Genomic DNA, 56,365 nt, shown 5'->3' on the forward strand with positions numbered 1-56,365 from the left:
GGCCGCCGCCGGGCCGCCCCGCTGCGCCCCGCTTCGTCGGCAGCGACGGGCGCGCGCCGACCCTCCCCCCCACCCCCCGCGCCCCCGCCCACGCTCGGCGGCGGCCCCGGCTGGAGCGGTCGCCTCAGGCGGCGGGCGACCAGTAGTCACCCGCCATGACGATGTAGACGAGCATCTTTATCGTCTCGCCGTAGTACGTGTCGCCGTACGGGTTGGTGGCCAGGAAGTTCCACAGCTTGTCGGTCCAGCCCTGGTCCCCGGCGGCCATGGCGGCGACACCGACCGGGTCGTTGGCCGCCTCGGACTGGTCGTCGGTCTGGGTGGGGGTGCCGTCGAGCTTCGTGTGCGGGTAGATCTTGGCCGGGTCGCCGCCCGCGTGGCTCTTGTAGCTCGCGGACTCCTTCGTCGCGACGCCGACGCTCACGGACGAGCCGTAGAGCAGGGCGTCGGTGCCGATGTGCCACGGCACGCGCACGGAGTTGTATCCGACGATGTTGTCCGGCTGGCTCTCCTGGTAGTCGGCGGGGGCCGGCTTCGGGCCGGTGGTGTTCGCGTTCACCACGAAGTCCGACAGCAGGTTCGCGGTGGGGGAGTACTTGGCGGTGAACTCCTGGATCACGGCCTCAGTGCGGGTGACGACCTTGTTCCAGTCGTGCGCCGGGTCGTACGCGGCGAAGGCGCGGAGGTGGTCGAGCATGTGGTCGGACGGGCGCGTGTCGGTGTCCGGCCCGTCGTCCTCGCACTTGAGATGCCCGTCGGGGGCCACGTCCGCGGCGTAGAGCTTGGCGAGCCAGTCCTTGGCGGCGGTGGCGTACCCGCCCCACTGCCGGTCGGCGAGGATGAGGCCGTAGCCGACGTCCAGGTCGCCGTCGGTCGCGGCGTCCGGTGTGCCCGAGTCGGCGTACTTGCAGGAGCTGCCGTCGATCTTCCACTGCATCATGCCCTGGGAGTCGCGGTGCGTCGACGCGACGTGCCAGAGACCGTCGAACTCCGTCTGGGCGTTCGCGTCGTACCCGGCCATCAACGGCACGATGTTCATTCCATAGCCCTGCGCTTCCGAGACGGTGCCCTTGTTCGGCGCGTCCCCGGTCGCGTAGACGAGGTACCCGCCGCAGGCGGCGCGCAGGTACTTGCTCTTCCAGGAGTCGTACTGCTTCTTGACTGCGGCGTCCCGTGCGGACTGGCTCGCGGACGGCAGGACGCCGGTCCGATAGGTCACATGCGCGGGGAAGGGGTGGGCGGGCGCGGCGGCCGCCCGGTCCGGCCGGGGATCGGCGGTCGACGCGCCGGCGACCGGGCCGGTCATGGTGATGGGGAGGAGGGAGAGAGCGGCGACCACGGTCGCCATGGCAGTGGTCCGGGCCTTTCGGTGGAACATGGCGGGCTCCTCGGAGGGGACACTGCGCCGCCGGTCCGGCATGCCGGAACTTCCCGACGGCTTGTTAGGAAGGTTTCCTAACAAGCTCCGAGGATGAGTCGATTCCGCCCGTACGTCAATAGGGAACGGCGAACGAACCGGGGCGGGCCCGGGGAGACCCCGACCCGCCCCGTGGTCGTTCGTCAGTGGTGGTGGCGCACCACGTGGTGGACGACCACGTGGTGATGCACCACGTGGTGGTGAGAGTGCCCGCAGGCCGACAGTGCCAGCAACGCCGGCACGAACCCCACGACCGCCGCCGTCGCCAGCCGGATCCGCCGAACCTTCACGTCTTCCTCCGAGAGAGTCGCACCTTCAGGCTTCATCCGGCTTCCCCGGAGAAAACCTCCATGAACGAGATTACAGACGCGCCGCGGCGTTGATCGGTTCCAGCCGATTGTCCCTTAGGCGACGGCCCTGCCGGTGTCTCCCGGTCACAGCCCCATGCAGGCGAGGGCGCGCTGGAAGGCCGCCTTCTGGCCGTCGGCCTGGCCCGCCGCACCCAGCAACTCCGCCAGGTCGAACCAAGCGCGGGCCGCGGGCCGGTGCGCCTCCATCTTCTCCAGGTAGTCGACTGCCTGGAACAGGGCGGCCACCGCCTCATCCCGCTGGCCGAGGCGCGCCTGTGCGTCGGAGAGCACCGTGTAGGCCTCGGCGATGACCTGCCCCGCGGTGTCGCCGAGAAGGTCGGCCGCCTGCCGGGCCAGGCTCGCGGCCTCCACCGGGTTGCCGAGCACGATCTCGGCGCGAGCCTGGTGCAGCAGGCAGGAGGCGAGGTCGACGGTGCTGGTCGCGGTGGACTCCATCTCGCGCTGCGCGTGCCGGAGCACTTCGAGTGCCTCCGCCGCCCGGTCCGGCCGCGCGCAGAGCAGGAAGTGACCGTAGGCCCCCCGGAGCCGGCTCAGGTTGCGGGCGTCGTCCTCCTCGCCCAGGAGCGCGATGGCGCGCTCGGCCAACCTGAGCGCGCCCGGCGCGTCGCCGCTGAGCTCCGCCGCCCACGCGGCGTTCCAGTAGGCGGCCATCCGCGCCTTGGGCGTGCCGATGGCCTCCGCCCGCGTGGTCAGCATGTCGGCGAACTGGCGCGCGTAGGCGAGGTCACCGCGATGGATGTACGCCGCGAGGATCGTGGACCCGAGCATCACCATCGCATCGCTCCACTGGCCGCCCATCACGGTGAGCTGGTCGAGGGCCTCCTCTCCCACCTGGATGCTGGTCGTCAGGTCGCCGAGCTGCCGGTGACAGCGGATCAGCGCGGTGTGGACCTTCGCCCACTGGTCGGGCTCGGTGGTGGGCGAGATCATCCCCGCCGCGCGCTCCAGCTCGCCGAGCGCCTCCTTCAGCGCGCCGGTCGCTTCCAACGCGAGGGCGTGCCCCCAGCACGCTTCGTGTGCGAGCCCGGGAATATCGGTCACGGCGGGATGGGCCGAAACCTCGGCGAAACGAATCCGCGCCTCGTCGGCCGCGCCGTTCTCCAGAGCGATGTGCGCGTAGCGCAAAGTCTCCCGGAGACCGGCGATCGCCTCCTCGCTCACGCCGGTCAGCAGGTAGGACTCGGAACAGTCGAGCTTGCGGGCCAGCAACGCGATCATGCTCGGCGCCGGCGTGCGCTTGCCGCTTTCGATGAGCGAGACGTAGCTGTCGGAGAGCTCAGGCCAGGCGAGCTGTGCCTGAGACAGGTTCTTGCGCAGCCGCAAAGTCCGAATCCGTTCACCGAGTGATTCTTGCCCTGGCATCTCGCCCGCCTCTAGAAGAAAATGACACTGCCACAGGAAAGGATAAGAAAGAATGTCACGTCTGCGCAGGGTCGTAGCCCTGGTCTTCGTTTCGACTATCGGGTCACTGATCGTGAGCGGAACCGTCGGTTCCGTCACGTCGGCGTCCGCCGGGACGGCGGGGTCGAGCACCTCGGTAACCGTTGCCCTGTCCGTGCCCGCACCGGGCGACCTCACCTGCTGCTGATCGAGGTCCGAACCGTGGCTCCGTAGTACGAGCGCGGATGTTCGGATTTGTGGTGGGGTGGCCCGCCGGGAGGCGACTCCACCACAAACCCCGAGTTCACGGTGATGCCGGTCGACCGGCAGGGTCATACGGGCGTGCTGGAATCAGCATCCCCATCGCGGTGTTGTCGAGTGACATGGCGGCCCGACGGGTGGCCGGCATTCGATGACGAGGAGCTCCAATGGCCACGACGACCCTGACCGCCGAGAACTTCGACAAGACGGCGAGCGGCGACGGCATCGTGCTGGTCGACTTCTGGGCGAGCTGGTGCGGGCCGTGCCGGATGTTCGCGCCGATTTACGAGGAGGCCTCGGCCACGCACGAGGACATCGTCTTCGGCAAGGTCGACACCGAGGCCGAGCAGGACCTGGCCGTGCGATTCGACATCACGTCGATCCCGACCATCATGGCGATCCGCGACGGCGTCATCGTGTTCGCCCAGCCCGGCGCGCTTCCCGCCGAGTCGCTGGAGAGCCTGATCGAGCAGGTGCGCGCCCTGGACATGGACGACGTGCGCAGCCGCCTGGCCAAGAAGGCCTGACCTGAACGACGGAGTCCGGTCGGCGACGCCGACCGGACTCTCACCGTGGTCCGCCGGTCAGGACCGGGATCAGGACAGGACCGGGATCAGGACAGGACCGGGATCAGGCAGAGACCGAAGATCGCGTAGAAGACGGCCGCCACGGTCAGGGTCCGCCCGGAGAGGCGGCCCTTCCACAGCATCGCCAGCAGGTAGACCATGGCCGCCATCGTCACCACTCCCGCCAGGAGCAGGGCGTGGTCGAACCGCCAGGGCGTGAACAGGATGCCCAGTCCGGACGGCACGGTGGCCTGGATCATCATCGCGCCGCTGATGTTGGCGAGGGCGAGAGGCGTCTTGCCCTGGCGCACCCAGATGATCGCGTTCATGATCTCGGGCAGCTCGGTGGCGATGGGGGACAGCAGCAGCGCGGTGACCGACGCGGAGAGGCCGATCATCGGGCCGATCGCGTCGAGTTGGTGCACGAACAGCTGTGACGCGAAGAAGATGATCACAAGGGTGACGAGGGTCTGGGTGACGACGGCCCACGTCGCGGGCACCTCGCGACGGCGCTGCAGGAGCAGCGGCTCGAGGTCGGCGCCGTCGCCGTGCTCACCGCCGTCGCGCAGCTCCCGCCAGAAGTAGACGGCGTACGCGGCGAAGAACAGCAGGCCGAGCCACGGCTTGAACGCGAAGGCCACCAGCCCCACCGCCACCTTGACGACGAAGATCGCCAGGAACCAGCGCTGGTCACGGGCGAGCTTGCGGACGTCACCGAGGTCCTCCCGCGGCGGAGCCTCGTCCGGGAGGTCGGGAGACGCGGTCGCGGCGGCTCCGGCGCCGACGGGGGTGGCCGTACGGGCGGCGGCCTGAACCTTCCGCCGTCGCGTCAGCAGCACGAAGCCCGTCACACCGTAGGCCACGGTGGCCAGCGCCAGCGGACCGCCCATCGCCGCGCCGACCCCGATGTCCTTCTGCTGGGCGCCCGAGCCGAACACCACGGCGACGAAGGTCACGACGCTCTCGGGGAGCGCCGTGCCGAACGCGGCCAGCAGGGTCCCCACGGCGAGCGGCCCGACCTTCAGCCGGACGCCGAGCCACTCGACGGCGTTGACGAACCACTCACAGGACAAATAGATCGCGATGGCGCAGGCCAGCAGGATCACGACGTGCAGCATGTGTTCCTCGAAGATCGGCCACCGTGAGACAGAGAGCGGACCTCGGCTCACGGTGATCAGCGGTCACCGACAGCCGAAGGTCTCGTCCACCCCTGTCATGGGGCCCGGGCACCGGGAGCGCTCAGGCGCTCCAGTATGTCGACGACCGGCCGGCGGGACTACTCCCCTTCGCGGCGCCCAGCTTACTCGACGTGACGACCTCCCGTTCAACGCCCAGAAGTGCTCGCATTCCGCGATACTCGTTCGGTCGCCACCACTTATCCTGATCTTGGAGGCAGTGCCGCATGTCCACCGAACCGTCCGCTTCGGAGCCTCTCTCGTCCGGGGCCGATCGGCGGCGGTTCCTCCTGGTGGGCGCGGCCGCCGCGGCCGGGCTCGGGACGGGGCTCGGCCTGCTGTCGAAGGGCGGGGCCGGCCGCCCGGCGAACCGGCACGGCGCGGCGGCGCGGGGAACACCCGCGGCCCGCTCGCGGTACCTGCAGATCGTCGCGCACGAGGACGACGACCTGCTCTTCATGACCCCTGACCTGTCCGAGTCGCTGCGGGCCGGATCGCCGCACCTGACCGTCTACCTCAGCGCGGGGGAGAGCAAGGCCGGCGTCCCGCCGGACACCCACGACGTCAACGCCTACGTCGCCGAGCGGGAGAACGGCCTACGGGCGGCGTACGCGCTCATGCTCGGCGTCCGCAACCGCTGGCGGCGGGAGACCCTCAGCGTCGGGACGCTGCGGCTGCTCTCGTACATCCTCGTCGACCGGCCGGACATCCGGCTGGTGTTCCTCCTGGTGCCGGACGGGCGTGACCCGCGGGCCAGTCTGGGGTGGCACACACTGGGCAAGCTGTGGAGCGCCACCGACCACGCGGACGTGTGCGGATGGACGCAGGCGCCGGACGGGTCGCCGTACCGGCGGTGCCTGAGCCGGGAGGACGTGCTGAGCGCGCTCACGGGCCTGATGCAGAGTTTCCGGCCGACGGTCGTGCGCTCCCAGGACACGGCGCCGGACGAGAGGTACAGCGCGGACCACCCCGATCACATCGCGGCGGCCCACTTCGCCGCCGAGGCGGTACGGCGCCACGCCGCGAGCCATCCCGAGCAACTGCTCCTGCAGGTCAACTACCGGGACTACAACGTCCGCAATCTCGCGGTGAACCTCAGCGCGGCCGACAACCGGTACAAGCAGCGCGTGTTCGCGGCCTACTCCGCGCACGACTACCGCATCAACGCCGAGAACCCCCACTGGGACGCCTACGAGGCGCGCATGGTCTACCGGTGGCCGCGCGGCACCGGCTTCACCGCCGCGGACGCCGTGTACGCGGTGGGGGCGGGCCGCCTGCTCGTCTGGCGGCGAACGAACGGCGGCTGGTCGGCGCCGCGGTCACTCGGCGACCCGGGCGGCCCCCTCGCCCCGGCCGTGGCCGCGGCCGGGCCGGTGGTCCTCGGCCTGCGCTCCGACACCGGTGAGGTCGTCGCGTACGGCCAGGGGCGCTGGCGGTCGCTCGGCCGTCCCGATCCGAAGAAGGTCCACAACCAGGCCGGCGTTCCGGTGGCCGTGGTCGACGGCTCCGGCATGATCGCCGCGTTCGTGCGCAACGGGCGCGGCGGCGTGAGCGCCCGGTTCCTCGGCACGGGCGGCTGGAGCCGCGCGTGGACCGACCTGCCGGGAGTCGACCTGAAGCAGGTCATCTCGCCGCAGCCGACGAAGAAACACCATCGGTACGGCGACGTCCAGGACGGCCTGGCCGCGGTCGTCACCGACGCCGGGACGATCGAACTGTTCGCCGCGACCCGCTCGCAGATCCTGTGGTGGCGTCAGCGCGAGCCGGGCAAGCCGCTCGTGTTCGCCGGGGCCCTGCCGGTGGCGGGCGCGATCGCACCGCTGGCCGCCGAGGCGGTCGGCGACCGGATCCAGGTGATGTTCCGTGAGCCGTGGACCGGCCGGACCCTGGCGATCTCCCGCGCCATGTCGTCCGCCGTCTGGGACGGCACCCTGGCCGTCCGGGCCGTGGCCCACCTCGACGGCGAGCCGCCCGTCATCGGCGCTTCGCCGCCCTATCAGGTGATCGGGGTGCCCGCGCCGCTGCCGGACGGCTCGCAGGTGTGCGCCCTCGGCGCCGACGGGCGGCTGCACGTGGCGCCGCGCTCGGCCGCCAGAAAGGCCGCGTGGCGGGCGGTCGGCCGCTGATACCATGGGCCCGTGGCGACCATCTTCGAGACGACGACGCCGGGCGAGCCCCGGCGCGACGGTCGCCTGCACTGACCTGCACGGCCGAGGCCCCGGGAGCGATCCCGGGGCCTCGATGCTGTCCCGGTTCGCTCCCGCCACGCGAGAGGAGCGACCATGGAGTCGATGGCGTCCCCCGGACCCGCACAATCGATAGCATTCGATCCCGACATCCCTGACCATCGAGGAGTTCCCGTGTCTGAGCTGCGCATCACCCTCGACGGAAGCGAGCGTGTGGTGGCGGCCGGCACCACCGCCGGAGAAGCGCTCGACGCCGACGGCCGCACCGTCATCGCCGCCCGCGTCGGCGGCCAGGCGCGCGACCTGGCGCACGTCCTGCGTGACGGCGACGTCGTCGAGCCCATCCAGATCGACTCACCCGAGGGCCGCGCCATCATGCGCCACTCCGCCGCGCACGTCATGGCGCAGGCGGTGCAGGAGCTGTTCCCCGAGGCCAAGCTCGGCATCGGCCCGCCCGTCGAGAACGGCTTCTACTACGACTTCGACGTCGAGCACCCGTTCCAGCCCGATGACCTCAAGCGCATCGAGAAGCGGATGCGGGAGATCGTCAAGCAGGGGCAGCGCTTCTCCCGCCGGGTCGTCGCCGACGACGATGCCCGCGAGGAGCTCGCCGCCGAGCCGTACAAGCTGGAGCTGATCGGTCTCAAGGGCGCAGCGGCGGACGAGGAGAGCGTGGAGGTCGGCGGCGGTGAGCTGACCATCTACGACAACCTCGACGCCAAGTCCGGCGAGCTGCGCTGGAAGGACCTGTGCCGCGGCCCGCACCTGCCGACCACCCGGGTGATCCCCGCGTTCAAGCTGATGCGCTCCGGCGGGGCGTACTGGCGCGGCAGCGAGAAGAACCCGCAGCTCCAGCGCATCTACGGCACCGCGTGGGAGTCCCGCGAGCGCCAGGACGAATACCTCAAGATGCTCGAGGAGGCCGAGCGGCGCGATCACCGCAAGCTCGGCGCCGAGCTCGACCTGTTCTCCTTCCCCAGCGAGATCGGCAGCGGCCTCGCGGTCTTCCACCCCAAGGGCGGCGTCGTCCGCAGGGTCCTGGAGGACTACTCCCGTCGGCGGCACGAGGAGGAGGGGTACGAGTTCGTCAACACCCCGCACATCACCAAGGGCGACCTGTTCCAGACCTCCGGCCACCTCGGCTGGTACAAGGACGACATGTTCCCGCCCATGGAGCTGGATGGGGCGGAGTACTACCTCAAGCCGATGAACTGCCCGATGCACAACCTGATCTTCGACGCGCGCGGGCGGTCCTACCGGGAGCTGCCGCTGCGGCTGTTCGAATTCGGCAGCGTCTACCGGTTCGAGAAGTCCGGCGTCGTGCACGGCCTCACCCGCGTGCGCGGCATGACCCAGGACGACGCGCACATCTACTGCACCCGCGAGCAGATGGGCGACGAGATCAAGAGCCTGCTCGCCTTCGTGCTCGGCCTCCTGCGCGACTACGGACTGAGCGAGTTCTACCTCGAGCTGTCCACCCGCGACGAGTCGGAAAAGTTCATCGGCTCCGACGAGGATTGGGAGGAGGCCACCGCCGCGCTGCGGCAGGCCGCCGACGAGTCCGGCCTCGACCTCGTCGCCGACCCCGGCGGCGCGGCCTTCTACGGCCCGAAGATCTCCGTCCAGGCCAAGGACGCCATCGGCCGCACCTGGCAGCTGTCGACCATCCAGGTCGACTTCAACCAGCCGAAGCGGTTCGGCCTGGAGTACCAGGCCGCCGACGGCTCCCGGCAGCAGCCCGTCATGATCCACCGGGCGCTGTTCGGGTCGATCGAACGGTTCTTCGGCGTGCTGCTGGAGCACTACGCGGGCGCGCTGCCGCCGTGGCTCGCCCCGGTGCAGGCGGTCGGCATCCCCATCGCCGACGACCACGTCCCGCACCTGCGCAAGATCGCGGCCAAGCTCCGCGAGCGGGGCATCCGGGTCGAGGTCGACACCTCCTCCGACCGAATGCAGAAGAAGATCCGCAACGCGCAGAAGCAGAAGGTGCCGTACATGCTGCTGGCCGGCGACGACGACGTCGCCAAGGACGCCGTGTCGTTCCGCTACCGGAACGGCGAGCAGAAGAACGGCGTCTCCATCGACGAGGCCGTCGACGAGATCGTCAAGGCCGTCGAGAGCCGCATCCAGATCTGAGACGCCTTTTGACCCCTGGCGTGTGCTGCGCCAAGAACGCAGCACACGCCAGCGAGCTCTCTCAAACGCCGCGTCCAACTCGGGTACTCGCCTCGACCTTTTCATTCCCATGCGCGTTGCGGATGTCGCGGCAGCGCATCCTGGACGGTAGCGTTCAGTTGGACGTTGTACTCGATGAGGCGGCGCTTCGCCGGTCCGTCGGTGGCTCGGAAGTGATGAACGCCCAGATCAGGCACATCCTCACTGCGGCCGACCGCCCGAACGTCGATATTCGCGTCTTGCCTTTCACCGTAGGCGCGCACGCCAGCCCGGACGGTGGGTTTCGACTTATCAAGATGGCGGATCCATTTCCCAAGGTCGCGCACGTGGAGGGACCGGGAGGCTCCCTGTACGTCGAATCGGCCGAAGCGGAACGACTCGCCGCCAGATACGATCGCCTGCGAGAGTCTGCGCTAGACCCCGATGACTCCATCGGCTTCATTACGGCCTTGGGGAAGGAGCTGGCATGACCGGATCCCCGGATCCCTTTTGGCGAGTCAGTACCCATAGTTCCGAGGGCAGCGGTAACTGCGTCGAGGTGGCTGTCGTAACGGCCTGACATGAATGACCGAGCGCTCGTTCGGGACCCGTGGGCGGGGTGCTCGGGAGGCGGCCCTATGCTGCTGGCATGACCGAGTCCGACCATGAGGAACAGTACGGAGTCGGGGAGCCCGACCAGTTCCAGCGCCTGTGGACCCCGCACCGGATGGCCTACATCAAGGGTGAGAGCAAGCCCACCGGGGCGGGAGCGGACGACGGCTGCCCGTTTTGCGAGATCCCGAAGATGAGCGACGAGGACGGTCTGATCGTCCGGCGCGGGGACAGCGCGTTCGTCGTCCTCAACCTCTACCCGTACAACTCCGGTCACCTCATGGTGTGCCCGTACCGGCACGTCGCGGACTACACCGAGCTCGACGACGCGGAGACCGCCGAGGTCGCCCGGCTCACCCAGGACGCGATCACCACGCTGCGCAAGGCGAGCGGCGCCCACGGCTTCAACGTCGGCATGAACCTCGGTACGGTCGCCGGCGCGGGCATCGCCGCCCACCTCCACCAGCACATCGTGCCCCGGTGGGGTGGGGACACCAACTTCATGCCGGTCATCGGCCAGACGAAGGTGCTGCCCCAACTGCTGCGGGAGACCCGCCAGCTCATCGCGGATGCCTGGCCGCACGACTGAGGCTCGGTCGAGGCCTCAGCGGAAGTTCCGCGCGGCGAGCAACCATTCCGGCGTGCCCCGCATGTAAGTGATATGAGATTGAAGATCGCTGCGGAGCGGGGCGCGGCCTGGCACGGACCGCGCGACGGCGCCGGCGGCGCATCGCCGGAGTATGCCCTGGCGGCGGAGCCCGATGTCGCCACAGGGCAGGACCACGGCTCGGCCGTGGTCCTGACAGCCGTCTTCCGCCGACACCACCTGGAACTCGTCCGGATGGCGTTGTTCATCGTCGGGGACCAGGCCACCGCCGAGGACGTCGTCCAGGACGCCTTCGCGGCCGTGCACCGCCGGATCGACAGGTTGCGCGATCCCGAGAAGCCGTTGCCGTACATCCGCACGTCGGTGATCAACGGCTGTCGCGGGGTGCTGCGCAGGCGCGCGATCGCGCGGCGCTTCGGCGGCGACTACGAACCGCCCATCTGGTCGGCGGAGTCGGCCGCGCTGCTGGGGGAGGACCGCCGTGAGGTCTTCGTCGCGCTCCGATCGCTGCCGCGCCGCCAGCGTGAGGCGCTGGTGCTGCGCTACTACCTCGATCTCTCCGAAGCCGAGATCGCCGAGGTGATGGGCGTCAGCCGTGGCACCGTCAAGTCGACCACCTCCCGGGCGCTCGCCGCGCTCGCCACCAAGCTCGGGGAGGAAGCATGACCAGGACCGAAGATCGTCTTCGCCAAGCCTTCACCGAGGGGGCCCGTACGGTGCGGCCGGAAACGGTACGGCCGCTGTCCCTCCCGAGATCTCGCCGGCGGTTTCCGTGGGCGGTGCCGGCGATGAGCGCGGTCGCGGTGGCCTTCTCGGTCGCCCTCGTCGTGATGGTCAGTGGGCGCTCGCAGCCGGACGCGGCGGCGGGAGGCGGCGGACCGGCCTTCATCGTGGCGGCGACCGGGTTCGGCGAGCTCCCGAAGGGCGCGTCGCGGGTCGAGGTCCGCGGCTCCAGGACGGAGCAGCTGTACGACACCAGGGCGGCGTCGCACGGCCTGACCTTCCAGTACGTCGGCGCCGCTCAGGACAACCGGACCTTCTTCGTGATGGAGGTGCCGATCCGGCAGACCGCGTGCAACACCATCCACATCTACCGCATGCGGGTCGCCGACAGCGGCAAGATCTCCTCCTTCACCCCGTTGGGAACGCGGATCCAGGGCGGGACCATGCGCCGGGAGGCGCTGCCAGGAGGGCTCGCCGTCTCCCCGGACGGCAAAAAGCTCGCCTACGCGGTGCTGCCCTGTGGCATCCCGGCGGACCGTCTCTTCTACAAGATCGGCGTGGTCGATCTGCGGACCGGCGCGCAACGGGAGTGGACGGACCCGCGGGAGAGCGTCGTCTCCAGTCTGTCCTGGACAGCCGACGACCGTAAGGTCGCCTTCCTCCGCCGGGAACCCACCCATCAGCCGGACGACGGGAACCACCCGTTGACCAAGAACGGTGTGGTCAGGCTCCTGGACACGGACGCGAACGGCTCCAGCCTGCTGTCGAGCAGGATCCTGGTCCGCCAGTCCGCGCGGCTGACGAACCTCTGGGCGGCCGCGATCAGCGGGGACGGGGACACGATCAGCGTGGTGGGGGAGTACACGCCGCTCGACGGGGCGTACACGATCTGCGAGATCGCCGTCGCCGACGGTCGGGTGCTCCGCACGCTCTACCACGAGACCATGGACGGACAGCCTGTGCCTCCGCTTCCCAACTGGTCCGGGCGCGTCGCGCTTCGAACCGATCCGAGCGGTCGTCACCTGCTGTTCCACGACGGTGGGAACCTGAACGACGTCGGGTTCGGTCGTATCGACGACGGCCGGTTCCGTACGCTGCAGCACACCGACGCCCATGACGAGGCGTTCGACCCGGACGACCTCGCCTGGTGACGGGAGCCGCTGAGGCACCGCCGTGGGTCCGATACCGGCAGGGCCCGCGGCGAGCCGTCGGCTCCGCCCCGCACCGGTGGCGGTTGACCGGCTCGGCGAGAATGAGGCTCATGGGGCGACCGGTTCTGGTGTACGACGGGGACTGCGGCATCTGTACGAAGGCCGTCCGGCTCATCGGGGACACCGGGCCGTCCGAGGGGCGTCGGCTGCGGGTGCCGGCGGACGCCGAGGTCGTCGCCTTCCAGGACGCGGACCTGGCGGCGCTCGGCACGACCGCCGAGCGTGCCGCGTACGAGGTGCTCTGGATCGAGGCCGGTCGCGTCCACGGCGGAGCGCAGGCGGTGGCCCGGGTGCTGATCAGTGCCGGCGGGTGCTGGCGGCCGCTCGGTCTCCTCGTCCGGGTCGCGCCGTTCCGCTGGGCCGCGCACGGGCTGTACCGCCTGATCGCGAACAACCGGCACCGGCTGCCGGGCGGCACCCCGGCCTGCGTCCTGCCCGCTGCCGAGCGCCCCGGAGCCCGCTGAGCGGCGGGCGAGGTCGTCGCGGCCCTGGCGTTTGGAGATGCGGGCGTGGAAGGTCAGCCGACCGAGGGGTCGCCGTCCGCCGTCACTGCGCCGGGCGCGTGCCCGGGGCGGCGGCGCCCGCCTGGATCAGTTCGGAGACGGTGACGAACTCGAAACCCTTGGCGCGCAGCCCGCGGATCATCGGGGAGAGGTTCCGCAGCGCCACGAGGCGGTCCTGGTGGCCGGTGTCGTGCGCGAGCAGGATCGTGCCCGGCGCGGTGTTGTTCACGATGTAGTCGACCAGCTTGGGCGGATGCTTCTCGTACGTCTTCTCCAGCATCTTGATCGACCACAGGACGAGGTTGTAGCCGAGAACGCCCGCCGCGCTGAGCGTCGTGCCGCCGATGTTGCCGTACGGCGGGCGCAGGTGCCGCGGCTCCCGTCCGGTGATCTCCGAGATGGCGGCGTGCGCCCGCCGCATCTGGGACAGCGCCGCCGGGTGGTCGAGTTGCGCGAGGTTCCGGTGCGCCCAGGTGTGGTTGCCGGCCTCATGCCGGTCCATCCGGCCGTGCACGAGGCGGGCGTTGCGCACGAGGCGCTGCCCGACGAGGAAGAACGTCGCCTTGACCTTCTCCTCGTCCAGGATGTCGTGGACCATCGGCGTCCAGTTCGGCATCGGGCCGTCGTCGAAGGTGAGGGCCACCAGTTTCTGGGAGGTGTTCACCGCCCAGGTCACGTCGACGTGCCCCTCGCCCGGCCGCCACGGCCCCGCCGACGGCACGGCCATCGCCGAGTGGGGCGTGGCGGGTGCCGCCTCCGCCGAGTCGATCGCCGCTCCGGCGGCCAGTCCGACCGCCGCCCCCGCGCCACCGAGCGCCACGGCGCGCAGAACCGAGCGTCTGCCGTGCTCCTCAGCCCCCGTATCAGCCATGCCGAGATCATCTCAAACGGTTGGTTAACAAATCGTCATCCCGGAGGATGAGCGATTTGTCCTCCCAGGCGCTCTGGCGTGCCGTGTCACCCGTACGCCGGGCGTACGGGTGACACGGCGCACGGGCTACTCCTTCGCCTCGGCGACGACCTTCTCGGCGAGGTGCGACGGCAGCGGCTCGTACCGCAGGAACGAGCGGCTGAACGTCCCGGTGCCGTGCGACATCGACCGCAGGTCGATGGCGTACCGCGTGATCTCCAGCTGCGGGACCTCCGCCTTGATCAGCGAACGCCCGCCGGCGACGGTCTCGGTGCCGAGCACCCGCCCGCGCCGGGACGACAGGTCCGACATCACCGCGCCGACGTAGTCGTCCGCGACCAGCACCGACACCTCGTCGACCGGCTCCAGCAGCAGGATCTGTGTCTTGCCCGCCGCGTCCTTGAGCGCCAGTTGCCCGGCGGTCTGGAAGGCCATGTCCGAGGAGTCCACCGAGTGCGCCTTGCCGTCGTGCAGGGTGACCCGGACGTCGACGATCGGGTAGCCCGCCATGACCCCGCGCTCCATCTGCATCCGCAGGCCCTTCTCGACCGACGGGATGAACTGCCGCGGGACGACGCCGCCGACGATCTTGTCGACGAATTCGAACCCGCCGCCGGACGGCAGCGGCTCGACGTCGATGTGACAGATGCCGTACTGCCCGTGCCCGCCGCTCTGCTTGACGTGCCGGCCCAGGCCCTGGGCCTTACCGCCGAAGGTCTCTCGCAGCGGAACCCGTAGCGGCACGGTCTCCACCTCGACGCCGTACCGGCTGTGCAGCCGGTCCAGGAGCACGTCGGCGTGCGCCTCGCCCATGTTCCACAGCACGAGCTGGCGGGTCTCGGAGTTGTTCTCCAGCCGCAGCGTCGGATCCTCGGCCACCAGCCGGGCCAGTGCCTGGGACAGCTTGTCCTCGTCGGCCTTCGACTTGGCCTGGATCGCCGTCGGCAGCAGCGGATCCGGCATCGACCAGGGCGCCATCAGCAGCGGGGCGTCCTTGGAAGAGATCGTGTCGCCCGTCTCGGCGTGGGTGAGCTTGGCGACCGCGCAGATGTCCCCCGCGATGCAGGAGGACATCGTGCGCTGGGCCTTGCCCAGCGGAGAGGTGATCGCGCCGACCCGTTCGTCGATGTCGTGGTCCTCGTGGCCGCGGTCCTCCAGCCCGTGCCCGGAGACGTGCACGGTCTCGTCCGGCCGGAGCGTGCCGCAGAACACCCGGACCAGCGAGATCCGGCCGACGTACGGGTCGGAGGTGGTCTTGACGACCTCGGCCACCAGCGGCCCGCTCAGATCGCAGTTCAGGTCGCCCGCCGGTGAGCCGTCGACCTTGGTGACCGCCGGGATGCCGTGCTCGAGCGGAGACGGGAACGCCTGCGTCATCACCTCCAGCAGCTCGCGCATGCCGATCACCGGCCCGGGGTGGTCCCCGTGCGGGACCGACGTGGCCAGTACGGGATAGAAGCTGCCGCGCGCCACGGCCTTCTCCAGATCCTCGACCAAGACCTTGACGTCGATCTGCTCCCCGGAGATGTAGCGATCCATGAGCGTCTCGTCCTCGCTCTCCTGGATGATCCCCTCGATGAGGGCGCCGCGCTGCTCCGTGAGGCGGTCCAGGAACTCCGGGTCCGGGTCGCGCTCGACGCGTTCGCCGGAGGAGTAGTCGAAGCATTTGCCCGTGAGCAGGCCGATCAGGCCGGCCTCGCACGGGAAGTAGCAGGGCAGCACGCCCTCGCCGAAGGCGTCCTGGCAGGCGGTCAGCACCTCGTCGAAGTCGCCCCGCTGCTGGTCGATCTTGGTGATGACGACCGCGCGCGGCATGCCGACCAGCGCGCACTCCTCCCACAGCATCCGGGTGAGGCCGTCGACGCCGTCGACCGCGGAGACCACGAACAGTGCCGCGTCGGCCGCCCGCAGCCCGGCCCGCAGGTCGCCGACGAAGTCGGCGTAGCCCGGAGTGTCGAGGAGGTTGATCTTGATCCCCGCGTGCGTGAACGAGGCGAGCGAGAGGTTCACCGAGCGCTGCTGGCGAATCTCGACCTCGTCGTGGTCACTGACCGTCGAGCCGTCCTCGACGCGACCGGGCCGCTGGATGGTACCGGTCGCAGCGAGCAGCGCCTCGACGAGCGTCGTCTTACCCGCTCCGGAGTGGCCGACCAGCGCGATGTTGCGAATCTTGTCCGGCTGGTCGACCGTCGGTGCCCTACCGGCGGCTTGGGGAGCTGTCTTGTCCGCCACGTGCCCACCTCCAAAGGACGGATGGGTGTGACGGGCGCCACACCCGTGGTCACCACCATTACCGCCCCGGCCACATATCACAAGGGGTGACCAGGATCGGGTTGAGGCCTACCTGATATGAGCCGTTCCCACCTGCACCGACGCCACGCACTACGATTGGCCCGCCCGGGGGATGGCGCGGCTACGGCCACGGGGCGATGAAATCGCGGCCAGAACACGATCAGAGGATGGCAATGCTCAACCAGTTGCGGCCGGCCCTTTCGCGTGTGATCACGCCGGTGGGCAGGGCGCTGGCCCGCACAGGTCTCACTCCGAACGCGATCACCCTCATCGGCACGCTCGGCGTCGTCGGCGGCGCGCTCGGCTTCTACCCGCGCGGCGAGTTCTTCTGGGGAACCGTCGTCATCACGGTGTTCGTGTTCTTCGACATGTTCGACGGCGCCGTGGCGCGGGTGACGGGGAAGACGAGCCGGTTCGGCGCCTTCCTCGACTCCAACATGGACCGGGTGTCCGACGCGGCGATCTTCTCTGGGCTGATCTTCTACTTCGCCCGGCAGGACCACCAGGACCTGCTGATGATCGGCCTCGCGCTGTTCTGCCTCGTGGCCGGCGCGCTGGTCTCGTACGCGCGGGCGCGCGCCGAGGGCATCGGCGTCGGCGCCACCGTGGGCATCGCCGAGCGCGGCGAGCGGCTGATCGTCAGCCTCGTCGCGATCGGCCTCGACGGGCTCGGCGTCCCGTACGTCCTGGCCATCGGGCTCTGGCTGCTCGCCGTGGCCAGCGCCATCACCGTCGTGCAGCGGTTCGTGGCGGTGCGCCGCCAGCTCGAGGTGCTCGAGGTGAGCGAACCGTCATGAGGGACGAGGCGGCGGACGCGGCGTACGCGCTGGGCTGGGCGGCGGTCCGCCGGCTGCCCGAGCCGATCGCCCGGGACATCTTCCTGCTGATCGCCGACCGGACCTGGCGGCAGCGCGGCCGCGGCGTGCTGCAGTTGGAGAAGAACCTCCGCCGGGTCGTCGGCCCGGACGTCTCCGAAGAGGACCTGCGCGAGCTGAGCCGCCGGGGCATGCGCTCGTACATGCGCTACTGGATGGAGGCGTTCCGGCTGCCCGCGACCCGGCGGGAGCGGATCCTGTCCGGCATGCGCATCACCGGCATCGAGGACCTGCGCAAGGACGTCGACGACGGGCGCGGCGCCGTCGCGGCCCTCCCGCACATGGGCAACTACGATCACGCGGGCGCCTGGATCACGCTGTCCGGGGTGCCGTTCACCACGGTGATGGAGCGGCTGCGGCCCGAGTCGCTGTACGACCGGTTCATCGCCTACCGGGCGAGCCTCGGCATGGAGGTGCTCCCGGCCAGCGGCGGCGACGGCGACGTCTTCCGCACCCTGGCCGCCCGGCTGCGCGAGGGCCGCCTGGTCTGCCTGGTCGCCGACCGGGACCTCACCGCGTCGGGCGTGGAGGTGGAGTTCTTCGGCGAAACCGCGAAGATGCCCGCGGGGCCCGCCGCGCTGGCCATCGAGACGGGCGCCGCGCTGCGCCCGGTCACCCTGTGGTACGAAGGAGCCGACTGGGCGGTCCGCGTCCACGAGGAGATCCCCGTGCCCGACGAGGGAGAGCGGCAGGACAAGGTCCGCGCGATGACGCAGTCCCTCGCGGACGTCTTCGCCGGCGGCATCGCCGCCCACCCGGAGGACTGGCACATGCTGCAGCGGGTCTGGCTCGAGGACCTCCGGTGAGATGAGATGAGTGAGATGGCACGGGCGGCGGGAAGGGCGGACGATCGATGAAGATCGGGATCGTCTGTCCCTACACCTGGGACGTTCCCGGCGGCGTCCAGCAGCACGTCCGTGACCTCGCCGAGGCGCTGGTCGCGCTCGGCCACGAGGTGTCGGTGATCGCGCCCGCCGACGACGACACGCCGCTGCCCTGGTACGTCGTCTCCGCGGGCCGCGCCGTGCCGGTGCCCTACAACGGCTCGGTGGCGCGGCTGGCGTTCGGGTTCCTGTCCGCGAGCCGGGTGCGCCGCTGGATCCGGGAGGGCGGGTTCGACGTCCTCCACGTGCACGAGCCGGCCGCCCCATCGCTCGGCCTCCTGGCCTGCTGGGCCGCCGACGGGCCCATCGTCGGCACCTTCCACGCCTCATTCGAGCGGTCCCGGGCGCTGTCGGCGGCCGGCCCGATCCTGCAGAGCGCCCTGGAGAAGATCACCGCGCGGATCGCGGTGTCGGAGAAGGCGCGCAAGACCCTCGTCGAGCACCTCGGCGGCGACGCCGTGCTCATCCCGAACGGCGTGACCACCGAGCGCTACGCCATGGCCGAGCCGCTGCCCGGCTGGCCCGGCGACGATGGCGCGCTCGGCTTCCTCGGCCGCATGGACGAGCAGCGCAAGGGCCTGCCGATCCTGCTGGCCGCGTTCGAGATCCTGGGCCGGCGACGGCCTCGGCTGCGCCTGCTGCTGGCCGGGCCCGGCGACGAGGAGGAGATCCTCGCCCGGGTCTCACCGGATCTTCGCGACCGGGTCGTCATGCTCGGCCTGGTCAGTGAGGCCGACAAGGTCCGCGCGCTGCACTCCGTCGACGTGTTCGTCGCGCCCAACACCGGCGGGGAGAGCTTCGGCATCGTGCTGGCCGAGGCCATGTCGGCCGGAGCGCCGATCCTCGCCAGTGACATCGAGGCGTTCCGGCGCGTGCTGCTCGACGGCCGGGCCGGGGCGCTGTTCCCGGTCGGCGACGCGGAGGCGCTGGCCGCCGCGGCGGCCGACCTGCTGGACGACCCGCCCCGCCGCAAGCAGCTGTCGGCTGAGGCCAAGACGGCCGTGCGCGCCTACGACTGGTCGACCGTCGCCCGCGACGTCGTACGCGTGTACGAGACCGTCGCCGGGGACGCCACCGTCGTCGAGACGTCGGCGATCTGAGCATGTACCACGTCCTGCTCAACATCGCGCTCGCCGCCGCGGTCGTCATCCTGCTCGGCGTCTACGTCTCCTGGCGCGCCACCCGCATCGACCGGCTGCACGTGCGCCTGGAGACCGCGCGCGCCGGGCTCGACGTCGCGCTCGTCCGGCGCGCGGCGGTCGCCCTGGAGCTCGCCGCCTCCCGCCTCCTCGACCCGGCCACGAGTCTGCTGCTGGCCGCGGCCGCGCACGAGGCCCGCATCGCCGACGCCGACAACCGGGAGTTCGCCGAGAGCGACCTGTCCCGCGCGCTGCGGGCCGTCATCGAGCAGCCGGGCTTCCGTGACACCCTCGCCGGCCGCGGGGACGGCGCGGCCCTGCTCGAGGAGCTCGACGCCGCCGCGCGGAAGGCGGCGTACGCGCGCAGTTTCTACAACAACGCGGTGACCGCGACGCGCGCCGCGCGGCGCAAACTCCTGCCGCGCCTGCTGCACCTGGCCGGCCGGGCGCCGCTCCCGGAGTTCTTCGAGATCGACGACGCCCCGCCGGAGCCCTCGGCCGGAGCGGTGCCGGCGCGCTGACCGGCCCGGATGCGCGGGCGGTGCCGTCGGCGGACGAGCCGTTCGGCTAGTCTGGCCCTTTCCCGGAATAGTGGGAGAGGACGCCTCATGTCCGTTCTCCAGCCGCATAAAGGTCAACGCGCCGCCGTACTGAGCGCGGCCGCGCTCACCGTCCTGACGTTCTCGGCGTGTTCCAGCGAGCCGGACAGCGCCGCCCCGCCGCGGGCCGTGGGCACCCCCACCCCGGCGGTGTCCGCCACCCCCTCCCCGTCGGCCCAGGCCGTCCATCCGTTCACCGGCCGGCCGGGCGCCCGGAACGGCCCCGTTCTGGCGGTGAAGGTGGACAACACGCGATCCGCGAAGCCGCAGCGCGGCCTGCGCTCGGCGGACATCATCTACGTCGAGCAGGTCGAGGGCGGTCTGTCCCGCATCATGGCGGTCTACTCCTCGACTCTTCCGCCCCGGGTCGGGCCGGTCCGCAGCGCCCGGGTCTCGGACCTGCACATCCTGCCGCAGTTCGGCCGCCCCGCCTTCGCCTACTCCGGCGTGCAGAGCAAGATGAAGCCCTACCTCGCCCGGGCGCCGCTGATCGACGTGTCCCCGGACAAGGCGTCCGCCGCCTACACCCGGCTCGGACCGCATCCCGCTCCGTACAACCTGTACGCGTCACCACAACAGCTGCTCGCCGGCGCCCCCGGAGCGACGAAGGCCCGGGACATCGGCTTCCGGTTCGGGACCGCGCCGTCCGGCGGCACCCCGACGACGTCCTACACCGCGCGCTACCCGTCGGCGACGCTCGAATTCCGCTGGTCGGCCAAGGAACACCGCTGGCTCGTGTCGCAGGACGGCCGTCCGGATCAGGCCGCCGAAGGCGGGCGGCTCGGCGGCCAGACGGTCGTGGTCCAGCGGGCCCGCACGACCCGGTCGCAGTTCCACGACTTCCTGGGCAACTACACGCCCCTGGTGCAGACGGTGGGGAGCGGCACCGCGACGGTGCTGCGCGACGGCAAGGCGTACGACGCCCGCTGGTCCCGCGCGGCCGAGGATCAGGGCACGACCTTCACCACCCCGTCGGGGCAGCCGATGACGTTCGCGCCCGGCCAGGTCTGGGTCGTCCTCGTGAACGCGGGCCGTCCCGTCACCCCGTGAACGCGGGCGTGATCGGGCCTCGGCGGAGCCCGGCACCGGCCCCTCCCACCTGGAACTACCATGGAGAGCGACAAGCGTGATCGATTTCTCCTAAGAGGTAGCCCGTGTCCACTGCCACCCCCGCCCAGCCCACTGCCACCCCGGAGACCGGCACCGCCCGCGTCAAGCGGGGCATGGCGGAGATGCTCAAGGGCGGCGTGATCATGGATGTCGTCACCCCGGAACAGGCCAAGATCGCTGAAGACGCCGGCGCCGTGGCGGTCATGGCGCTCGAGCGGGTGCCCGCCGACATCCGCGCCGAGGGCGGCGTCTCCCGGATGAGCGACCCGGACATGATCGAGGGCATCATCAACGCGGTGTCGATTCCGGTCATGGCCAAGGCGCGCATCGGACACTTCGTCGAAGCCCAGGTCCTGCAGGCGCTCGGCGTCGACTACATCGACGAGTCCGAGGTCCTGACCCCGGCCGACTACGAGAACCACATCGACAAATGGGCGTTCACCGTGCCCTTCGTCTGCGGCGCCACGAACCTCGGCGAGGCGCTCCGCCGCATCACCGAGGGCGCGGCCATGATCCGCTCCAAGGGCGAGGCCGGCACCGGTGACGTCTCCAACGCCACGACGCACATGCGCCGGCTGCGCCAGGACATCCGGCGTCTCGGCGCCCTGCCCGAGGACGAGCTGTTCGTCGCGGCCAAGGAGCTGCAGGCCCCGTACGAGCTGGTCAAGGAGGTCGCCACGGCCGGCAAGCTGCCCGTCGTGCTGTTCACCGCGGGCGGCATCGCCACCCCGGCGGACGCCGCGATGATGATGCAGCTGGGCGCCGAGGGCGTGTTCGTCGGCTCGGGCATCTTCAAGTCCGGTGACCCGGCCAAGCGCGCCGAGGCGATCGTGAAGGCCACCACCTTCTACGACGACCCCGACGTCATCGCCAAGGTGTCCCGCGGGCTCGGCGAGGCGATGGTCGGCATCAACGTCTCGACGCTGCAGGACTCCGACCGGCTCGCCGGACGCGGCTGGTAAAGACGACGGGCCCGCGTCGCCGTCCGGGCATGAGGACCGAGCATCCTGGAGAAGGGGCCCCCGGCCAGGGGGCCCGGAGGGCCCGTCACCCGGGCGCGCGAGATCCTGGCACGGTCGGGCCCTCCCCAGTCCGGCGTCGGCGGGCTACCCTGACTGGGCCCGGCGGCGTGACGCTTCCGCGGTACCCGTGCAGTGGCCGCAGGAGGGACGAGACCCATGGCGTGGTCCATCGCGCTCGCGTGTGCGAGCGTTGACGATCCGGTCCGGGCGTTCCGGCAGGGCCTGACCCCGGACCCGGACGCCGCCGCCGACCTGGCGCGGCGGCTCTACCCCGAGTCGGCGATCGTCGAGAGCGGCGACACGGTCCTGGACTTCGCGCTGTGGCCGTTCGAGGACGAGCTGTTCGTCGGCGCGTACGGCGACGCGCTGGTCGTCTGCGACCGGCGGCTCTACGACGTCGACGACCAGGCCCGTACGCTCGCCGACCAGATCGCGGCGGCGCTGCCCGGATCGACCTGCGGCGTGCTCGTCCTGCACAGCATGGTGTCGGGGTGCTGGTTCCGGTGGTACGCCGGCGACCGGCCGCGCCGCGACGTGTTCGTCACGGCCGAGGACGGCGTCGTCGTCGACCTGGGCGAGCGGCTTCCGGCGGAGGCGCCCTTCTGGAAGGCGATCGACGAGGGCGCGCCCGACGTACCCCTGCCGTTCGACTACGAGGAGTTCGGCCTGGCGCTGGCCCGCGAGTACCTGTTCGGCCGGGGCCTCGGCGAGCGCGGCCGGGACGGCTTCCTGCCCCTGGAGCTCTCGCTCCGCCGGTTCAAGATCCGTTCACTGAGCAGGATGGGCAGAGGCTCTCACTGACCGGCGAGCACCTTCAGGTCGGCCTCTTCGATCACCTGTTGCAGGTGCAGGCCGTGGCGCACGTCGAGCTCATGCGGCCTGCCGTCGTGGATCGCCTCGACGAATTCCGCGATCATCGTGTCGTACGCGTCCCGTCCGACCGCGGCGGCGCAGTCCAGCTCCGCCACCCCGCCGGGCCCGAAGACCTCCGCGTCGGCGCGGTGCGATCCGGCGTCGTCGGTGGGGAACAGGAACGCCTCACTGAACCGGCCGTCCGGGTGTTCCAGCGTCAGCCCCGTCCATCCCGACGAGTCGACGCGCGCGTGTACGGCGAGGGCGCGCCCGAGAGCGGCGTCGAGCAGGTCGATCAGGTCGGGTCCGAGGGTCCGGAGCACGCCGCGTTCGGCCGGCAGCGCGGGCGCGGAAATCGGCGGGGCGGCGACGCACCGTCCGGTTCCGCCGCGCGGCCGCGTCCGTCGTACCTCCTGGGCGAGGAACTCCCGAACGGCGGGCGCGTAGCGCCAGGTCAGGGCCATCTGGGTCGGGGCGCCCGAGGTCCGCGCCGCGATCGCCAGGCGCTCCGCCCCCGCGAGGTCGCCGGCGATCGGCCGGCCGAGAAGGACGGCCCTGCCGTGGCCCAGCGCCATCAGGGCGAACTCGGCCTGAGTGGCCGGTGGCAGCGCGTACACGATGGCGTCGCACTCCCGGACCAGGTCGTCGTGCCGGGCGAAGTCCCGAACGGCGTGGCGTTCGGCGAGCCGCCGCGCGTCCTGCGGCGACGGCGCCCATACGCCGGCGAACACAAGGTCCGGATGCGCCGCGATCGACGGGGCGTAGGCCTCTGCGGCCCGGTGATCCGCGCCGGCGAGGCCGACCGTGACCTCCACCTCTCCACCATAGGCTCCGCAGGTTCTCGACCAGCGCCCGATATCCGGTTTGAGGCATTCCGCTCTGGATAGTTCGGTCATAGCCTTGAATGCAGCGCCACATCGGAGCGCAGGTGGCACCAGGGGGTGCAGAACAGTGTCCGAGCCCGACAACATCGGTGACCGACTCAGGTCGCTCCGCGAAGGGCGCTCCCTGACCCGGCAGGAACTCGCGGACGACTCCGGAGTGGACGTCGACCTGATCGAGAAGCTCGAGCACGGCCGGCGGCAGACGGCGCGTTACACCTCGCTGACCAGGCTCGCGGACGCGCTGAACGTCGGGATCTCCCGGCTGCTCGGCGGTCGGCGGCCCGAGGAGCGCGCCCCGGCCATGCCCGACGACGTCCGACAGGTCCGCGACGTCGTCGCGTCGGCGGACTCGATGCCCGGCATGGACGCCGACGACGCCGGCGAGGCACCCGATCTAGCCGAGCTGAACGCAGCCGTCGACGCCGCCTGGCACGACTACCGGGCGGGGAACCTGAGGCGGCTCGCCGGGGTCCTGCCGGGCCTGATCGGTGAGGCTCGCCTGGCGTCGAGCGAGCTCGGGCCGGGCGCGGCCGGGCCGCTCGCCGAGGCGCACGAACTCGCCGCGCGCCTGTTCGTGCACTACGGCAGGTGCGACCTCGCCGAGATCGCCACCGAACGCGCGATCCGGGCCGCCGAGGGCGGCGGCGACGAGCTCGAGTGGGAGACGCTCCACGGCACCTACTCGTGGACCCTGCTCTGCGAGGGCCGCCACCGGGCGTCAGAGGAGCACGCGCTCTCGATCGCCGCGAGCACCGAGCCGGCGATGGACGAGACCGCACTTCGCGACCTGACGGTGTGGGGCGGCCTGATGCTGGCCGCCATGGCGGCGGCCAGCGCGGCGGAGCGCACCGCGTCGATGACCGAGTATCTGGGAATCGCCGGGTCGGCCGCGCACCGGTTCGCCCGCGATCGCCTCGACCACCACGTGGGATTCGGCCCGGCCCGCGTGGCGACGCAGGCCACCCGCGACTACGCGATGCTCCACGAGCCCGGCCTGGCACTGCGCGCGGCCGAGGACGTGCACGCCGACGAGCTGCCGCGCAGGTCGTACGGCCGCCATCTGATCGAGGTCGCGCGGGCCCAGGCGGAGATCCGCGACCTGCGGGCCGCGGAGGAGACGCTGCGCGCGGCCGAGAGCCTGTGCGCCGAGTCGTTCTCACCCGCCGGACCGGCGTGCGCCGTGGTCGGCGACGTCGTGGTCGACGTCGGGCACCTGACCCCGGAGCTGCGCCGCATGGCGCGGTCCGTCGCGGTCCAGATGTGAGGCGCGGCGCGGGCGGGACGCCGGGCGCGGGCCGGAAGGCGACGCGCGGCAGGTGACGGGCGCGGGCCGGGAGGCGACGCGCGGCAGGCGGCGGGCGGAGCGCGCCACGCGAGCGGGGGAAGATCACTCCCTGCTGTCGTTGTTATGACAGGCACTAGGCTCATTGTCCGTACATCTCATTCTGAAGGGCTGATTCGTGGCTGCTGTCCCGACGATCGGCGTGCTCGCACTGCAGGGCGACGTCCGTGAGCACCGGCGCGCGCTGGAGTCCTGCGGCGCCTCGACGGAGTCCGTACGCCGTCCGGAGGAGCTCGAGCGCGTCGACGCCATCGTCATTCCCGGTGGGGAGTCCACGACGATGTGGCGGCTCGCGCGCACCTTCGAGCTGCTGGAGCCGCTGCGCAAACGGATCGAACAGGGCATGCCGGCCTACGGTTCCTGCGCCGGCATGATCATGCTGGCCGACCGGATCGCCGACGGCGCCGAGGGTCAGGAGACCATCGGCGGCATCGACATGCTCGTGCGCCGTAACGCCTTCGGCCGTCAGGTCGACTCCTTCGAGGAGGACATCCACGTGACGGGCCTCGACACGGCGTACCACGCGGTGTTCATCCGGGCGCCCTGGGTGGAGTCGGTCGGCGGCGACGCCGAGGTCCTCGGTCGTGCGGAGTCCGGCGACGCCGCCGGTAGGATCGTTGCGGTCCGGCAGGGGCACTTGCTCGCGACGTCGTTCCATCCGGAGCTCACCGGCGACGCGCGGATCCACCGGCTCTTCCTCGACATGGTGAAGGGAACCCAATGAGCGGCCACTCCAAGTGGGCGACGACGAAGCACAAGAAGGCCGCCGTCGACGCCAAGCGGGGCAAGCTTTTCGCCAAGCTCATCAAGAACATCGAGGTGGCCGCCCGGACCGGCGGAGGCGACCCGGACGGCAACCCGACGCTCTACGACGCGATCCAGAAGGCCCGCAAGAACTCCGTGCCGCTCGACAACATCGAGCGGGCCCGCAAGCGCGGCGCGGGCGAGGAGGCCGGTGGCGCCGAGTGGCAGACGATCATGTATGAGGGCTACGCCCCCGGCGGTGTCGCCGTGCTGATCGAGTGCCTCACCGACAACCGCAACCGCGCCGCCTCCGACGTGCGCACGGCCCTCACCCGCAACGGCGGCTCGCTGGCCGACCCGAACTCGGTGTCGTACCTGTTCAACCGCAAGGGCGTCATCATCGTGCCCAAGGAGGGCACCTCCGAGGACGACGTCATGATGGCGGTGCTCGACGCGGGCGCCGAGGAGGTCAACGACCTCGGCGAGTCGTTCGAGGTGATCTCCGAGGCCGGTGACCTCGTCGCGGTCCGCAAGGCCCTGCAGGACGCCGGCGTCGACTACGAGTCCGCCGAGGCGAACTTCCTGCCGAGCGTCAGCGTCCCCGTCGACGAGGACAACGCCAAGAAGGTCTTCCGCCTCCTCGAGGCGCTGGAGGACAGCGACGACGTGCAGAACGTCTTCGCCAACTTCGACGTCTCCGACGAGATCATGGAGAAGATCGAGGCCTGATCCGCCGGGGCGGGAGCGGCGCCCGGCTCCGGCGCGGGCGCCCCGGGCGATGCCGTAGCGTACCCACGTGGACATTCGCGCGCTCGCCCCGGAGGACCTCCTTGCCGCCTACGACCTGAGGATCCGGGCCTTCGGGCCGGCCGACCAGGCGCAGTGGCTCCGTCAGTTCCGCCCCGCCGTGCGGCGGGGACAGGTCCTCGGGATCTACGACGGCGATCGTCTCGTCGGCTCCGGCCGGTACCACCGGTTCGAGCAGTGGTGGCACGGCCGTCCGGTGCCGATGGGCGGCGTCGCCAGCGTGTACGTCGCTCCGGAGGAGCGCGGCCGCGGGATCGGACGCCACCTCGCCCGGGGCCTGCTGGACTTCATGGACGGTCTGCCGCTCACGGCGCTGTACCCGGCCACCGCGCCGGTCTACCGTTCCGCCGGGTACGAACACGCGGGCGCGCAGCACTTCGTCACCGTCCCGGCCGAGGCGCTGCGCACGCTCGCCACCGGCCCGGTCAAGGTCCGGCGCGCGGGGCGGGACGACGTCCCGGAGATCGTCGGTGTGCTGCGCCGGCTGCACGCCGAGGCGCGGGACAACGGGCCGATCGATCGCGGCGAGGACTGGTTCCTCGACCTGCTGGACGGCGACGACGTCTTCGCCTACCTCGCCGAGGACGGCTTCCTCGCCTACGGCTGGAGCGCCGACGGCCGGGACCTCATCGTGCATCGCTGCGTGGCGGGTTCCCCCGAGACGGCCAGGGCGCTGTGGGCGCTGGTCGGATCGGGCTCGTCGGTCGCCCGGAGCGTGCACGCCTGCGTCGCCCCGGACGACCCTCTCTTCTGGCTCCTGCGCGACCGTTCCAGCGAGGAGATCAAGCGCGTCTCGTGGATGCTGCGGGTGCTCGACGCGCCCGCGGCCGTGGCCGCGCGCGGCTTTCCCGACGGCCTGTCGGCGGAGATCCCCCTGGCGGTCACGGACGAGCAGCGGCCGGGCAACGCCGGCGCGTGGCGGCTGACCATCGGCGGCGGGCACGGCGCCCTGACCCGCGCCGAGGCCGAACCGGGCGCCGTCCACCTGTCCGCGCGGGGGCTGGCCGCCCTCTACGCGGGCGTCCCGATGATCCGCCTGCGCCGCTCGGGCCTCGCGGAGGGAGACGCCTCCACCGACGCGCTCCTCGACGCGGCGTTCGGCGGGACGCCGTACATGCTCGACTACTTCTGATCTCCGATGCGACACGCCGGGGCCGTGGCGGCCCGACGTCGTACGCGGCGAGTAGCCTCGCTGCGAACATCTGTTCGGAGCGGAGAGGAGTGGTCGTGCGGGTACTCGGCGTCGATCCCGGCTTGACCCGGTGCGGGGTGGGCGTGGTCGACGGCGCGCCGGGCGCGCAACTGCGGCTCGTGAGCGTGGACGTGATCCGCACCAGTCCCGACGACGACATCGGGACCCGGCTGGTCGGTCTCGAGCGCGGGCTGGAGCGGTTCCTGGACGAGTTCCGCCCGGACGCGGTGGCCGTCGAGCGGGTGTTCAGCCAGCACAACGTCTCCACCGTCATGGGCACCGCCCAGGCCGGCGCCATCGCGATCGTCTGCGGGGCGCGGCGGGGGCTGCCCGTCGCGCTGCACACCCCGAGCGAGGCCAAGGCCGCCGTCACCGGCAACGGCCGGGCCGACAAGGCCCAGGTGACCAGCATGGTCACTCGGCTGCTGCGGCTGGACGCCCCGCCGCGGCCCGCCGACGCCGCCGACGCGCTGGCCCTCGCCATCTGCCACGTGTGGCGCGGTGGCGCTCAGGCGCGCATCCAGGCGGCGAGGATGAGAAGGTACGGAGTCGAGAGGTGAGCGCGGAGGACGGCCGCTCCCGGGCGGTTACGGCCGGCCACGGTGAGGACGCACGCCCGGCCGGTCGGCTCGCGGTGCACGGAGGGACAGGGCAGTGATCGCATTCGTCAGCGGGAAGGTCGCCGGCGCCGGGCCGGACGGGGCCGTCATCGACGTCGGCGGCGTCGGCCTGTCCGTCCAGTGCACCCCGGCCACGCTCGCCGGGCTGCGCGTCGGCGACCAGGCGCACGTCCCCACCTCGCTGATCGTCCGCGAGGACTCCCTCACGCTGTACGGCTTCGCGGACGACGACGAGCGCGCGATCTTCGAGCTGCTGCAGACGGCGAGCGGCGTCGGCCCCCGGCTCGCGCTGGCCATGCTCGCGGTCCACCCGCCGAACGCCCTGCGCCGCGCCGTCGCCACCGAGGACGTCACCGCCCTCACGAAGGTGCCGGGCATCGGTAAGAAGGGCGCCCAGCGCATCGTCCTGGAGCTCAAGGACCGCCTCGGCGCGCCCACCGACGACCTGGACACGCCCCTCCCGGTGACCCGCGCCGTGCCGTGGCGCGACCAGGTGCACGCCGGCCTCACGAATCTCGGCTGGTCCGGCAGGGACGCCGAGGCCGCCATCGACGCGGTGGCCGCCGAGATCGACGGCCAGGAGACTCCGGACCTCGCCACCCTGCTCAAGCTGGCCATGCGGAGGCTGAGCCGATGACCCCGGCTTCCGTCGTACGAGCCGGGCGCGCGCGCAAGGCGGGGCTCGCGTCTCGTGTCGGGGAGGCGTACCGGGCCGCTGGGGGAGCGGGTGCGCCCGTCGTACGTTCCGGTGGCGACGCGGGCCGCGTCGGTGGGGGAGCGGGCGCGTGAGCGACGAGCGGTTCGTCTCGCCGATCGCCGACGGCGACGACAAGGTGATCGACGCGGCGCTGCGGCCGAAGCGCCTCGAGGAGTTCATCGGCCAGGCGCGGGTGCGCGAGCAGCTGTCGCTCGTCCTGCACAGCGCCATGCGGCGCGGCCGGGCACCGGACCACCTCCTGATGTCCGGGCCGCCCGGCCTCGGGAAGACGACTCTGGCGATGATCATCGCCAGCGAGCTGGGCGTGCCGCTGCGGATCTCCTCCGGTCCGGCTATCGAGCGCGCCGGCGACCTCGCGGCCGTGCTGTCCACGCTCTCCGAGGGCGAGGTGCTCTTCCTCGACGAGATCCACCGGATGGCCCGCCCGGCCGAGGAGATGCTGTACGTCGCGATGGAGGACTTCCGGGTCGACGTCGTGGTCGGCAAGGGGCCGGGCGCCACCGCGATCCCGCTCGACATCGCGCCGTTCACCCTGGTGGGCGCCACTACCCGGGCCGGGCTGCTGCCCGCCCCGCTGCGCGACCGGTTCGGGTTCGTCGCGCACATGGACTTCTACGAGCCGGCCGACCTCGAGCGCATCATCCAGCGGTCGGCCCGGCTCCTCGACGTCCGGATGGACGACGCGGGCGGTGCCGAGATCGCCCGCCGTGCCCGGGGCACGCCCCGGATCGCCAACCGGCTGCTGCGCCGGGTCCGCGACTACGCGGAGGTGCGCGCCGACGGCGTGATCACCGAGGAGGTGGCCCGGCAGGCGCTGACGCTGTACGAGGTCGACGCCGACGGGCTGGACCGGCTCGACCGGTCGGTGCTGGAGGCGCTGCTGACCAAGTTCGGCGGCGGCCCCGTGGGCCTGTCGACCCTGGCGGTCGCCGTGGGGGAGGAGCCGGAGACCGTCGAGGTGGTGGCCGAACCCTTCCTGGTGCGCAAGGGCCTCATCGCCCGCACCCCCCGGGGACGGATCGCGACACCGGCCGCCTGGCGGCACCTCGGTCTCGCGCCGCCGCCCACAGCGGAAGGTACGCTTTTCGAAGTGGCGGAGGAGTGACGGGGAACTTCTCGGCGCGCGGGTTCGTCCCGTCGTTGCCGGGGTTTCAGGTACTCCTTTACACTCCGGAGCCGGTCGCCGTCAGCAGATGGCACGCCTTTCGCGGCGCGAACAAGTCGACGGCGGGCTCAACTCTCACATCGGAAGGATGCCCCGGTGCAGGGCAACACAACTTTTACAGCGCTCACTCACGTCGTCGCGGCGAAGGGCGGCAGCAACCCGCTGATGTCGCTGCTTCCCCTGATCCTCATCGTCGTGGTCTTCTATTTCCTGCTGATCCGTCCGCAGCGCCGGCGGCAGCAGCAGCAGTCCCAGCTGCAGAACCAGATCGTGCCCGGCCAGCGGGTCATGACGACCGCCGGTCTGCTCGCGACGGTCGCCGCGGTGGAGGACGACGCGCTTGTCCTTGAGATCGCCCCGGGGGTGGAGGTCCGCTTCGTCAAGCAGGCCATCGCCCAGGTCCTGGACGACTCCTCCGATGAGGAAGAGGATGAGGAGTCCGACGAGGCCGAGGAGCTCGCTCAGGAGCACGCCGCCGACGAGCCGACGGCCGCCGCCGAGCCCGAGGTCGCGCAGGACGACATCGAGCCGAAGACCGACGCGAAGACCGTCGCGGAGGACAAGAACCCAGCGGAAACGTTGAAGGACGGCGAGCACAAGGCCGGCAAGAAGCCGTCGGCCTGACCAGCACCTGACCGTAGACGAAGGACGAAAGACGACCGTGGCTCCGCCTAGCAGAAACACTGCAAAACCAGGGCGCGTTCTCCTCGCGCTGTTCGCGATAGCCGTAGCCCTGGTGGGGCTGATGTTCTGGCAGGGCCAAAAGAAGCCCAAGCTGGCACTGGACCTCGCGGGCGGCACCACCGTGACGCTCACCGCGGAGCCCACGAAGCCCGGTGCCAAGATCGGTGACTCCGAGATGGGCCAGGCCATCAAGATCATGCGTGAGCGCGTGAACGGCCTGGGCGTCTCCGAGGCCGAGGTGACCAAGCAGGGCAACAACGTCATCGTCGTCCAGGTCCCCGGTCAGGGGCAGGAGCGGGTCGTCAAGACCATCGGCACCACGGCGAAACTGGAGTTCCGCCAGGTGCTCGTCGCCGAGCCGGTGGGTGTTCCGCAGCAGACGCGGACCCCCACGCCCAGCCCGACGAGCACGGGCAAGACCAAGGGCGGGGCGAGCCCCTCCGGCAGCGCCAAGCCGCCGAGCAGCGCGAGCGCCAAGCCGTCGGGCAGCGCGACGCCGAAGGGCCGTGCGCTCGCGCAGGCCCTCACCAAGGCGACGCCGAAGCCGTCCACGTCCGGGAAGGCCGCGCCCAGCCCGAGCGCCTCGCAGTCGCTCACCCCCGAGCAGCTCCAGCAGTTGCAGCAGCAGCTCCAGCAGCAACAGCAGCAGCAGACCGGTGCGGACTTCTCCGGCGTCGACCCGGCGGTCAAGGCGCAGTTCGACAAGCTCACCTGTGTCGGCAACGACGTCGGCCAGGGCAGGACGCTCGACCCGGCCAAGCAGGCCGCCGTGTGCGCCAAGCCGGACCCCAAGACCCACAAGGTCGACTACAAGTTCATCCTGAGCCCGGCCAAGATCTCCGGTGACCAGGTCACCAAGGCGCAGGCGATGCCGCCGGACCCGCAGAACGGCCGGGTCCAGTGGGTCGTCAGCCTCGACCTGAACGGCACCGCGACCAAGGCGTTCGCCACCTTCACCCAGCAGGCGGCCGCGCTCGGTGAGAACAACACCCGCAACCACTTCGCGATCGTCCTCGACGGCACCGTCTACTCCTGGCCGGGCGTCAAGGAGGCGATCACGTCGGGCAACGCGCAGATCGAGGGCCAGTTCAACCAGCAGGACGCCACCGACCTGGCGAACGTCCTGAAGTACGGCGCGCTGCCGCTGAAGTTCACCCCGAGCTCGATCGAGTCGGTCTCGGCCACCCTCGGCAAGGACCAGCTCACCGCCGGCCTGCTCGCCGGCGCGATCGGTCTCGGCCTGGTCGTGCTGTACTGCCTCTTCTACTACCGCGGTCTCGGTTTCGTCGCGATCTTCAGCCTGGTGGTCGCCACGGTCCTCACGTACGAGGCGGTCGTGCTGCTCGGGAAGTTCATCAACTTCCGGATGTCCCTGGCGGGCATCGCCGGTGCGATCGTGGCGATCGGCATCACCGCGGACTCCTTCGTCGTCTTCTTCGAACGGCTGCGGGACGAGATTCGCGAGGGCCGCACGCTCCGCACCGCCGTCGAACGCGGCTGGGCACGCGCCCGGCGCACGATCATCGTCGCGGACGCCGTGTCGTTCATCGCCGCCCTGATGCTGTACTGGTTCGCCATCGGCGGCGTGAAGGGCTTCGCGTTCACCCTGGGGCTCACCACACTGATCGACGTGGTCGTGGTGTTCTTCTTCACCAAGCCGCTGGTCACGCTGCTGGCCCGGACGAGGTTCTTCGGCCGGGGCCACCGGTTCTCCGGCCTTGATCCGAGCACACTGGGCGTGAGCAAGCGCGTCACCACCCGTCCCGTCGGCACCAAGGAGGCCTGATGTCACGCCTGGGCAACATCGGTGGTCGCCTGCACCGCGGCGAGATCTCGCTCGACTTCGTCGGGCGGCAGAAGACCTGGTACGCCATCTCCGGGCTCATCCTGGTCGTCAGCATCGTCTCGCTGCTCACCCTCGGCCTGAACTTCGGCGTCGAGTTCAAGGGCGGCACGGTCTTCCAGTTCCCGACCAAGCCGGGGGTGACGACCTCCGACGCCCGCGACGCGGTCAAGGCCGCCGGGGTCGTCAAGGAAGACCCCATCGTCCAGAAGACCGGCACCGGCTGGCGGGTGCAGACCGAGAGCCTGAGCTCCACGGACGTCACCAAGGTCCAGGACTCGGTGCAGCAGCGACTTCACCTGGCCAAGGTCGACGACGTCAGCCCGCAGAGCGTCGGCGCGAGCTGGGGTAAGGACGTCTCCCAGAAGGCCATCGAGGGTCTGCTGGTCTTCCTGGTCGCGATCATCATCTACCTGTCGATCGCGTTCGAATGGCGGATGGCGGTCGGGGCGATCATCGCGCTGGCGCACGACATCCTCATCACGGTCGGCGTCTACTCGCTCGTGCAGTTCGAGGTGACGCCGTCCTCGGTCGTCGGCCTGCTGACCATCCTCGGCTACTCGCTGTACGACACGGTCGTCGTGTTCGACAAGGTCCGGGAGAACACCCGGTCGCTCACCACCTCGAACACCATGACCTACAGCCAGGCGGCGAACCTCGCGGTCAACCAGACCCTGGTCCGGTCGATCAACACCACGGTCATCGCGCTGCTTCCGGTCGCGGGCCTGCTGTTCATCGGCGCGGGCGTGCTCGGCGCCGGCACCCTGAAGGACCTGGCCCTGGTCCTGTTCGTCGGCATGCTGGCCGGCGCGTACTCCTCCATCTTCATCGCGACGCCGATCGTGGCCGACCTGCAGGAGCGGCAGGAGAAGTACCGGACGCTGGCCAAGCGGGTCGCGGCCAAGGCCAACAGCGCCAAGCGCAAGGCCAAGCCGGAGGTCGAGGTCGCCGAGCTGCCGGAGGACGACGTCCAGGACGAGGGGGAGGCATCCTCTGTCGGGGCCGGTGTCCGGGTCGTGCAGAATGGTCCGCGGCAACAGCCGCGCCGGGGCGCCTCCAAGGGGCGGCCCAGCGGCAAGAAGAAGCGCTGAGCCGAAGAACGACATCGTGCCCATCTCGCGGCGGATCGCCTGATCCGCCGCGAGATGGCGTCTAGGAGGAGGAACGTGTCCTCGCGACCGGTCGACCTGACGAAGCTGATCAACGAGCGGATCCGCGAGGTCCCCGACTATCCCAAACCCGGAGTGGTGTTCAAGGACATCAGTCCGCTGCTGGCCGACCACACCGCGTTCGCGGCCGTCGTCGACGCCATCGTGGCCTACTACGGCCGGGGCACGATTGACAAGGTCGTGGGGATCGAGGCGCGCGGCTTCATCCTGGCGGCTCCGGTGGCGTACCACTTCGGCGCCGGATTCGTGCCGGTCCGCAAGAAGGGCAAGCTCCCGGCGGCGACGTACACCGAGAGCTACGACCTGGAGTACGGCAGCGAGACGATCGAGGTGCACCAGGACGCCCTCGCGCCCGGCGAGCAGGTGCTCATCGTCGACGACGTGCTCGCCACCGGCGGCACGGCCGCCGCGGCCGCCCAGCTCGTCCGCCGCTCGGGCGCCGAGGTGGCGGGCCTGTCCGTCCTCATCGAGCTCGGCTTCCTCAAGGGCCGCGACCGGCTGCCCGAGCTGGACGTCCACGCGCTCATCCAGGGCTGAGGCACGCTCTCCGTCCGTTCCTTCGCAGCGAGCCCGTACGCATGCCCCTGCGGGCGCGTACGGGCTCTTCTGCGTCGCGGACCGGTACGGGCCTCACTGCACGTTGAGAGCCTGGACCATGCGGTTGACGATCGGGCCTGCGGCGTCGGCGCCGAAGCCGGTGCCCTCGGTGACCACCGCGAAGGCGATCTTCGGATCGTCGGCCGGGGCGAACCCGGCGAACCACCGTTCGTTGTACGACAGGCCGGTCTCCGCGGTACCGGTCTTCCCTGCGATGCCGCTGGACACCTTGCCCCGCGCCGTGCCGGTCGAGACGACCTCCCGCATCATGTCCTGGAGCTGGCTCGCGGTCTGCGCGCTGGTCGCCCGGAAGAGTTCCTTGGGCGAGGCCGCCTCGATCTCGGACTGGTCCGGGGAGGTGACGCGCTGGATGAGGTAGGGCTTCATCACCACGCCGCCGTGGGCGGCCGCGGCGGCGGCGAGGGCCATCTGCAGCGGCGTCGCGGAGACGCTGCCCTGGCCGATGCCGCTGCGCCCGACGTCGTCGCCGCCCATGTTCTTCGGGTAGACGCTGGCGGCGCTGCGCAGGTTGTTCTCGATCGGGAGGTGCTGCCCGAACCCGAAGCCGGACGCCTCGGCGCCGAGGCTCTTCTGGCCCATGTCCAGCGCGAGCTTGCCGAACGTGCTGTTGCACGACTGCGCGAACGCCTCGATGAGCGGCAACTGCCCGCCGTTGCACGGCCCGGAATCGGCGTCGTTGTGCAGGGGGTTCCCGGAGGGCAGGGTCAGGACGCCGGGTGTGTCGACGGGGCTGTCCTTGCTGAGCCCCCGCTTGTCCATGCCCGCGGCCGAAGTGATGATCTTGAAGGTGGACCCGGGCGCGAAACTTTCATCGATCGCCTTGTTGATCAGCGGGCTGCCGGCGGCCTTGAGCAGCCGCTCGTACGCCTTCGCCGACGCGGTCGTGGAGTGCACCGCGATGCTGTTGGCGTCGAACGACGGATAGGATGCCATCACCTTGATCGCGCCGGTCTTCACGTCGATCGCGACGGCCGCCGCCCGGCGTGAGGTGCTCCCGCGCAGGGCCTCGTACGTCGCGCGCTGGGCCGCCGGGTCAATGGTCGTGTTCACGGTGGCACCCTGGTTCGTTTTGCCGACGATCGCGTCGAACCAGTGCTGGACGGTCAGCCGCGGGTCCGTGCCGGCCAGCAGACCGTCGGCGGCGGCCTCCACGCCGGTCACGCCGCCGCTCGGCGCGAAGTAGCCGGTGATGGGCGCGAACACCTCGGACTCGGGGTACTCGCGCTGATACCGGAAGTCCTTCTGGCCGGTGTCGCGCGATCTGGCGATCACCGTGCCGCCCGCCATGATCAACCCGCGGTTCCGGTTGAACTGCGCGAGGAAGTGCCGGGCGTTCAGCGGGTCGTCGCGCAGCTTCTGCTCCTGCGCGCCCTGGATGTAGGTCACGTTGATCATGAGCGCCAGGACCATGAGCAGCGCGAAGACCGTCATCCTGCGGAGTGTCTTGTTCATCGAGCTCACTTTCGCCGGTGCCGTCCCAGCATCTCGCGAGATCGTCCAGGGCTCCCCCCGGCCCCTGCCCGGAATGGGTGATGGGCGCCGACTGGAAAACGACTACGGATAAACTGTGGTTCCGACGCATGAATTGGGAGGCTGAGTGCCCGGTGAGGTGGTCTCGTCCGACGCGGTATCCGATGCCGCGCTGACCTCGCGGGCCCAAGCGGAGTCCCCATCGCCGGCGGCGCCCGGCGGTCCCCCCGAGCCGAAGCCGGATGACGGTGACGCGACGCCAACGAGCGCGGCCGCGCCGTCCGCCGCCCGGGTGCGCAGAAGGCTCGCCCGGCTCGGCGCCCAGCGTGGTCCAACGATGAATCCCGTACTCGAACCTTTGATCAAAACGCTCCGGAACACCCATCCGAAGGCGGATGTGCGTACCGTCGAGCGCGCCTACGACGTCGCCGCCCACCATCACCGCCACCAGAAGCGCAAGAGCGGTGATCCCTACATCACCCATCCCCTCGCCGTCGCCACCATCCTCGCCGAGCTGGGGATGAACACCGAGACGCTCTGCGCCGCGCTGCTGCACGACACCGTCGAGGACACGAACTACACCCTCGACCAGCTGCGGTCCGACTTCGGCGACGTGATCGCCGCCCTGGTCGACGGAGTCACCAAGCTCGACAAGGTCAAATACGGCGAGGCGGCCGAGGCCGAGACCGTCCGCAAGATGGTCGTGGCGATGTCCCGCGACATCCGGGTGCTGGTCATCAAGCTGTCGGACCGGCTGCACAACATGCGCACCCTGCGCTACCTGCCGCGGCCCAAGCAGGAGCGCAAGGCCCGCGAGACCCTGGAGATCTTCGCGCCGCTCGCCCACCGCCTCGGCATGAACACGCTGAAGTGGGAGCTGGAGGACCTGGCCTTCCAGACGCTCTTTCCGAAGCGGTTCGACGAGATCGCCCGGCTGGTATCCGAGCGGGCCCCCCGGCGCGACGTCTACCTGCAGGACGTGATCGAGAACGTCTCGGCCGACCTGCGCGAGGCCAAGATCAAGGCCACGGTCAAGGGCCGGCCGAAGCACTACTACTCGATCTACCAGAAGATGATCGCCCGCGAGGTCGGCTTCGAGGAGATCTACGACCTCGTCGGCATCCGCGTCCTCGTCGACACCGTCCGCGACTGCTACGCCACACTCGGCACGATCCACGCGCGATGGAACCCGGTCCCCGGCCGGTTCAAGGATTACATCGCGATGCCGAAGTTCAACATGTACCAGTCGCTGCACACGACGGTGATCGGCCCGGAGGGCAAGCCCGTCGAGCTGCAGATCCGTACCCGCGCGATGCACAACCGCGCCGAGTACGGCATCGCGGCGCACTGGAAGTACAAGGAGGAGACGGTCGGCGGCGGGGCGCCCGGCAAGGCGGGGGACATGGCCTGGCTCCGGCAGCTCCTCGACTGGCAGAAGGAGACCACCGACCCGGCGGAGTTCCTCGAGTCGCTGCGCTTCGACCTGTCGGTCTCGGAGGTCTTCGTCTTCACCCCGAAGGGGCAGGTCCTGGCCCTTCCGCAGGGCGCGACCCCGGTGGACTTCGCGTACGCCATCCACACCGAGGTCGGGCACCGTACGATCGGCGCCCGGGTCAACGGCCGGCTCGTGCCGCTGGAGTCGACCCTCGACAACGGCGACACGGTGGAGATCTTCACCTCCAAGTCGCCCGACGCCGGGCCCAGCCGCGACTGGCTGAACTTCGTCAAGAGCGCCCGCGCCCGGAACAAGATCAAGCACTGGTTCTCCAAGGAGCGCCGCGAGACCGCCATCGAGCAGGGCAAGGACGCCCTCGCCCGGGCGATGCGCAAGCAGAACCTCCCGTTGCAGCGCCTGCTGTCCGGCGAGGCGCTGGTGGCGCTGGCGCACGACCTGCGCTACTCCGACGTCTCGGCGCTGTACGCCGCGATCGGCGAGAGCCACATGTCCGCGCAGAGCGTCGTGAGCAAGCTCGTCGACGCCCTGGGCGGGGTGGAGAGCGCCGCCGAGGATCTCGACGAGACCGTCATCCCGTCCAAGAAGCGGCGGTCCAGGCCCGCGGGCGACCCGGGCGTGGTCGTCGCCGGTGACCCGGACGTGTGGGTGCGCCTGTCCCGATGCTGCACGCCGGTGCCGGGCGACGAGATCGTCGGCTTCGTCACCCGGGGCAACGGCGTCTCGGTGCACCGGGAGGACTGCGTCAACGTCGCGAACCTCCGCACCCAGCCCGACCGCATGGTCGACGTCAAGTGGTCGCCGGGGGAGGACTCGGTCTTCCTCGTGGCCATCCAGGTCGAGGCGCTGGACCGCACCCGGCTGCTGTCCGACATCACGCGGGTGCTGTCGGACCAGCACGTCAACATCCTGTCGGCCTCCGTCGCGACCAACCGCGACCGGGTGGCGATCAGCAGGTTCAGCTTCGAGATGGGCGACCCGAAGCACCTGGGCCACGTCCTGAAGGCCGTCCGCAACGTCGACGGCGTCTACGACGTCTACCGCGTCACGAACTGAGGCGAATAACGCAAGCGGCCCGGTCTCCACTGGAGACCGGGCCGCTTGCGTTCAGGTTCTCGGGATCAGGAGAACTCGGCGAGGGTGCGCTCGGCCTCCTCCAGCCACGCGCGGCGCGCCGTCAGGGCCTCCTCGGCGTCCCTGACGTCCTTGTCGCGGCCACCGCTGCGCGCCTTGTCCAGGCGTGCCTCGAGCTGCTGGATGGAGGACCGCAGCTGCGTGACCGTCGCCTCGGCGCGCGCCCGGGCCTCCGGGTTGGTGCGCCGCCACTCCGACTCCTCGGCCGATCGTACGGCCTCCTCCACGCGGCGCAGCCGGCCTTCGAGCTGGTCCCGCGAGTCGCGCGGCACCATCCCGATCGACTCCCAGCGCTCCTGGATCGTGCGCAGCACCTGACGGGCGGAGCGCACGTCCCGGATGGGGAGCAGCCGCTCGGCGTCCTCCAGGACCTTCTCCTTGGCCTCGGCGTTCTGCCGGAACTCGGCGTCGCGCTCGGCGAAGGCGGCGGACCGGGCGGCGAAGAAGACGTCCTGCGCGCCCTTGAACCGCGCCCACAGCTCGTCCTCGACCTCCCGGGAGGCCCGCCCGGCCATCTTCCACCGGCGCATCAGGTCGCGGTAGGCGGCGGCCGTGGGACCCCAGTCGCCCGAGTTGCTCAGCGCCTCGGCCTCGGCGACCAGGCGCTCCTTCTCGTGCCGAGAGCTCTCCCGCTCCTCCTCCAGGTTGGAGAAGTACGCCTTGCGGCGCTTGGTGAAGGCGTTCCGGGCCGTCGACAGGCGCTTCCACAGCGCCGTCTCGGTCGGCCGGTCGACGCGCTCGGCGGCCTTCCACTCCTCCACCAGCTGGCGGAGGCGCTCACCGCCGTTCTTCCAGTGCGTCTCCTCGGCGGCGATCCGCTCGGCCTCGGCGACGATCCGCTCCTTGACCTCGCGGGCGTGGCCGCGGGCCTGGTCGCGGGCGACCTTGAGCTCCTCGCGCCGGCGGCCGAGCAGCCCGGTCAGGGCGTCCAGCCGCCGCGCCAGGCTGTCCAGGTCACCGACCGCGTGCGCCTCGGTCACGGACTCCCGGAGCCGGGCGATGCTGTGCTCGGCCTGCGCGGGGGCCAGATCCGTCGTCTTGATCCGCTGCTCCAGCAGGTCGATCTCGGTGACCAGCGCGTCGTACTTGCGCCGGAAGTACGCGAGGGCCTCTTCGGGCGCGCCGGCCTGCCAGGAACCGACGGTGCGCTCGCCCTCGGCGGTCTTGACGTAGACGGTGCCGTTCTCATCGACACGGCCCCAGGGATCAGCGGTCACCGTGGCCCTCCCGGTCGTGGAGCGTGCCCGCCATGAGCGGCCGGACGACCCGGACGGAGCCGTCTCCGCCTGCCCCGTGCCGGATTCCCCAAGGATCGGTGGCGCTGCACACCGTTGCCTCCTGTTTCAAGGCCCGGGCCGTTCGTCGGGCGCCGGACCCACCGTGACGACCTCGGGAGCCGTACTCCCGCAGGCCACCCTAACCTTCCCCATTACCCCATCTTCGCGACGGTGAGGTGTTTTATTTCAATTTTCTTCTTTGGGGCGGTCATCCCGGACTGCGGGTCGGCGGCGGTCGCTCCGGCCTTGGCGACCGAGTCGACGACGTCCAGCCCCTGCGTGATCTCGCCGAAGACCGTGTAGTCGGCGGGCAGTTTCGCGTCGCCGTACATGATGAAGAACTGGCTGCCGTTGCTGTTCGGCTGGCTGCTGTGCGCCATGGCGATCATGCCGCGCTTGTAGGTCGCCTGTCCCGAGGAGTCGGCCTTGGGGACGTTCTCGTTGCCGAAGCCGTACGCCGGGCCGCCGCTTCCCGTGCCGGTCGGGTCGCCGCACTGCAGCACCTTGATGCCGGTGTCGAGCCGGTGGCACTTGGTGTTGTCGAAGAACTTCTTGGACGCGAGGTACTGGAACGAGTTGACGGTGCAGGAGGCCTTCGTGCCGTCGACCTTGGCGACGATCTTGCCCTGGTCGGTGTCGATCGTCATCTCGTACGTGCCCTTGACCGGCTTCACCGGCGGCGTGCCGACGTTCTTGGCGCCCGGGTCGGACATCGGCTGGTACGCGCACTCGCCGGGCTTCGCCGAGACGGTCGGCGTCGCGCTGGCCGACTTCGACGCGGACGCGGCCGTCGTCGTGGTCTTTTTATCCGACTTGTTCATCGCGAACGCGATGGCACCGCTTCCGCCGGCGATCACTGCCACGGCGGCCACCGTGCCGATGATCTTCATCCTGCGTGCTTGCGCCTGCCGGGCCGCGCGGCGCTGCATCTGGCGCTCGTAGCGCTGCCGGGCCAGCTGCTTCTTGCGGTCTTTACCCGCCACCGGTGTCGCACCTCATTGATTCGCGTCATGAACAGGGAAACGTGTTGCGCATCGTAGCGGTCCTGGCCGGTATTTTCCTGAGTGGCCCACAGAGGCCGGCAAATCGTCCAAGACCGGACGCCCTGCGGCGCTCCCGCGTATGTCGTTCGCGGTCGGCCACGTGCCGCCGGTACGCTCAAGCTGCCGGAAGCAGGCGCCTTAAGAGAGGACGATCGTGCTCATCGCCGGGTTCCCCGCCGGGTCCTTCGCCACGAACTGCTACGTCGTGGCGCCCGCGGCGGGGGAGGAATGCGTGATCATCGACCCTGGCCAGGACGCCGAGTCGGGGGTCGAGGAGCTCCTCCGCGAGCACCGGCTCAAGCCGGTCGCCGTGGTGCTCACGCACGGTCATATCGATCATGTCTGGTCGGTGGCCCCGGTCTGCGGTGCCCGAGACGTCCCCGCGTACATCCATCCCGACGATCGGGACCTGCTGGCCGACCCGGCCAAGGGCTTCCCGCTCGGCGTCGGACAGCAGCTGCTGGGCGGCCTCGCCTTCAGCGAGCCCGACGACGTACGCGAGCTCGCCGACGGCGCGACGCTGACGCTGGCGGGGCTGGAGCTGATCGTCGAGCACGCCCCGGGCCATACGCCCGGGTCGGTGACCTTCCGGCTCGCGGACGAGCAGGTGATCTTCTCGGGTGACCTGCTGTTCGCGGGCTCGATCGGCCGCACCGACCTGCCGGGCGGCGACCACCCGGCCATCCTGGAGAGCCTGGCGCGCGTGTGCCTGCCGCTCCCGGACGAGACCACCGTGCTGCCCGGCCACGGCACGCAGACCACGATCGGCCGCGAACGGGCGACCAATCCGTTCCTCAAGGACGTCGCCCCGATCGACGGCCCGCACAGGGGACTTTGAGAACACCACCATGAGCTCGAACTTCCAGGCCCCCCGAGGGGTCAGCGAGTACTTCCCGCCGCGCTCGGCGACCTTCCTCGCCGCCCGCGACGCCTTCGCCGCGGCCGCCACCCGCGCCGGCTACGCCTACCTCGAACTTCCGGTCTTCGAGGAGACCCGCCTGTTCGCGCGCGGCGTCGGCGAGTCGACCGACGTCGTCAGCAAGGAGATGTACACCTTCGAGGACCGCGGCGGCCGCTCTCTCACGCTACGCCCGGAGTTCACCGTCGGCGTGCTGCGGTCGGTGCTCCAGCACGGGCTCAACAAGGGGGAGCTCCCGGTCAAGGTCTGGGCCGTCGGCCCGGCGTTCCGCTACGAGCGCGCCCAGAAGGGCCGGTACCGCCAGTTCTACCAGGTGGACCTCGAGGCGATCGGCTCCGAGGATCCTGCGGTCGACGTCGAGACGATCGCCCTCGCCTGGGACTTCTACCGCGGCCTCGGCCTCACTCGGCTGTCCCTGCACCTGAACTCCCTGGGCTGCCGGGAGTGCCGTCCGGCGTACCGCGCGGCGCTGCAGGAGTTCCTGCGCCGCCTCGACCTGGACGAGGACACCCGCGCCCGGGTCGAGATCAACCCGCTGCGCGTGCTGGACGACAAGCGGCCCGAGGTGCGCGCCCAGCTCGAGGACGCCCCGCTCGTCACCGACCACCTGTGCGGCGCGTGCAAGGCGCACCACGACCGGGTCCGCGAGCTGCTCGCCGACCTGTCCATCCCGTGGGTCGACGACCCGCGCCTCGTGCGCGGCCTCGACTACTACACCCGCACGACGTACGAGTTCGACCACCCGCTGCTCGGCGCGCAGTCCGGCATCGGCGGCGGCGGCCGGTACGACGGGCTGTCCGAGGACATCGGCGGCCCGCCGCTGCCCGGCATCGGCTTCGGCCTCGGCCTCGACCGTACGGTCCTGGCCATGGAGGCCGAAGAGGTCGCCGCGGTCGCCGAGCGAGGAGTCGACGTGTACGGCGTGCCGCTGGGCGAGGAGGCCGAGCGTAAGATCTTCGGGTTGATCGCCCAGCTGCGCCGCGAAGGTGTCGCCGCCGACATGTCCTACGACGGCAAGAAGCTCAAGGGCGCGATGCGCGGGGCCGGCCGGTCCGGGGCGGCGTACGCCGTGATCCTCGGCGAGCGAGATATCGCCGCCGGGTCCGCGCAGGTCAAGGACCTGGCCAGCGGCGACCAGGTCGCCGTTCCACTCGCCGAGCTCGTGACGACGTTGAAAGAAAGGCTTGCTCAAAGATGATCCGCACACACGAGGCGGGCTCGCTGCGCCGGGACCACGCCGGGCAGCAGGTCGTGCTGGCCGGCTGGGTGGCGCGCCGCCGCGACCACGGGGGCGTCACCTTCATCGACCTGCGCGACGCCTCCGGGATCGCCCAGGTCGTGTTCCGCGAGGAGGACACCGCGCACGACCTGCGCTCGGAGTTCTGCGTCAAGATCACCGGTGAGGTCCGCGTACGCCCCCAGGGCAACGAGAACCCCGAGCTGCCGACCGGCGAGATCGAGGTCGTCGCCTCCGAGATCGAGGTGCTCAGCGAGTCCGCGCCGCTGCCCTTCCCGATCGAGACGGACGCCAACGTCAACGAGGAGGTGCGCCTCAAGCACCGCTACCTCGACATCCGCCGGGAGGCCCTGGCGCGCTCGCTGCGCATCCGCTCGCAGGGCTCCTACATCGTGCACGACGTCCTGCGCGGGCACGGGTTCGTGAACGTCGAGACGCCGACGTTCACGAGCTCCACGCCCGAGGGCGCCCGCGACTTCCTGGTCCCGGTGCGGCTCAAGCCGGGCCACTGGTACGCCCTGCCGCAGTCGCCGCAGCTGTACAAGCAGCTGCTCATGGTGGCGGGCCTGGAGCGCTACTACCAGCTCGCCCGCTGCTACCGCGACGAGGACTTCCGCGCCGACCGGCAGCCGGAGTTCACCCAGATCGACATCGAGATGAGCTTCGTCGAGCAGGAGGACGTCCTCCAGGTCGCCGAGGACCTCGTCGGACGGCTCTGGAAGGAGATCGTCGGCTACGAGATCCCGCGCCCGATCCCGCGGATGACCTACGCCGACGCCCTCAGCCGGTACGGCTCGGACAAGCCGGACCTGCGCTTCGGCAACGAGCTCGTCGACGTGACCGAGTACTTCGCCGGCACGTCGTTCCGCGTGTTCCAGGCGCCGTACGTCGGCGCGGTCGTCATGCCGGGCGGCGCCTCCCAGACCCGCAAGGAGCTGGACGGCTGGCAGGACTGGGCCAAGTCGCGCGGCGCGAAGGGGCTGGCGTACGTCCTCGTGCAGGAGGACGGCACCCTCGGCGGCCCGGTCGCCAAGAACATCTCTGAGGAGGAGCGGTCCGGCCTGGCGGCCAAGGTCGGCGCCAAGCCCGGCGACGCGGTGTTCTTCGGCGCCGGCAAGCCGCACGCCACCCGCGAGCTGCTCGGCGCGGCCCGCCTGGAGATCGGCCGCCGCTGCGGCCTGATCGACGAGTCCGCGTGGGCGTTCACCTGGGTCGTCGACGCGCCCATGTTCGAGGAGACCGACGAGGGCGGCTGGACGTCCGTCCACCACCCCTTCACCTCGCCCAAGCCGGAGTGGGTCGACTCCTTCCAGGACAAGCCGGGTGAGGCGCTCGCCAACGCGTACGACATCGTCTGCAACGGCAACGAGATCGGCGGCGGCTCGATCCGTATCCACCGCGGCGACGTGCAGCAGCGCGTCTTCGAGGCCCTCGGCCTCGACCGCGAGGAGGCCCAGGAGAAGTTCGGCTACCTGCTCGAGGCGTTCAAGTACGGCCCGCCGCCGCACGGCGGCATCGCGTTCGGCTGGGACCGGGTCGTCATGCTGCTGGCCGGCCGCGACACGATCCGCGACGTGATCGCCTTCCCGAAGGCCGCGTCCGGCTTCGACCCGCTGACCGGCGCGCCCACGCCGATCACCGAGGAGCAGCGCAAGGAGGCGGGCATCGACGTCCGCCCGGAGGACGAGAAGCCGGCCGAGCCCAACGAGCCCGGCCACATCGTCCGCCCCTCCACCGAGAAGTACTGAGGGCCTGATCGGCGGGGATCCCGTTCAGGGATCCCCGTCGAGGTCTCAATCCCACCAGAAACTCCACCTCGGCGCGCTGACCAGCCTCTCGGCATACGTGGCGAAGACGATGTAGTCCTGCTCGATGTTGTCCGGGCAGAGGAGATAGTGCTCCAGCGCGAGCCGGTTCGCCTCCTCCGGGCGCGGCGGAGCGGCGACCGACACATGGACGGTGCCTCCGTCGACGGCGATGAGCCGCGTGCCGAAGCGGCCCTCCCACGACCGGATCACCGCCCAGAGCTCCCACAGGTCCACGTGGTTGCTGGATTTGCGGAAGCTGATGGCCAGCAGGGCGTCCGCGCTGCGTTCCACCGGGACGAGAGCGAGATGGAGCGGTTGGCCGTCCTGTGCCAGCTCGGCCACCATGGCGGCGGCATGCTCGCCCACGTCACACGTCGGCGTGGACCCGGCGGCCAGACCCGGCCACACGTCGAACGGCGGGCCGGGATCATCGGGCCAGGGCATCACGTCCTCAGGGACCTCGACCGGGGGAGCGGCGTCCCATTCCGCCTTCTCCCGCAGGTAGCGCTCCCACTCCTCCCGGAAGTAGTCCGTCACGTCGAAGGCCGAGTCGTCCAGGGGCCCTTCGCCCGGATGCCAGACGTCCTCGTAAAAAGCCAGCAACACTGGAAACAGCCCGGTCTCGGTCCGCTGCGCTTCGAGACGTCGCCACCAGTCGGCGGCGTCCTTCAACGGTTCGTCACTGCACCAGAACACGGGGAGATCGCTGTGCTCGTCGGACGAGTAGCAACTGGCTGCGGAGGCAAGGTGCCCTGAGGGCAGGTCCGCGGGCAGACGGGCGAAGGCGTTCGCAAAGGATCTTTCAGTCACGCGGCCGACTGTAGGAACCGCCGCCGACAAGATCGGCCGTGCCGAACACTCGGCAAAGGCGCCGCCGAAGTGGGATGCAAAGGACGGGTACGCGCGTCTGGGCGGCGTTCACCGAGCGTTCGCGCCGAGTGGAGGACTCTGGACGCGCTGGCGACGCTTCAGCGCCGAGCGTCGCCCAGGGCCCGGGAAGCCTGCCCCCGCACGAGGTGCGGGGGCAGGAGAGGAAGAAGCGACCGCTAGGAGCGGTCCTGTTCCTAGCAGTCGGTCTGGCCGCCCTGCGGACGGCGGAGCACGACCTCGTCGTAGCGGCGGCCGGCGCGCTGCTGGCCGGTGGTGCCGTTGGAACCGGTGCCGGTCGTCCCGGAACCGGCCGTCTTGGAGAAGTCGCCCTGCTTGCTGGACATGAGAGCTCCTAGTGGCTCGCGTTGTCCGTGGGATGCCCACGGGTGGTGGCCTGTTACCACCACTGCCATGGACGGTCCATGAGTTCGGCCACCCGGCAAGAAGGTCAGGCGTGGTAGGCGGCGATCGCGGTCTGGACGAATGAGCGGATCAGCGGATTCGTGTCGCTCTCGTTCCATGCCACCACCAGGCGGCTCAGCGGCATGTCGATCAGCGGAACCACGGTGAGCCCCTCTCCCGGTTCGTGGTCCAGAAGAGTCATGCCGACCGTGCCGTTCCAGAGAACCGCTTGCCGGCATTCCTGGACGGCCCGCACCACCGGACCCTCGCGAGGTTCCCCGCCGCTCCAGTACGACTGCCAGAGGGGGTCGGTGCCCTCGGGGAAGAGGAACCAGCGGCGGTCGGTCAGGTCGGCCAGGTTCAGGCTGTCACGGCGGGCCAGCGGATCGTCGGCGCGCAGCAGCGCGCCCACCGGGTCGGCGCGAAGCTCGCGCACGGTCAGACCGGTCTCGTCGAACGGCCCGCGGGTCAGGGCGACGTCGACCACCCCGGCGTGCAGCCCGCAGGTGGGATCGGTCAGGTCGGTCTCGCGGACGCGGACCTCGACGCGCGGGTGCCGCCGGTGGTAGGCGTCGGCCAGCCGTGTCGCGCCCGGGTCCGTGGTGTCACCCAGGATGCCGACGGTGATGGTCGCGGCGCCGGCGGCCGCGGCCACACGTGTGCGTACCCGGTCGGCCTGGACGAGCAGGGCGCGTGCCTCATCGAGCAGCACCGCCCCCACCTGAGTGAGCGTGACACCGGCCGAGGACCGGTCGAACAGCGTGGCGCCGACCTCGGTCTCCAGTTGCTTGATCGCCCGGCTCAGCGGCGGCTGACTCATGTGCAGCCGGGCGGCGGCCCGGCCGAAATGGAGTTCCTCCGCGACCGCGACGAAATAGCGCAGCGTGCGTAGGTCCATGGTGCGACGATACCCGTACGGTATCGAGGCCCTAGAAGGAGTCTTGGACAGTCTCAGCGCCCTGGCGGTGGAATCGGGGCATGACAGATGAAACGAAGCCCGGCGCACCGCTCGCCGAGCCCGCCGTATCGGTGGTCGGTCCGGATGACGGCGAGACGATCTTCCTGGGTACCACGCGACTGCGCGTTCTCGAGGACGGCGGCAACACCGGGCACCGTCTCGGGCTCGCCGAGTCCGTCCTCGCGCCGCACACGCCCGGACCGCCGCAGCACCGTCACGCCCAGCACGACGAGGGTTTCTACATCATCTCCGGCATGGTGCGGTTCACCGTCGGAGAGAAGGACTACGACGCGACCGCGGGCACGCTCGTGATGGTCCCGCCCGGAGCCCCGCACACGTTCGCCAACGTGACCGACCAGCCGGCCGTCATGCTCAGCACTTTCACTCCGGACCTCTACGTGCAGTACTTCCGGGACCTACGGGACATGATCGCCGGTGGCCGGGCGGTGACCCCAGAGGCGACCATCCGAACGATGAGCCGTTACGCCACCGAGCCCGCCACCGACTTCGCCTGAACGCCGGCAGGACGAGCACCGCTCGGCCGCCCGTACGTCAGAACCCATGGATCGGAATCGTGAACGTCGCGTATTGGATCGTCGCCGGCCTGCTCGCTTCCTTCTACCTCTACGGAGGCGGGGTGAAGGTCGTCCGGAGCCGTGAGCGGCTCCGGCCGATGATGGCCTGGGTGGACGGCACCCCGATGCCGGCCGTTCGGGCCATCGGGCTGATCGAAGTGCTCGGCGCGATCGGGCTGATCCTCCCACCGCTGACCGGCATCGCATCCTGGCTCGCCCTCGCCGCGGCCATCGGATTCGTGGTCCTGCAGATCGGCGCGACGAGCGTTCACCTGAGTCGCGGGGACCGCCAGATCGCCCTCAACCTGGCGCTCCTTCTCGCTGCGGCCGTGACCGTCTGGCTGGCGACGGCATGGCGGTGACTTCGGGCAGGGCCGGCTCATGAGGTCCGCGTCGCTCCCGCGAAAATCGGTTGTTCGGGTCACGGTGGGCCGACATCGTGGCGTCTCATGCGGACGTACGAGATCAGGGCCGATCATGACCGCACGTCGATCGTCGTCTACCAGGCGTACCGCCCGGAGATCGGCCGGCCCGCGGTCCAGCGGGGGCGGTTCGGGCCGCCGTTCTCACGGACGCGCATGACCTGGATCAAGCCGTCGTTCCTGTGGCTCATGGCGCGCAGCGACTGGGCGCGCAAGCCGGGTCAGGAGATGATTCTGGCCGTTCGCATCAGCCGGGAGGGCTGGGAGGAGGCGCTGTCGCAGGCGGTGCCGACCCACGCCGACCGGCGCCTCTACCGTGACGGCGCCGAGTGGCGCGCGGCGTTCAAGCACGCCCGGGTCCACGTCCAGTGGGACCCGGAGCGGACGCTGCGCGGGCGGCCCCTCGACGCCCGCAGCATCCAGGTCGGACTCAGCCGGCACGTCATCGATCGGTACGCCGACGAGTGGATCCTGGACATCCAGGACATGACCCCGCTGGCTCGCAAGATCCAGCGGCTGCTTCACGACGGCGCGGCGGCGAAGGCCGGGGCCCTGGTCCCGCGTGAGCGCGTCTATCCCCTCGATCCGGAACTCGCCCGGCGCATCGGCGCGGATGTCTGAGACATCCCATCCCTTGCGCCGGCTCGCCGAATGAGACAACGTCTGAATGACGAACGTCATTAGGCCGATCGTCAATACGAGGTTGCGATGCCCGCCAGCGCGAAGCCCGCCACGTACGATCCGTTCGACGAGGCGTTCCAGATCGATCCGTACCCGGCGTACCGGCACCTGCGCGACCACGATCCGGTGCACCGTCACTCCGACCCGCCGTTCTGGGCGCTGTCCCGCTTCGACGACATCTGGAACGCCGTACGGGACAACGCGCGTTTCTCCTCGGAGCAGGGGCTGACCTTCCATCCGGACGAGATCGGCACCCTCGGCCTCGCGCCGACCATCGTGATGCTCGACCCGCCCCGGCACGGGCAACTGCGCGCATTGATCGGCAAGGGCTTCACGCCGCGTCGCGTCGCCGCGCTGGAGGACCTGATCCGCGGATTCGTGCGGGCGCGCATCGCCGACCTGGAGCGCAGGACGGCCGACGGCGAGCCGGTCGACCTGCACCGGGACTTCTCCTCACCGATCCCGACCTTCGTCCTGGCGCATCTCCTCGGTGTGCCGGAGCGGCACCGCACCCGGTTCGACCCGTGGGTGACCGCGTTGACCGGCCTGCAGGACAGCGGCTTCCGGCTGGAGGAGTCCGCCGCGGTCAGCGCCGTGGCCGAGATGTTCGAGTACTTCTCCGAGGTGATCAGTGCCCGCCGCCGCGACCCCGGCGACGACCTCATCAGCGCGCTCACCGCGGCCGAGGTGGACGGTGAGCGCCTGACCGACTGGGACATCCTCGGGTTCTGCTTCGTGATGGTCGCCGGCGGCAACGACACCACCGGCAATCTCATCTCGCACGGCGTCATGCTGTTGGACGCCCACCACGACCAGCGCGAGCGGCTGGTCGCCGATCCCGCGCTGATCCCGAACGCGTTGCTGGAGTTCCTCCGCCTGGAGGGCTCGGTGCAGGGGCTGGCGCGCACCACGCTGCGCCCGGTGACGCTGCGCGGGGTGGAGATCCCGGCGGGGGAGAAGGTCATGATGCTGTACGGCGCGGCCAACCGCGACGAACGCGAGTTCGGGCCCACCGCCGACCGGCTGGACATCACGCGCGAGATACCCCGGCACCTCGGCTTCTCCAGCGGCGTGCACTTCTGCATCGGCTCCCACCTGGCGCAGTTGCAGGCGCGGGTGGCGTTCGAGGAACTCCTCGCCCGCCAGCCCACGGTCGGGGTCGACCTCGCCGGGGCGCGGCGGTTGCGGTCGGCGTTCACCCGGGGCTGGGCCGGCCTGCCGGCCACGGGGATATGCGTACGCGGACGGGACCACTGACCACCGAACGTCATTCGGAAATTCTAGGCCTTTCCTGTAGGGTTGATCGACAATCTCATGGAGAGGGCCCTCTCGTGCGCTTCCCGCTGACCTCTCGCACGGCGACGCTCCTGGCCACCGGCGTCCTCGCCGCCTCCGCCTTCGCCGCCCCGGCCGTCGCCTCGTCCGTGCCTCTTCCCCCGCACAACCCGTACGCGGGCCCGGACGGCACCGCCACCATGCACGCCGACACCGGCTCCTCGGACGCCACCACGCTGTCCGGCCCCGGCCCGGGGACGCTGAAGTCCCATCTGGCGGAGCTGGCCTCGGCCTGCCCGACCGTCCTGGTCGGCTACGACGGCCGCCCCGTCGCGCTGTGCACGACGATCCTGGGCCAGACCCCCACCGTGCATCTGCTCGACCCGGCGAGCGGCGACTCGATCGCCGAACTGGCCCTGGCCAAGGGATCCTCCGTGCTCGGCGGCGTCTACGCCTACCTGGACGACAAGGACCGCCTCGTCCTCGTGGACGGCGACCACGACCTGGTACGGATCGGGCACCACCAGGCGGCCGACGGCTCCTGGCGGCTTCAGGTCGACGGCTCGCTGTCGCTCGCCGGCGCCATCGCGGACGACGACTCGGTGATCGGCGTCTCACCGGACTGGCAGGGCCGCGTCTGGTTCGCCACCGCGAACGGCGTGGTCGGCACCGCCGACGACAGGACGGGCGTGGTCCGGACCCTCTCCCTCCCGGCCGGCGAGACGGTCGCGAACAGCATCTCCACCGCTCCCGTCGGCACCGCCGTCACCTCGACGCACGCCACGTACCTCCTCACCGCCGACGCGGACGGCACTCCGCGCATCCGCTGGCGGCGGGCGTACGACCGTGGCCCCGGCCGCAAGCCGGGCCAGCTGAGCTGGGGCAGCGGGTCGACCCCGACCTTCTTCGGCCCGGCCGACGGCACCGACTACCTGACGATCGTCGACAACGCCGCGCCCACCGTGAACCTGCTGGTCTACCGGGCCGCGACCGGAGAGCCGGTCTGCCAGGTGCCGGTGCTCAAGGCCGGCGGCAGCGGCAGTGAGAACTCACCGATCGGCGCGGGCGACTCGGTGTACGTCGCGAGCACGTACGGCTACCCGTATCCGACCCAGCCGTCCGACGCCACGGTGCCCGCCACCGCCGACTTCGTGGGCGGCCTGTCCCGGGTCGATGTTCGCCCCGACGGATCCGGCTGCGCGCTGCGCTGGGACAACAGGGTCCGGTCCGCCGCCGTGCCCCGGCTGTCCCTCGGCGACGGGCTGATCCACACGGTCCTGCGCGAACCGGCGATCCCCGGAACGACCGCCACCTCGATCCTCGACCCGTACTACTACGCCGAGATCGACCCCGGCACCGGCTCCGTCGTGCGCAGGAAACTCCTCGGCGTCGGCGCCGTGTACGACACGCTCCAGATGGTGGGCGGCATCGCTCCCGGTCGCGTGACCTACCAGGGCACCGTCACCGGCATCGTGCGCGTCTCGAACTAGAGCGCCGGGCGCGGGAACCACGGCGCGGCGGTCCGCCCGCCACTGTACCTACTAGTATGTACATGCGGCTCGTGGTGGGAGCCGACTGGTCCGAAATCAAGGAGGAAGCCGAGATGCCGCTCGTACGTATCGACGCGCTGGGGACCGACAAGGAGCGGCTCGACGCGCTCGGCCGGGCCGTGCACGAGGCCCTGGGCGAGACGATGGGCTTCCCGCCCGACGACCGGTTCCAGGTCCTGACCGGGCACGACGGCACGAGCAGCACGCTGCGCTACGACGACTACCTCGGCGTGCACCGGGACGACGGGATCGTCTACGTCGCGATCACCATGCGGTCCGGGCGTCCGCCCGAGCGGAAGCGGGCGCTCTACCGGCGGATCGCCGAGCTCGCCCACGAGTACGCCGGGACCGAGCCGCGGAACGTCTTCATCACCCTGACGGAGAACGAGTCGATCGACTGGTCGTTCGGCGACGGCCTGGCGCAGTACGCCCCGGGGGACTAAGCGGGGAGGCGGCCGCTGGTGCGGGCCTCGTCGTCGAAGCCCAGCCGGTCGTACAGCCGCATGGCCGCCGTGTTGCCCTCGTAGACGCCCAGGCCGACCCCGTCACAGCCCTCTTCGAACAGCCGCCGCATCGCCCAGACCGTGATCGACGCGCCCAGCGCCCGGCGGCGGGCGTCCGGGTGGACCGCGATCGCCGCGACCTGGCCGACCTCCGTGGCGGACGTGGTGTCGGCCAGGCAGGCCAGGAGTCCGTCGGGCTCGCCCCGTACGGCCGCCCAGCGGCGCGCCCTGCCGTCACCGGGCCAGACCGACCAGTCCGAGGTCGTGAGCTTCAGCAGGTCCGTGATCGCGGCACCGTCGTCGTACCAGTCGACGAGATCCTCCGCGGGCTGGACCGGCGGCACCTCGTACGCGACCCGATACCGCCAGTCGCTCGGGTCGGCGAGCGGCAGCGGCGTGCCGCGCGGCACGTTGACGTGCACGTCCGCGGGGAGTTCGCCGCGTAGCCCGGTCAGCAGGCCGGCCACCGCCGCGGGCGTGCCGAGCCCCACGACCCGCTTGATCGTCGTGCGGTCGCGGTTCAGGTCCAGGAAGGCGACCGCGCCGTCGGCGCGCCAGGCCGTGCCGCGTCGCGCGGGGTGCACGCTCCGGATCAGGGGGTGGCCTCCGGTGATCGCCAGGAGGTCGTCGATCGAGGAGGGGGTCACGCCGCACAGGCTAACGCCGCCCTCGGCCGGCCTGATCACGACCCCATCGCCGAGGCCTGGCCGGTCTCGGCGCCGTGGGTGTTCTGTCAGTGCTCCCGCACCAAGGCGTGATCCTTCCCATGTCACAGGCGGCCGGGCTGCCTCGTCTCGGGGAGCGAGGACAGGGGCTCTCGCCGGGTGGCGCGCCATTCACCCGAGACGTCCTTCGCACCGGAACAGAGCGAGGAAATCGGACATGATCAGAATCGGCATCATCATCGGCAGCACCCGCCCCGGCCGCAACGGCGACCAGGTGGCCCGATGGGTGCGGGACCTGGCGGCCGGACACGCGGGCGACACCGCGGAGGTCGAGCTCGTGGACCGGGCCGACTACGCGCTGCCCCTGCTCGACGAAGCCGTCCCACCGGCCCAGACGCCGGGCCGGCAGCCGCACACCCGGCGATGGGCGGAGCGGATCGGTTCGTACGACGCCTACGTCATCGTCACCCCCGAGTACAACACCGCTCCGCCCGCCTTGACCAACGCCATCGATTACCTCCATCAGGAGTGGGGCGGCAAGCCGGTCGCCTACGTCGGTTACGGCATCTTCGGCGCGGTCATGGCGGTGCAGAAGCTGCGCGCACAGGCGGGCGTGCTGCGGATGGCCGACATCGGGCCGCAGGTGGCGCTGTCGCTGCACGAGGACTTCGTGAATTTCGCCGACTTCCGGCCACGGGAACTGCACACGGCGCAGGTGCGCGGACTGGTCGACGAGTTGCTGGCGTGGGCGCAGGCACTGGGCCCGTTGCGCGCGGCGTCCCAGGCCGTCTACGAGCAGGCGTAGCAGCCGAGAAAGGACAGTCGTCATGCGTATCACGGTCTTCGGAGCCAATGGGCCCACCGGTCGCCTGCTCACCGGCCAGGCACTCGCCGCCGGACACGAGGTCGCCGCGGTCACCCGGCGGCCCGACTCGTTCCCGCTGAACCACGATCGGCTCCAGGTGGTCGGTGCCGACGCGCTCGATCCGGCGGCCGTCGACGCCGCCGTGGCGGGGCGGGACGCGGTGCTGTCGACGCTCGGGGTGCCCGCCGGGAAGGAGCCGATCAGCACCTACTCACGCGGGGCGGCCAATATCGTCACCGCGATGGAACGGCATCAGGTGCGCCGGCTCGCCGTGGTCAGCTCCACCGGGGTCGACCCGCACCCGTACTCCGATGGCGGGTTCCTGTTCAACCGAGTGCTTCTTCCTTACGTGACGAAGGTGCTGGGGAAGACGATGTACGACGACATGCGCCGGATGGAGACGCTGGTCCGGGCCAGCGATCTGGACTGGACGATCGTGCGTCCCAGCGCGCTCTACCACTCGCCGTCGGTCACCGGCTACACCGTTGTCGAGGGCCAGGCCGACGGCAGGTTCACCGCCCGTGCGGACCTGGCCGCGAGCATGCTGGCCCTGCTGGACGACGACCGCCACCTCCGCGCCACAGTCAGCGTCATCACCACCGCCGACAACCCCACCCTGCTCCAGTGGATCCGCCGCGAGGCGCTCGCCAAGAAGTGAGAGGCGCGGGCCGACGTGTCCAGGGGCGGGGGCCGCGCGGAACTCACCGGGTGACGCCGTCCTCGACCGACCCGATCATGACCCCGGTTCCGGTGAATCCGGGGACGTACGGGACCCTCATGTCGATCAACGGGGGAGATCCGCCGTTTTGCGGGTAGTCCCCGGACGGCGAAAGGGCGGGGCATGGGGATGGACACCGCGGGACCCAGGGCGGCGGCGTGGCATCGCTCACGGCTCGTATCGGGGCTGGGGCAGGCCGCACTGATCGTCCTCCTGTTCTACGCGTACCGGATCGGCCGCCGCCTCGCGGAGGCCGGTCCGGCCGACGCCATGCGGCACGCGCGGTCGGTCTGGCGCGCCGAGCGCCTGCTCCACCTGCCGAACGAGGCGTCGCTGCAGCACGCGGCGCTGCACTGGGACGGATGGGTGCGGGTGGCCGACGTCTACTACGTCACCGTGCACTTCCCGGCGACGGCGGTGTTCCTCGCGTGGGTCTGGTGGCGGCACCGGGAAGGCTGGCCGCGGGTACGGGCCGCCATCATCCTGTCGACGGCGCTGGCCCTGGCCGGTCACTTCCTCTACCCCCTCGCACCGCCACGCCTGCTGCCCGGCACCGGGCTCGTGGACCTGATGAACGTCTACGGACCGTCGGCGTACGCCGAGGCGCCCGGCCACGGCGCGTCGAACCAGTTCGCCGCCATGCCGTCGCTGCACGTCGGCTGGGCGATCCTCGTCGCCTGGGGGATCATCCGGTACGGCGCCGGCCGGGCGCGCTGGGCGGCGGTGGCCTACCCGGTCGCGACGACCTCCGTGGTCGTCCTCACCGCCAACCACTACTGGCTCGACGGTGTGGCCGGGGCCATTGTGGTGATCGTCTCCGTCGCGCTGAGCGGCGTCGGCGAACGGATAGTGTCGAGGCGTGGTGCGCAGGGAATCTGAACAGGCCGACAGCCTCTTCGACACGCCGGCGGAGGAGGCGCAGCAGGCGAACGCGCCGCTGGCGGTCCGGATGCGCCCGCGCGGCCTCGACGAGGTCGTCGGCCAGGAGCATCTCCTCGGTCCCGGCACCCCCCTGCGCCAGCTCGTCGAGCGGGACGTCGCCATGTCCCTGGTGCTGTGGGGGCCGCCCGGCACCGGCAAGACCACCCTCGCGTACGTCGTCAGCCAGGCGACCGAACGCCGGTTCGTGGAGATCTCCGCGGTCTCCGACGGCGTCAAGCAGGTCCGCGCCGCCATCGACGTGGCCAAGCGGGAGCTGGGCATGGGCGGCCGGCAGACCGTGCTGTTCGTCGACGAGGTGCACCGGTTCAACAAGGCTCAGCAGGACGCCCTGCTGCCCGCCGTCGAGAACCGCTGGGTGTCCTTCATCGGCGCGACCACCGAGAACCCCTTCTTCTCCGTCATCAGCCCGCTGCTGTCCCGCTCCCTGCTGCTGACGCTCCAGCCGCTCGGCGACGACCAGCTTCGCGAGGTGATCCGCCGGGCTCTGACCGACGAGCGTGGCCTCGGCGGCGCGGCGGAGCTCGCCAAGCCCGCCGAGGACCACCTGGTACGCCTGGCGGGCGGCGACGCGCGCCGGGCGCTGACGTACCTGGAGGCCGCGTCGTACGTCGCCCCGAACGGCGCGCCGATCGACGTCGACGTCCTGGAGAAGGCCGTCGACCGGGCGGCGGTCCGCTACGACCGCGAGGGCGACCAGCACTACGACGTGATCAGCGCCTTCATCAAGAGCATCCGCGGGTCCGACGTCGACGCGGCGCTGCACTACCTCGCCCGCATGATCGAGGCCGGCGAGGATCCCCGTTTCATCGCCCGGCGGCTGATCGTGCACGCCAGCGAGGACATCGGCATGGCCGACCCCACGGCCCTGCAGACCGCGACGGCCGCCGCGCACGCCGTCGAGTTCGTCGGCCTGCCGGAGGCCCGCATCAACCTCGCCCAGGCGGTGATCCATCTGTCCCTGGC

At 70.8% G+C, this 56,365-nt stretch carries 55 protein-coding genes (1 of these 55 cut by a window edge); 41 read left to right on the forward strand and 14 right to left on the reverse strand.

Annotated features, from left to right (window positions below; genetic code table 11):
- Window positions 1-124: 124 nt before the first annotated feature.
- From AB0L00_RS41090 to AB0L00_RS41100, 3 genes are all read right to left on the reverse strand, one after another.
- Window positions 125-1,378 (reverse strand): glycosyl hydrolase family 8, encoded by a 1,254-nt coding sequence (locus AB0L00_RS41090; protein WP_364443102.1) that lies wholly within the window; start codon window positions 1,376-1,378, stop codon window positions 125-127.
- Between the two features lie 182 nt (window positions 1,379-1,560).
- On the reverse strand, window positions 1,561-1,707 hold the full coding sequence (locus tag AB0L00_RS41095) for a hypothetical protein (protein WP_345356467.1): 147 nt from the start codon (window positions 1,705-1,707) through the stop codon (window positions 1,561-1,563).
- A gap of 144 nt (window positions 1,708-1,851) precedes the next feature.
- A complete protein-coding gene (locus AB0L00_RS41100; RefSeq protein ID WP_364443104.1) occupies window positions 1,852-3,321 on the reverse strand; it encodes a helix-turn-helix domain-containing protein in 1,470 nt (489 codons plus the stop codon).
- A gap of 275 nt (window positions 3,322-3,596) precedes the next feature.
- Here AB0L00_RS41100 and trxA point away from each other — a divergent pair, with 275 nt between their 5' ends.
- On the forward strand, window positions 3,597-3,956 hold the full coding sequence (trxA, locus tag AB0L00_RS41105) for a thioredoxin (protein ID WP_364443105.1): 360 nt from the start codon (window positions 3,597-3,599) through the stop codon (window positions 3,954-3,956).
- A gap of 86 nt (window positions 3,957-4,042) precedes the next feature.
- On the opposite strand, the gene AB0L00_RS41110 is transcribed toward trxA, so the two are convergent.
- Window positions 4,043-5,113, reverse strand: coding sequence for a sodium:calcium antiporter (locus AB0L00_RS41110; RefSeq protein ID WP_364443106.1), 1,071 nt, complete (start codon window positions 5,111-5,113; stop codon window positions 4,043-4,045).
- A gap of 284 nt (window positions 5,114-5,397) precedes the next feature.
- On the opposite strand from AB0L00_RS41110, the gene AB0L00_RS41115 reads away from it, so the two are divergent.
- The 8 genes from AB0L00_RS41115 (at window position 5,398) to AB0L00_RS41150 (ending at window position 13,127) form a co-directional block, all read left to right on the forward strand.
- Window positions 5,398-7,296: a PIG-L family deacetylase gene (locus AB0L00_RS41115; RefSeq protein WP_364443108.1), complete on the forward strand. Its 1,899-nt coding sequence runs from the start codon at window positions 5,398-5,400 to the stop codon at window positions 7,294-7,296.
- Window positions 7,297-7,461: 165 nt separating this feature from the next.
- Window positions 7,462-9,492 (forward strand): threonine--tRNA ligase, encoded by a 2,031-nt coding sequence (gene thrS, locus AB0L00_RS41120; RefSeq protein WP_364443171.1) that lies wholly within the window; start codon window positions 7,462-7,464, stop codon window positions 9,490-9,492.
- Window positions 9,493-9,614: 122 nt separating this feature from the next.
- Window positions 9,615-10,001 carry a DUF5753 domain-containing protein gene (locus tag AB0L00_RS41125; RefSeq protein WP_364443109.1) on the forward strand — a complete coding sequence of 129 codons (387 nt, stop codon included), beginning with the start codon at window positions 9,615-9,617 and terminating at the stop codon, window positions 9,999-10,001.
- A complete protein-coding gene (locus tag AB0L00_RS41130; RefSeq protein ID WP_364443110.1) occupies window positions 9,998-10,090 on the forward strand; it encodes a DUF397 domain-containing protein in 93 nt (30 codons plus the stop codon). Before AB0L00_RS41125 ends, AB0L00_RS41130 begins: the two co-directional genes overlap by 4 nt.
- A gap of 69 nt (window positions 10,091-10,159) precedes the next feature.
- Window positions 10,160-10,711, forward strand: coding sequence for an HIT domain-containing protein (locus AB0L00_RS41135; RefSeq protein WP_364443111.1), 552 nt, complete (start codon window positions 10,160-10,162; stop codon window positions 10,709-10,711).
- A 78-nt stretch (window positions 10,712-10,789) separates the two neighbouring features.
- Window positions 10,790-11,395 carry a SigE family RNA polymerase sigma factor gene (locus AB0L00_RS41140; protein ID WP_345356443.1) on the forward strand — a complete coding sequence of 202 codons (606 nt, stop codon included), beginning with the start codon at window positions 10,790-10,792 and terminating at the stop codon, window positions 11,393-11,395.
- A gap of 122 nt (window positions 11,396-11,517) precedes the next feature.
- Window positions 11,518-12,603: a hypothetical protein gene (locus AB0L00_RS41145; protein WP_364443113.1), complete on the forward strand. Its 1,086-nt coding sequence runs from the start codon at window positions 11,518-11,520 to the stop codon at window positions 12,601-12,603.
- A gap of 110 nt (window positions 12,604-12,713) precedes the next feature.
- Window positions 12,714-13,127 (forward strand): DUF393 domain-containing protein, encoded by a 414-nt coding sequence (locus AB0L00_RS41150; protein WP_345356437.1) that lies wholly within the window; start codon window positions 12,714-12,716, stop codon window positions 13,125-13,127.
- An 82-nt stretch (window positions 13,128-13,209) separates the two neighbouring features.
- Here the strand turns inward: AB0L00_RS41150 and AB0L00_RS41155 are convergent, their stop codons facing one another.
- Entirely contained in the window at window positions 13,210-14,037 is an 828-nt protein-coding gene (locus tag AB0L00_RS41155; RefSeq protein WP_364443114.1) for a polysaccharide deacetylase family protein, read from the reverse strand.
- A 126-nt stretch (window positions 14,038-14,163) separates the two neighbouring features.
- Entirely contained in the window at window positions 14,164-16,308 is a 2,145-nt protein-coding gene (locus tag AB0L00_RS41160) for an elongation factor G-like protein EF-G2 (RefSeq protein ID WP_364443116.1), read from the reverse strand.
- 233 nt (window positions 16,309-16,541) lie between these two features.
- On the opposite strand from AB0L00_RS41160, the gene pgsA reads away from it, so the two are divergent.
- The 7 genes from pgsA (at window position 16,542) to AB0L00_RS41195 (ending at window position 22,798) form a co-directional block, all read left to right on the forward strand.
- Window positions 16,542-17,165: a phosphatidylinositol phosphate synthase gene (pgsA, locus tag AB0L00_RS41165; protein WP_364443172.1), complete on the forward strand. Its 624-nt coding sequence runs from the start codon at window positions 16,542-16,544 to the stop codon at window positions 17,163-17,165.
- A complete protein-coding gene (locus AB0L00_RS41170; RefSeq protein ID WP_364443118.1) occupies window positions 17,162-18,049 on the forward strand; it encodes a phosphatidylinositol mannoside acyltransferase in 888 nt (295 codons plus the stop codon). The genes pgsA and AB0L00_RS41170 overlap by 4 nt, the downstream gene beginning before the upstream one ends.
- Window positions 18,050-18,096: 47 nt before the next feature.
- Window positions 18,097-19,227 (forward strand): glycosyltransferase family 4 protein, encoded by a 1,131-nt coding sequence (locus AB0L00_RS41175; RefSeq protein ID WP_364443120.1) that lies wholly within the window; start codon window positions 18,097-18,099, stop codon window positions 19,225-19,227.
- Window positions 19,228-19,229: 2 nt separating this feature from the next.
- Window positions 19,230-19,787: a hypothetical protein gene (locus tag AB0L00_RS41180; RefSeq protein WP_364443121.1), complete on the forward strand. Its 558-nt coding sequence runs from the start codon at window positions 19,230-19,232 to the stop codon at window positions 19,785-19,787.
- 87 nt (window positions 19,788-19,874) lie between these two features.
- Complete coding sequence (locus tag AB0L00_RS41185) at window positions 19,875-20,915, forward strand: DUF3048 domain-containing protein (RefSeq protein ID WP_364443122.1); 1,041 nt, start codon at window positions 19,875-19,877, stop codon at window positions 20,913-20,915.
- 104 nt (window positions 20,916-21,019) lie between these two features.
- Entirely contained in the window at window positions 21,020-21,937 is a 918-nt protein-coding gene (pdxS, locus tag AB0L00_RS41190) for a pyridoxal 5'-phosphate synthase lyase subunit PdxS (RefSeq protein ID WP_308206030.1), read from the forward strand.
- Window positions 21,938-22,153: 216 nt separating this feature from the next.
- Window positions 22,154-22,798: a hypothetical protein gene (locus tag AB0L00_RS41195; protein WP_345356416.1), complete on the forward strand. Its 645-nt coding sequence runs from the start codon at window positions 22,154-22,156 to the stop codon at window positions 22,796-22,798.
- On the opposite strand, the gene AB0L00_RS41200 is transcribed toward AB0L00_RS41195, so the two are convergent.
- Window positions 22,792-23,664 (reverse strand): Gfo/Idh/MocA family oxidoreductase, encoded by an 873-nt coding sequence (locus tag AB0L00_RS41200; protein ID WP_364443124.1) that lies wholly within the window; start codon window positions 23,662-23,664, stop codon window positions 22,792-22,794. The genes AB0L00_RS41195 and AB0L00_RS41200 overlap by 7 nt on opposite strands.
- Before the next feature lie 136 nt (window positions 23,665-23,800).
- Between AB0L00_RS41200 and AB0L00_RS41205 the strand changes: the two genes are divergently transcribed.
- From AB0L00_RS41205 to AB0L00_RS41255, 11 genes are all read left to right on the forward strand, one after another.
- A complete protein-coding gene (locus AB0L00_RS41205) occupies window positions 23,801-24,997 on the forward strand; it encodes a helix-turn-helix domain-containing protein (RefSeq protein ID WP_364443125.1) in 1,197 nt (398 codons plus the stop codon).
- 196 nt (window positions 24,998-25,193) lie between these two features.
- On the forward strand, window positions 25,194-25,799 hold the full coding sequence (gene pdxT / locus AB0L00_RS41210; protein ID WP_364443126.1) for a pyridoxal 5'-phosphate synthase glutaminase subunit PdxT: 606 nt from the start codon (window positions 25,194-25,196) through the stop codon (window positions 25,797-25,799).
- Window positions 25,796-26,548 (forward strand): YebC/PmpR family DNA-binding transcriptional regulator, encoded by a 753-nt coding sequence (locus AB0L00_RS41215; RefSeq protein WP_345356404.1) that lies wholly within the window; start codon window positions 25,796-25,798, stop codon window positions 26,546-26,548. Before pdxT ends, AB0L00_RS41215 begins: the two co-directional genes overlap by 4 nt.
- 67 nt (window positions 26,549-26,615) lie before the next feature.
- On the forward strand, window positions 26,616-27,758 hold the full coding sequence (locus AB0L00_RS41220; protein ID WP_364443128.1) for a GNAT family N-acetyltransferase: 1,143 nt from the start codon (window positions 26,616-26,618) through the stop codon (window positions 27,756-27,758).
- A gap of 95 nt (window positions 27,759-27,853) precedes the next feature.
- Entirely contained in the window at window positions 27,854-28,378 is a 525-nt protein-coding gene (gene ruvC, locus AB0L00_RS41225; RefSeq protein WP_345356398.1) for a crossover junction endodeoxyribonuclease RuvC, read from the forward strand.
- 94 nt (window positions 28,379-28,472) lie between these two features.
- A complete protein-coding gene (ruvA, locus tag AB0L00_RS41230) occupies window positions 28,473-29,075 on the forward strand; it encodes a Holliday junction branch migration protein RuvA (RefSeq protein WP_364443129.1) in 603 nt (200 codons plus the stop codon).
- 148 nt (window positions 29,076-29,223) lie between these two features.
- Complete coding sequence (ruvB, locus tag AB0L00_RS41235; RefSeq protein WP_364443130.1) at window positions 29,224-30,261, forward strand: Holliday junction branch migration DNA helicase RuvB; 1,038 nt, start codon at window positions 29,224-29,226, stop codon at window positions 30,259-30,261.
- A gap of 156 nt (window positions 30,262-30,417) precedes the next feature.
- Window positions 30,418-30,945 carry a preprotein translocase subunit YajC gene (yajC, locus tag AB0L00_RS41240; protein ID WP_364443131.1) on the forward strand — a complete coding sequence of 176 codons (528 nt, stop codon included), beginning with the start codon at window positions 30,418-30,420 and terminating at the stop codon, window positions 30,943-30,945.
- A 121-nt stretch (window positions 30,946-31,066) separates the two neighbouring features.
- On the forward strand, window positions 31,067-32,791 hold the full coding sequence (secD, locus tag AB0L00_RS41245) for a protein translocase subunit SecD (RefSeq protein ID WP_364443132.1): 1,725 nt from the start codon (window positions 31,067-31,069) through the stop codon (window positions 32,789-32,791).
- A complete protein-coding gene (gene secF / locus AB0L00_RS41250) occupies window positions 32,791-33,939 on the forward strand; it encodes a protein translocase subunit SecF (protein WP_364443134.1) in 1,149 nt (382 codons plus the stop codon). The genes secD and secF overlap by 1 nt, the downstream gene beginning before the upstream one ends.
- Window positions 33,940-34,014: 75 nt before the next feature.
- The gene (locus tag AB0L00_RS41255) at window positions 34,015-34,554 is read left to right on the forward strand and encodes an adenine phosphoribosyltransferase (protein WP_345356380.1); all 540 of its coding nucleotides are present in this window, start codon (window positions 34,015-34,017) and stop codon (window positions 34,552-34,554) included.
- A 93-nt stretch (window positions 34,555-34,647) separates the two neighbouring features.
- On the opposite strand, the gene AB0L00_RS41260 is transcribed toward AB0L00_RS41255, so the two are convergent.
- A complete protein-coding gene (locus AB0L00_RS41260) occupies window positions 34,648-36,087 on the reverse strand; it encodes a penicillin-binding transpeptidase domain-containing protein (RefSeq protein ID WP_364443136.1) in 1,440 nt (479 codons plus the stop codon).
- A 355-nt stretch (window positions 36,088-36,442) separates the two neighbouring features.
- On the opposite strand from AB0L00_RS41260, the gene AB0L00_RS41265 reads away from it, so the two are divergent.
- Entirely contained in the window at window positions 36,443-38,614 is a 2,172-nt protein-coding gene (locus AB0L00_RS41265; protein ID WP_364443138.1) for a bifunctional (p)ppGpp synthetase/guanosine-3',5'-bis(diphosphate) 3'-pyrophosphohydrolase, read from the forward strand.
- Window positions 38,615-38,679: 65 nt separating this feature from the next.
- Here AB0L00_RS41265 and AB0L00_RS41270 read toward each other — a convergent pair whose 3' ends face one another.
- Complete coding sequence (locus AB0L00_RS41270; protein ID WP_364443139.1) at window positions 38,680-39,909, reverse strand: DUF349 domain-containing protein; 1,230 nt, start codon at window positions 39,907-39,909, stop codon at window positions 38,680-38,682.
- Window positions 39,910-40,121: 212 nt separating this feature from the next.
- Complete coding sequence (locus AB0L00_RS41275) at window positions 40,122-40,952, reverse strand: peptidylprolyl isomerase (RefSeq protein WP_364443140.1); 831 nt, start codon at window positions 40,950-40,952, stop codon at window positions 40,122-40,124.
- Window positions 40,953-41,166: 214 nt separating this feature from the next.
- Here AB0L00_RS41275 and AB0L00_RS41280 point away from each other — a divergent pair, with 214 nt between their 5' ends.
- From AB0L00_RS41280 to aspS, 3 genes are read left to right on the forward strand one after another with little or no spacing between them, the layout of a single operon-like run.
- The gene (locus AB0L00_RS41280) at window positions 41,167-41,850 is read left to right on the forward strand and encodes an MBL fold metallo-hydrolase (RefSeq protein ID WP_364443142.1); all 684 of its coding nucleotides are present in this window, start codon (window positions 41,167-41,169) and stop codon (window positions 41,848-41,850) included.
- 10 nt (window positions 41,851-41,860) lie between these two features.
- Window positions 41,861-43,129, forward strand: a complete 1,269-nt coding sequence (gene hisS, locus AB0L00_RS41285; protein WP_345356362.1) for a histidine--tRNA ligase — start codon at window positions 41,861-41,863, stop codon at window positions 43,127-43,129.
- Window positions 43,126-44,916 (forward strand): aspartate--tRNA ligase, encoded by a 1,791-nt coding sequence (gene aspS / locus AB0L00_RS41290; RefSeq protein ID WP_364443143.1) that lies wholly within the window; start codon window positions 43,126-43,128, stop codon window positions 44,914-44,916. The genes hisS and aspS overlap by 4 nt, the downstream gene beginning before the upstream one ends.
- Before the next feature lie 45 nt (window positions 44,917-44,961).
- Here aspS and AB0L00_RS41295 read toward each other — a convergent pair whose 3' ends face one another.
- The 3 genes from AB0L00_RS41295 to AB0L00_RS41305 form a co-directional block, all read right to left on the reverse strand.
- Window positions 44,962-45,786 carry a DUF4253 domain-containing protein gene (locus AB0L00_RS41295; protein WP_364443144.1) on the reverse strand — a complete coding sequence of 275 codons (825 nt, stop codon included), beginning with the start codon at window positions 45,784-45,786 and terminating at the stop codon, window positions 44,962-44,964.
- Between the two features lie 254 nt (window positions 45,787-46,040).
- Window positions 46,041-46,190, reverse strand: coding sequence for a hypothetical protein (locus AB0L00_RS41300; RefSeq protein ID WP_364443146.1), 150 nt, complete (start codon window positions 46,188-46,190; stop codon window positions 46,041-46,043).
- A 104-nt stretch (window positions 46,191-46,294) separates the two neighbouring features.
- Complete coding sequence (locus tag AB0L00_RS41305) at window positions 46,295-47,146, reverse strand: LysR substrate-binding domain-containing protein (protein WP_364443148.1); 852 nt, start codon at window positions 47,144-47,146, stop codon at window positions 46,295-46,297.
- An 80-nt stretch (window positions 47,147-47,226) separates the two neighbouring features.
- Between AB0L00_RS41305 and AB0L00_RS41310 the strand changes: the two genes are divergently transcribed.
- The 6 genes from AB0L00_RS41310 to AB0L00_RS41335 all read left to right on the forward strand — a co-directional run bounded on the left by AB0L00_RS41310 (window position 47,227) and on the right by AB0L00_RS41335 (window position 52,152).
- Window positions 47,227-47,721: a cupin domain-containing protein gene (locus AB0L00_RS41310; protein WP_364443150.1), complete on the forward strand. Its 495-nt coding sequence runs from the start codon at window positions 47,227-47,229 to the stop codon at window positions 47,719-47,721.
- Window positions 47,722-47,780: 59 nt separating this feature from the next.
- The gene (locus AB0L00_RS41315) at window positions 47,781-48,143 is read left to right on the forward strand and encodes a DoxX family protein (protein WP_364443151.1); all 363 of its coding nucleotides are present in this window, start codon (window positions 47,781-47,783) and stop codon (window positions 48,141-48,143) included.
- A gap of 87 nt (window positions 48,144-48,230) precedes the next feature.
- Window positions 48,231-48,824 carry a DUF4291 domain-containing protein gene (locus AB0L00_RS41320; protein ID WP_364443152.1) on the forward strand — a complete coding sequence of 198 codons (594 nt, stop codon included), beginning with the start codon at window positions 48,231-48,233 and terminating at the stop codon, window positions 48,822-48,824.
- 87 nt (window positions 48,825-48,911) lie between these two features.
- On the forward strand, window positions 48,912-50,141 hold the full coding sequence (locus AB0L00_RS41325) for a cytochrome P450 (RefSeq protein ID WP_364443153.1): 1,230 nt from the start codon (window positions 48,912-48,914) through the stop codon (window positions 50,139-50,141).
- A gap of 74 nt (window positions 50,142-50,215) precedes the next feature.
- A complete protein-coding gene (locus AB0L00_RS41330; RefSeq protein ID WP_364443154.1) occupies window positions 50,216-51,649 on the forward strand; it encodes a hypothetical protein in 1,434 nt (477 codons plus the stop codon).
- Between the two features lie 113 nt (window positions 51,650-51,762).
- A complete protein-coding gene (locus AB0L00_RS41335) occupies window positions 51,763-52,152 on the forward strand; it encodes a tautomerase family protein (protein WP_345356339.1) in 390 nt (129 codons plus the stop codon).
- Here AB0L00_RS41335 and AB0L00_RS41340 read toward each other — a convergent pair.
- Window positions 52,149-52,859, reverse strand: coding sequence for an N-acetyltransferase (locus AB0L00_RS41340; protein ID WP_364443155.1), 711 nt, complete (start codon window positions 52,857-52,859; stop codon window positions 52,149-52,151). The two genes, AB0L00_RS41335 and AB0L00_RS41340, sit on opposite strands and share 4 nt — an antisense overlap.
- A 235-nt stretch (window positions 52,860-53,094) precedes the next feature.
- Between AB0L00_RS41340 and AB0L00_RS41345 the strand changes: the two genes are divergently transcribed.
- The 4 genes from AB0L00_RS41345 to AB0L00_RS41360 all read left to right on the forward strand — a co-directional run.
- Window positions 53,095-53,682, forward strand: a complete 588-nt coding sequence (locus AB0L00_RS41345) for an NAD(P)H-dependent oxidoreductase (protein WP_364443157.1) — start codon at window positions 53,095-53,097, stop codon at window positions 53,680-53,682.
- Between the two features lie 22 nt (window positions 53,683-53,704).
- Entirely contained in the window at window positions 53,705-54,400 is a 696-nt protein-coding gene (locus AB0L00_RS41350) for an NAD(P)H-binding protein (protein WP_364443159.1), read from the forward strand.
- Between the two features lie 183 nt (window positions 54,401-54,583).
- The gene (locus AB0L00_RS41355; RefSeq protein WP_364443160.1) at window positions 54,584-55,339 is read left to right on the forward strand and encodes a phosphatase PAP2 family protein; all 756 of its coding nucleotides are present in this window, start codon (window positions 54,584-54,586) and stop codon (window positions 55,337-55,339) included.
- A gap of 70 nt (window positions 55,340-55,409) precedes the next feature.
- Window positions 55,410-56,365 carry the 5' portion of a replication-associated recombination protein A gene (locus tag AB0L00_RS41360; protein WP_364443174.1) on the forward strand. It continues 304 nt past the right edge of the window, so 956 of the gene's 1,260 nt are visible here — the first part of the coding sequence; it begins with the start codon at window positions 55,410-55,412; its stop codon lies off the right edge, out of view.

Origin of the sequence: Actinoallomurus sp. NPDC052308 (assembly GCF_040679195.1) — a bacterium.
Taxonomy (GTDB): domain Bacteria; phylum Actinomycetota; class Actinomycetes; order Streptosporangiales; family Streptosporangiaceae; genus Actinoallomurus; species Actinoallomurus liliacearum.

What these genes read in the sequence shown, in the direction of transcription:
- AB0L00_RS41090 (WP_364443102.1), bottom strand. Translation starts at nt 1,378, where the DNA reads ATGTTCCACCGAAAGGCCCGGACCACTGCCATGGCGACCGTGGTCGCC.
- trxA (WP_364443105.1), top strand. Translation starts at nt 3,597, where the DNA reads ATGGCCACGACGACCCTGACCGCCGAGAACTTCGACAAGACGGCGAGC.
- AB0L00_RS41110 (WP_364443106.1), bottom strand. Translation starts at nt 5,113, where the DNA reads ATGCTGCACGTCGTGATCCTGCTGGCCTGCGCCATCGCGATCTATTTG.
- AB0L00_RS41115 (WP_364443108.1), top strand. Translation starts at nt 5,398, where the DNA reads ATGTCCACCGAACCGTCCGCTTCGGAGCCTCTCTCGTCCGGGGCCGAT.
- thrS (WP_364443171.1), top strand. Translation starts at nt 7,462, where the DNA reads ATGGCGTCCCCCGGACCCGCACAATCGATAGCATTCGATCCCGACATC.
- AB0L00_RS41125 (WP_364443109.1), top strand. Translation starts at nt 9,615, where the DNA reads ATGTCGCGGCAGCGCATCCTGGACGGTAGCGTTCAGTTGGACGTTGTA.
- AB0L00_RS41130 (WP_364443110.1), top strand. Translation starts at nt 9,998, where the DNA reads ATGACCGGATCCCCGGATCCCTTTTGGCGAGTCAGTACCCATAGTTCC.
- AB0L00_RS41135 (WP_364443111.1), top strand. Translation starts at nt 10,160, where the DNA reads ATGACCGAGTCCGACCATGAGGAACAGTACGGAGTCGGGGAGCCCGAC.
- AB0L00_RS41145 (WP_364443113.1), top strand. Translation starts at nt 11,518, where the DNA reads ATGAGCGCGGTCGCGGTGGCCTTCTCGGTCGCCCTCGTCGTGATGGTC.
- AB0L00_RS41150 (WP_345356437.1), top strand. Translation starts at nt 12,714, where the DNA reads ATGGGGCGACCGGTTCTGGTGTACGACGGGGACTGCGGCATCTGTACG.
- AB0L00_RS41155 (WP_364443114.1), bottom strand. Translation starts at nt 14,037, where the DNA reads ATGGCTGATACGGGGGCTGAGGAGCACGGCAGACGCTCGGTTCTGCGC.
- pgsA (WP_364443172.1), top strand. Translation starts at nt 16,542, where the DNA reads ATGCTCAACCAGTTGCGGCCGGCCCTTTCGCGTGTGATCACGCCGGTG.
- AB0L00_RS41170 (WP_364443118.1), top strand. Translation starts at nt 17,162, where the DNA reads ATGAGGGACGAGGCGGCGGACGCGGCGTACGCGCTGGGCTGGGCGGCG.
- AB0L00_RS41175 (WP_364443120.1), top strand. Translation starts at nt 18,097, where the DNA reads ATGAAGATCGGGATCGTCTGTCCCTACACCTGGGACGTTCCCGGCGGC.
- AB0L00_RS41180 (WP_364443121.1), top strand. Translation starts at nt 19,230, where the DNA reads ATGTACCACGTCCTGCTCAACATCGCGCTCGCCGCCGCGGTCGTCATC.
- AB0L00_RS41185 (WP_364443122.1), top strand. Translation starts at nt 19,875, where the DNA reads ATGTCCGTTCTCCAGCCGCATAAAGGTCAACGCGCCGCCGTACTGAGC.
- AB0L00_RS41195 (WP_345356416.1), top strand. Translation starts at nt 22,154, where the DNA reads ATGGCGTGGTCCATCGCGCTCGCGTGTGCGAGCGTTGACGATCCGGTC.
- AB0L00_RS41215 (WP_345356404.1), top strand. Translation starts at nt 25,796, where the DNA reads ATGAGCGGCCACTCCAAGTGGGCGACGACGAAGCACAAGAAGGCCGCC.
- secD (WP_364443132.1), top strand. Translation starts at nt 31,067, where the DNA reads ATGTTCTGGCAGGGCCAAAAGAAGCCCAAGCTGGCACTGGACCTCGCG.
- secF (WP_364443134.1), top strand. Translation starts at nt 32,791, where the DNA reads ATGTCACGCCTGGGCAACATCGGTGGTCGCCTGCACCGCGGCGAGATC.
- AB0L00_RS41260 (WP_364443136.1), bottom strand. Translation starts at nt 36,087, where the DNA reads ATGAACAAGACACTCCGCAGGATGACGGTCTTCGCGCTGCTCATGGTC.
- AB0L00_RS41265 (WP_364443138.1), top strand. Translation starts at nt 36,443, where the DNA reads ATGAATCCCGTACTCGAACCTTTGATCAAAACGCTCCGGAACACCCAT.
- hisS (WP_345356362.1), top strand. Translation starts at nt 41,861, where the DNA reads ATGAGCTCGAACTTCCAGGCCCCCCGAGGGGTCAGCGAGTACTTCCCG.
- aspS (WP_364443143.1), top strand. Translation starts at nt 43,126, where the DNA reads ATGATCCGCACACACGAGGCGGGCTCGCTGCGCCGGGACCACGCCGGG.
- AB0L00_RS41300 (WP_364443146.1), bottom strand. Translation starts at nt 46,190, where the DNA reads ATGTCCAGCAAGCAGGGCGACTTCTCCAAGACGGCCGGTTCCGGGACG.
- AB0L00_RS41305 (WP_364443148.1), bottom strand. Translation starts at nt 47,146, where the DNA reads ATGGACCTACGCACGCTGCGCTATTTCGTCGCGGTCGCGGAGGAACTC.
- AB0L00_RS41310 (WP_364443150.1), top strand. Translation starts at nt 47,227, where the DNA reads ATGACAGATGAAACGAAGCCCGGCGCACCGCTCGCCGAGCCCGCCGTA.
- AB0L00_RS41320 (WP_364443152.1), top strand. Translation starts at nt 48,231, where the DNA reads ATGCGGACGTACGAGATCAGGGCCGATCATGACCGCACGTCGATCGTC.
- AB0L00_RS41325 (WP_364443153.1), top strand. Translation starts at nt 48,912, where the DNA reads ATGCCCGCCAGCGCGAAGCCCGCCACGTACGATCCGTTCGACGAGGCG.
- AB0L00_RS41335 (WP_345356339.1), top strand. Translation starts at nt 51,763, where the DNA reads ATGCCGCTCGTACGTATCGACGCGCTGGGGACCGACAAGGAGCGGCTC.
- AB0L00_RS41345 (WP_364443157.1), top strand. Translation starts at nt 53,095, where the DNA reads ATGATCAGAATCGGCATCATCATCGGCAGCACCCGCCCCGGCCGCAAC.
- AB0L00_RS41350 (WP_364443159.1), top strand. Translation starts at nt 53,705, where the DNA reads ATGCGTATCACGGTCTTCGGAGCCAATGGGCCCACCGGTCGCCTGCTC.
- AB0L00_RS41355 (WP_364443160.1), top strand. Translation starts at nt 54,584, where the DNA reads ATGGGGATGGACACCGCGGGACCCAGGGCGGCGGCGTGGCATCGCTCA.